Genomic DNA, 53,006 nt, shown 5'->3' on the forward strand with positions numbered 1-53,006 from the left:
GGCGGCTTCCTGCCAATGGGCAACCACCCTGGGCAGGTGGATGATGTCATCGGGTCAGCAACAACTCGTCCGTAATGCCGCTGACAGCGGGAAACCGTCATCAGGGGGTCGACATGCCCGTTCCCACGGATGTCCGGCTGAACGTCCGGATCCTGCTCGACACCGGTGGCTACCTGGTCGCGCACTATCGGTCCGACGTGTCCGCCTACCTCCTGCCCGGCGGCGACGTCGAGCCCGCCGAGGGGATCGCCTCGGCCGCGGCCCGCTACGTCCACACCCTGACCGGTTCCCCGGCCGTCCCGACCGAGTTCGTCGGCTGCGTCGAGCACCACGGGCCGGACGCGGAGCACACGGTCACCGCACTGTTCGCCGCCGACCTGCCCGACGGTGCCGCCGCCCCGGTCACCCACGCGGGCGCCGCGCTCGTCCCGCTGGCCCTGGAGGACTTCAACGAACGGTCGCTGACACCCGCCGCCGTCTCGGTCGCGGTGGTCCGCTGGCTGGAGGACCACTGGCCGGTGTGGCAGGGGCTGCCGGTGCACGAGCCCGACGCGTGGTGGAACCATCTCAGCCAGTCCGTGCACGTGCTGCGGGCCCAACTGCACGCCCGGCGGCACGAGCTCGACGACGCCGCGTTCCGGGACGCCGCGGTCGCCATCTGCGCGCTCGTCGCCGCCGCCGACGGCACGATCGACGCGCGGGAGCGGGACGCCATGGCGCACATCGTCACCACCGACCGGACGCTCAGCGCCTTCCCGCCCAACGAGCTCGTCCACCTGTTCGACGCCCATGTGGACGCGCTGCGCGCGGACGCCGCCGGCGGCCGGGCCGCGGCGCTGCGCGAGATCGCCAAGGTGCGGGGCAACCGGGCGCGGGCCCGGTCGGTCGTGCAGTTCGGCGCGGTGATCGGACGCTCGGACGGCACGTTCGACCCCGCCGAGCGGGCCGTCGTTCAGGAAGCGATGGACATCCTCGGGCTCGACCCGTCCTCGCTGGCGGTCCAGCGGGTCAGGAGCACCCACGGATAGACCGCCTGGCCGCCGCCGCGGGAACCGGCAGCCAGGCCGAACCGGGGCCTGACACCGGAAAAAGGCCGAGCCGGGCGCTGTCCGCGGTGCCGTCCGGTGCTGTCAGACGCCGCCAGTACGCCGAAGGCCCGCCAGGAACCGGCCGCGGACACCTCGAAGACGCGACACCCACCGACCCAACATCCCCCGAGCAGCAACATCACCGAGCAGCAACATCACCGGAGCAGCCCCGAAGTACCCGAAGCAGCCGAATCAGCCGAACGTGGTCGATCCAGCCCGCCTTCACCCGTGAGGAAAGCCATGCTCAAGAACAACGACGCAACATCCCACCAGGCAGCCCGACCGTTACCGCGTCCCGGCAGGGACGCTTCCTGGGCCGCCGACCCGACGATCGCCGTGGACCCGACAGTCGCCGACCTGGAACGCCCTGCCGCCGCGGGCGGCCCGTACGGCCTGGGCGGCCCGGCCCACGACGCCATCCCGGTACTGAGCGCCCGCATGCTCTTCATCTCCGGTGAGCGGGTACTCATCGCCAACCGGCGCGGGCGGTCCTGGTTCTACCTGCCGGGCGGGAACGTGGAGCCCGGCGAGAGTGTGGAGGCGGCGCTGCGCCGCACGATCCGGGAGAAGGCCGGACTCGCGACCCACGCGCTGGACTTCGTCGGATGCGTGGAGCACACGTTCGTCGAATCCGGTCAGAGCTGGCACGAGATCAACGTCGTGTTCGCCGCGGCGCTGCCCGCGTTCGCACAGATCGGCAGCCGGGAGGAGGCGATCGACATCAGTTCGGTCTCGGTGTCCACGCTCCACACGTTCGAGTTCCGGCCGACGTACCTGCGGACGGCCATCCTGCGCTGGCTGCGCACTCACCGGCCGTCCTGGTACGGCCCGGACGGGCTCCCCCGGACGACCGCCGGACCGCACTGAGAAAGAGCCGGGCCGAGTGAGTAACCGCAACGCCCCCACGACCAGCACCGGACCGGAACCAGGGGCGGGGCGGGCCTGGCCGGAAGCAGAAACAGGACAGAGCCACAACCGGGAGCGGAGGCCGAGGCCAGGGACAGGGGCCAGGGCCGAAAGGGGAATCAGGCGGGCAGAACCGCCTCGATCGCCTGGCGCAGCGCCGGGTCGTGCGGCTCCGTGCGCGGGCCGAAGCGGGCGGCGACCCTGCCGTCCGACGCGACCACGAACTTCTCGAAGTTCCAGGCGATGTCGCCGGTCCGCCCCTCCGCGTCGGCGGCCTGGGTCAGCTCGGCGTACACCGGGTCACGGCCTTCGCCGTTGACCTCGATCTTCGCGCTCAGCGGGAACGTCACCCCGTAGGTCGTCGAGCAGAAGGTCGCGATCTCCTCCGCGGTGCCCGGCTCCTGCCTACCGAACTGGTTGCTCGGAAAACCGATCACGGTGAATCCGCGGCCGGCGAGCTCCTCGTGCAGTTTCTCCAGACCGGCGTACTGCGGGGTGAGGCCGCACCGGCTTGCCACGTTGACGACGAGCGCGGCACGCCCGTCCGCCAACGCACCAAAGGTCGTCTTCTCACCGGCAAGGGTCGTTACCGGTAGGTCACGCAGATCTGTCACGGTCCTGCCTTTCCTCGGATGCTGAAGGTTTCGCTGGGTTCTGTGATCCCGGTCACCCGGCGGCGGATTACCGGTGCACGTCATTTTCGGGCGACATGACGTACCTCTGCGTGCAAGCCGGCCGCCGCCGGTTCTGTTCCGTACCGGCATGAAACGGCCTCCTGGCCAATCGGTGCCATCCCTCGCCCGACGGGGCAGGTAGAAGAAGATCCCATCACAGGATGTACGTTGTTCAGCATCCGTTATGAATTCCGATCTACTGTTGGCGCCATGACGCCCAGCCGGGCAGCTACCGCGACGGCAGCCCCCGCAAGGGCGACGGTCGACGGCAGCGCCGTCGCCACCGCACAGCCAGCAGCTATCTCACCACGGCAGGTCACACGCCCGCCGCTGTCAGGCCTGCCTGATGAGCAGATGGTGAGCCCACTCGCACTTTCCGGAACGCTGCGCCCCCGTCTGCGGATGGGCTGGCTGCGCCATCCCTGGACGCTGGTCGTGGTCGCCCTCGCCGTTCCGACGGCCGTCATGCTGGTCATGCGGTTCCGGACGGAGGTCGGGGCGAGACTGTCGAGCGTCCCCGTGCCGACCTGGCCATGGCTGGTGGCGTGCGGGCTTGCCTCGTCCTGCTTCTTCCTGGCCAACGGTCTGGCCCTGCGGGCGGCCAGTGGGCTGCCCCTGCGGCTGCGCACGGCGGTGGCGGTGCAACTGGCCGCGGCGGCGGCCAACCGGGTGCTGCCGGCGGGCCTGGGCGCGATCGCCGTGAACATCCGCTATCTGGAACGTCAGAAGCTGACCTGCTCGGCCTGCCTGAGCGCGGTGGCCGCAGTCAAGATTGTTTTCGCCCTGGCCCACGTGGGCGGGATCGCGCTCACCGCCGCGCTGGTCGGCGGTTCGGGCACGCAGGACGCGGTGATCGCGCCCATCAGGTCGGTCACGGCGAGCGTCGGCTCCGGACCCGCCCTCGGCGGTGTCGCGCTGTGCCTGGTCGGCTGTGTCGTGGCCGGCCTGCACCCCCGCATCCGCGGCCGGCTCNNNCCCCCGCATCCGCGGCCGGCTCGGGCCGGCGCTGCGCGGCGCGGGCCAGCATCTGGCGCTGCTCGCACGCTCCCCCCGGCGCACCGCCGTGCTGCTGCTGTCGGCCGCTGCCACCAAGGTGACACAGATCGTGGCGCTGGCCACCTGCGTCTGGGCCTTCGGCGGCTCCGTATCGCTACTGTCGGTAGCGACCATCTATCTGGTGGGCGCGGTGGTGGCCGGCGCGGTACCCACCGCGGGCAACATCGGAGCGCTCGAGCCCGCCCTCGCCATCGGCCTCGCCGCCGCCGGCGGCGACGCCGTGTCCATGTTCGCGGCCGTCCTGGTGTACCGGCTGATCAGCTACTGGCTCCCCGTCCTCCCCGGCATCGCCGCCCTGACCGTCCTGCGCCGCCGCGGCATCCTGTAGACCGATGCCCGCGCAGCACGGCTCTGCCCGGGAGGGCCGCAGGCCGGGCCGTCGGATGAGGCCCGGCCTGCGAGTAGGAAACGCGTAGGAAAAGGGCTGGTCAGCCGGTGCCGAGGCCCTTGGCGACGCGGGCGCCGAGGTCCGGGTCGACCTGGCGCCAGTACTCGACCACCCGGCGCTGGACCTCCGACGTGACGTCCTGGGACGCGTGGCCGACGATGTTCGAGACCAGATGTTCCCGATCGGTATCGGACATCACGTCGCGGTACAGCGACCCGGCCTGGCCGAAGTCGTCGTCGTCGCGGCGCGGCGTGTACGCCGCCCGGACGAAGTCGCCGTCGGCCCGCCAGACCGCGTCCTCGCCGTACCGGGCCGTGTCCGCCCTGGGGCCGCCGTAGCTGTTCGGCGCGTACACCGGGTCGTGGGACGGCTGGTAGCGCATGGCGCCGTCCTTGTTGTAGGAGTGCACCGGCACCTTCGGGCGGTTGATCGGTAGCTGCAGGTAGTTCGGGCCGATCCGGTAACGATGCGTGTCCGGGTAGGAGAACAGCCGGCCGAGCAGCATCTTGTCCGGGCTCGCGCCGATGCCGGGCACCAGGTTCGCCGGCTCGAACGCCGCCTGCTCGACCTCGGCGAAGTAGTCCTCGGGGTTGCGGTCGAGGACCATCCGCCCGATCGTGATCGGCGGGTAGTCCCCGTGCGGCCAGACCTTGGTCAGGTCGAACGGGTTGAACCGGTAGGTGGCGGCGTCCGCGAACGGCATGATCTGTACCTCCAGCCGCCAGGCCGGATGGTCGCCCCGCTGGATCGACGACGCCAGGTCCCGGAGGTGGAAGTCCGGGTCCACGGAGACGACCGCCTTCGCCTCGGCGTCGGTGAAGTTGTCGATGCCCTGCTCGGTCTTGAAGTGGTATTTCACCCAGAACCGCTCGTGCGCCTCGTTCACCCACATGAACGTGTGGCTGCCGTAACCGTTCATGTTCCGCCAGCTGCGCGGCGTCCCGCGGTCGCTCATCAGGATGAGCACCTGATGGGCGGACTCGGGGGACAACGTCCAGAAATCCCACTGCATGTTGTTGTCGCGCAGGTGGGTGTCGGACCGCCGCTTCTGGGAGTGGATGAAGTCGGAGAACTTGCTCGGGTCCCGAACGAAGAAGATCGGCGTGTTGTTGCCGACCAGGTCGTAGTTGCCGTCCTCGGTGTAGAACTTGATGGCGAAACCACGCGGATCACGAACCGTGTCGGCGCTGCCGAGCTCACCCGCGACGGTGGAGAACCGGATGAACACGTCGGTGCGCCTGCCCACCTCGGAAAGAAAGGCCGCCTTCGTGTACGGGGTGACGTCCGCGGTCACCTCGAAATAGCCGTGCGCACCGCCGCCCTTGGCGTGAACGACCCGTTCCGGCACCCGTTCCCGGTTGAACTGGGCCATCTTCTGGATCAGGTAGTGATCCTGGAGCAGCAACGGACCGTTCGGGCCGACAGACAGGGAGTGTTCGTCGCTCGGTGCCGGGATACCCGCGTCGGTCGTGGTTACAGGTGGTCGAGAGTCAGTCATCAAAAACTCACTCCTGTTGTCTTCTGTCGTCGCGTCCCGACCGTCGGTGGGACGGGTCCCTGCCGACGGCCGGGCGGCTCGCGCCGGATTCGGACTCCCGGGGTCCTACCCGCCCGTGCCCGCCGGAAAGTCGACGGATGTCAGCTGTCGGTTCTCCCGGCGTGGCCGGGACATCAGCCGCGTGGCCGGGAGGTCAGCTCTCCCGCACGCTCGGAACGGCCCGCCGCGGCCGCGCCCCGGCAGGCGCACTGCCGTCGGCACCGGCGTCACCAGCGGTGCCAGCATCGGCGTTGGCCCTGGCATCGGCATTGACGTCGGCCCTGGCTCCGGAGCCGGCGCCGCCCCCAACGTCGGCGATGGCCCTGGCCTGGCAGTCGGCGCAGATCCCCCAGAAGGTCACCTCGGCCTCGTCGATGACGAAACCATGGTCGTCCGACGGCGACAGGCACGGCCGCGCGCCGATCACGCAGTCGACGTCGTAGACGGCCGTGCACACCCGGCAGACGAGATGGTGATGGTTGTCACCGACCCGCAGTTCGAACCGGGCCGGGTGGCCCGCCGGTTCGAACCGGCGCACCAGCCCGGCGGCGGCGAGCACGTCCAGGTTGTCGTACACGGCCTGCAGCGACAGCGAGCCGAGCCGGGCACGGGCGCCCTGAGCGATCGTCTCCACGCTCAGGTGCGCGCCTTCGGCCAGGGACGCGAGCACCGCCAGCCGAGGCGCGGTCACCCGCAGCCCGGCCGAGCGCAGTTGCCCGGCGGCATCCTCACTGTTCACACCGGCCAGCCTTCGCCGCTGTCTGGAACAAGTCAAGTCTACGAATGCGTCAAAGCCGGGTCCCCGAACTGGACGGGCATTCCGTCGCCCACCGGTCGCCGGCTGGGTACAAGCGGCGAAAATCTCGGGCAACGTGGGCGGCCGACCATCCATATATGAGATCCCACAAGCATGGACGGTACCGGTGAACAAAGCGGCGGGCGACGGCTCGTCGAAAGCACGGACGGCCGGAAACCCCCGGCCAGCAGGCACCACGACGACAGCGGGAAGCGCGGGAACTCGGGCGGGCCGGCAACCCGGACGGCGCGGGAGGACGCGCTCGGGGCGGGCGGACACGAAGCACAGCGGTCCGCACAGAACGGCCGGCACGGAGAACCGGCCCAGAACAGTCGGCACAGCACGGCTTCAGGCCCGCACTGGCCGTCACCCGGCCGGTACGGTCGCTATCGGCGGAATATTGCCAGAAACAGGCGGAAGTCCGCTTTTCTGGCACTGGATGGCATTACGGAACTACAGCATTACGTCATACGACAAGAGCGGGCCTGCCCGGCCCTCGCGGAATGCCGTAGAACGTCACAGAACGCGGGCGCGGCGGCGCCTGCGGCGGCGAACGCTGACGAACAGCACCAGCACGCCGCTCCCGACGGCGGCCACCCTGTCCCATCGGACGACGCGCTGCACGACCGGACCCGTGTCAAGCCCGGCGACCAGCTCACGCCTGTCGGCCGGCGTGCCGTAACCGTTGCCGGCGACGCTGGAGTCCGCGGTGATGGCGGGCGGGCCACCGAAGCCGCTCGTGATCATCTTCTGGCGCAGCTCGGCGACCCTGCCTCTGATCTGCTCGCCAGTCCGCTCCGCGACCCTTCTGGGGCTCACGATCTCGGCGATGGCGTCCAAGGTGACCGCGAGCTCGGCGCGGGTATTCTCGATCTGCTGCTGAATCGCAGCCGGGTCCTGCGGCACCGATGTCGCCCTTTCCTCCACGCGCGATGACTGCCTGGGTATATCTGTTGGATCTTCACCGGCGCTTCCTGAACGTACCACGTCGGCTTCGCCGGACCGGCAACGCTGTCGTCAGCAGCACGGCGTTGTGGTCAATGGCGTTGTCGTCGACCCGAACAGAACGCCACCGTCGAGACCTCCTCCACATCCCAGGATGGCCGTTCAGGCGTACCAGAATATCCACCGGAACATGCCGGATATAACATGAATCACACTATATGACGACCATGAGCGACGACATCGACGTCGGATGACGCCGGGATCTACGACAGGATCTGATGACAATCGTGCCAGAAGGGCCGCCCGGACGCGCGGCAAAACAGCGGTCGAGCGGCCGAGCTCACCCGCGCCGGGCCACCGTCCCCACGTCATCGGAGATCGTTGCCGAAGAAGCCGGTCGCGTACCTTCGTAGACGACTGTCCCGCGTCACCGAAGATCGCGACAGGGCTCGGCCGGGCAGCGGTCACGCCGGCAGGCACGGGCGGATGCCAGCGGATACCGGTGACTCGCGGGTGACTCACCGCCAGGAGCGCCCGCTCCCGGCGGGACCGGCACATGCGATTGTTCCACTGATGGCCCACTGTTCCACTGATGGCCCACGGTGATGGCCCACGGCCCGGGCGTCCGACACGGCCGGAGGTGGAACCGAGCCGTAGGGCTTATCCGTCAGTCCACACAAGGAGCCGTCCGGCGGTAAGGGTACGGATCGAGGAGCGAGGCCCGGGTGCGTACATCGCAAGATGCAGGAGAAGCCGTCAGCGAAGCTGTCGGCGAAGCTGTCGGCGACGACGCCGACAGTACGGCGGGTGCCCGCCCTGGTACCGATCCGCCTGGCCGAGGATCCGGCGGGGGCCGTCCGCGTCCTCCTGCCCGCCGCCGCCTGTTCGCGGTACCGCTGGTGATGGCGTTCGCGCTCCTCCTGGCCGGGTGTGCGTCCGGTACCGAGTCCGCGGTCACGATCGTGGACGACTCCGGGGCAACCAACGAGCTGCGTGGCACGGCGCTCGCGCAACCGGTCGACAAACCCGCGCTGAACCTGGTCGACACCGCCGGCGCCCCGTTCGACCTGCGTTCCCGGACAGCAGGGAAGGTCACCCTGCTGTTCTTCGGCTACACCAACTGCCCGGACGTCTGCCCGACGACGATGGCCGACATCGCGGCGGCCCTCGACACGGTGCCGGCATCCGTCCGGTCGCGGATCGCCACGGTGTTCGTCACCACCGACCCCGAGCGGGACACCGGCGAGGTGCTCAGCCGCTGGCTGAACCAGTTCGACCCGTCCTTCATCGGTGTGCGGGGCACCCTGGCACAGATACGCGCGCAGGCGGACGCGCTCGGCATCCCGCTGGAGGATCCGGTACGTCAGCCCAACGGGATCTTCACCGTCACGCATGGCACACAGGTCATGGCCTTCACCACGGACGACCGGGCCAGGGTCGTCTACCTGGCGGGCACCCAGGTCGCCGACTACGCCCATGACCTCCCGATCCTGGTCAATACCGGAAAGACCACATGAAACAATGACGAATCAGCGGACAACGGCCGGAAGGACGATCGCCGGGGCCGCTGCGGCCAGCTCACGGGTACCGCTGGTGCTGGCCACCGTCTCCACGCTTCTACGCCTCGGGCTGGCGGGGCTCTGGCTCGCCGCCGGCCTGGTCAAGATCGGCGACCCGCAGGGGATGGTGCGGTCGGTCCGGGCCTTCCGCATCCTGCCCGAGGCGCTCGTGCACCCGTTCGCCTACGCCGTCCCGTTCGTGGAGATCGCGCTCGGCCTGCTGCTGCTCGTCGGGCTGGCGGTGCGGGTGAGCGCCGCCGTCTCCACGCTGCTGCTCGCCGTCTACATCGCGGCGATCGCCTCGGCCGCCGCGCGGGGCCTGCGCATCGACTGCGGCTGCTTCTCCACCGGCGGGGACCTCACCGCCNCGCCGGCGCGCCCACCCACTACACCGGGGAGATCATCCGGGACGGTCTGCTGCTCGCCGCGAGCGTCCTGGTGGTCTGCCTGCCAGCCGGTGCGCTCACCGTCGACCGCCTCCTCGAACGAGGCACGCGCCCACCGGCCGTCGAGGGGCCGCAGACAGTGCGTCCATGATCGAAATATGCCGCCGCAGGCCCATGTCATCGAGCCGTCGCAGGACTTCGGAGAGCTGATGAGTACCGCGTCCAGAAAGAGCAGGAAGAACCGGTCAGGCGGGAAGCGGAGCGGAAACCCGGCCGGGAGGCCGGCCGGCGCGCGGTCGGCCTCCCGGCCGGGTGGCTCCGCCGCGCAGCAGCCCGGGCCCACCCAGGACGACACAGGGCGGGACGAGGCCCAGGACGACACGAGGCAGGCCGGAAACGACGTCCGCCGGAACCGGAACGACACCCGGCGGGAGGACCCCCGGCTGGAGAAGTCCCCGCGGGACGATCGCCGGCGGGAGAAGGCGGCCCAGGCCCGGGCAGCCGAAGCCGCCCGCGCGCGGCGGCGGCAACGGGCCATCGTCGGATCGGTGGTCGTGGCCCTGCTCGCGGTGGCCGCGCTGATCGGCGTCGCCGTCCAGAGCAACCGGACGGAATCCGCGCCGGTGGTGCTGCCGGTGACCGCGACCGGCACCGACAACGGAATCGTCGTCGGCCGGGCGGACGCCCCCGTCACCGTGGACTTCTACGAGGACTTCCAGTGCCCGATCTGCCAGGAGCTGGAGAGCACGCTCGGCCCGAACATCCAGCAAATGATCAGCGACGGACGGATCAGGGCCGTCTATCACATGATGTCCTTCCTCGGGCCGGAGTCCGTCCGGGCGGCGAACGCCGCCGCGGCCGCCGCGCAGGAAGGAAAATTCAAGGAGTACCATGACATTCTCTACGCCAACCAGCCGCCCGAGCACAGCGGCGGATATCAGAACGACGCGCTGACGGCATTCGGCGCCAGGGTGGGCCTGACATCCCCCGCGTTCGTCGAGGCGGTGCGTAACGGCACCTACAACGGCTATGTCGCGAAAGTCGAGGACGACGCGTCCAAACGCGGTGTGACCGGCACCCCGACCGTGCTCGTCAACGGCCGGCAACTGTCCCCGCAGGCTCTGACCCCTCAGGGCTTCACCGCCGCGGTGACCAGCGCCGCCGCCGCTCCCGCACCGGCAGCCACCGGCTGACCGATCCTCGGGTGGCCACGATGCGGCAGATCGTGGCCACCCGAGGTGAGATAGCGACTATGAATGCCGCCCAGTGGGACCGCCGGCATGCCGGTACCGGCCTGCTGTGGACCGCCGAGCCGAACCAGGTCGTGATCGAACATCTCGCCGGGCTCACCCCGGGACGCGCCCTGGACCTCGCCTGCGGCGAGGGCCGCAACGCCGTCTGGCTCGCCACCCAGGGCTGGCGGGTCACCGGCGTGGACTTCTCCCAGGTCGCGATCCGCAAGGCACGTGAGCTCTCCCGCCGCTTCGACGTGACACCGGAGTGGATCCACGCCGACGTCATGGTCTGGACGCCGCGACCGGCGTCCTACGAGCTGGTCACCATCTGCTACCTACACCTGGAGCCCGAGCAGCGGCGGGACGTGCTGCGCTGCGCGGTCGACGCGATCGTCCCGGGCGGGACGCTGCTGGTCATCGGACACGACCGGGCGAACCTGCGGCACGAGAACGTCACCCCCGCCGACCCCGAGCTCCTGTTCGACGCCGACGAGCTGCTGACGGAGCTGGCCGCCGGCCCGCCCCTGCGGATCAGCCGGGCCGGCCGCGTCCGCAGCCCGCTGCGGACCGACGATCGCGGACACCCGGCGGTCGACACCCTGCTGGTGGGGCGTCGGCCCGGCCCGGTGTCCACCCATCCGGCGCTCGTCGAGCCGGCGGCGGGGGCGGCGGGCGCGAGCGCGAACGGTTCTGCCGCGCACGCCCTGTCACTGTCGGTGGGCGGCTTCATCGTCGTCCACCGGATGCCGACGGTGGCGGAGCTGCGCCGGCTGCGTACCGCCGGCGGTCTGCCCGACCCCGGCCCCGAGGCGGCGGAGGACGCCATCGACGGCAGCCTCGCCGGCCTGTGCGTGGAGGCCGCGGACGAGCCGGGCCGGGCGGTGGGCTGCGGCCGGATCGTCGGGGACGGCCGGACCTTCCTGGTCATCATGGACGTCGTGATCGACCCGATGGTGTACGCCGACGCAGACGCCGACGCGGACGTCGACCTGGCCATTCTGATCATAAACGAGCTGCGCAGATGGGCCGCCGGCCAGGTGGATCCGGCCGCGTTCGTGGGTGTGGCCACGCTCGCGGGCGTCGAGCCGCTGGGCAGCCCGCCCTGACAGCCTGCCCTGCGGCCCTCCCCGCCGCGACCAGCTGGCCGGGCAGCGACGCCAGGGGACAACGTGCGAAAAAGGCACACCGGGTTGGTTTCGGAGGGGTGGGGTTTGCGGTGCCGGACCCGTCCAGCTACCTTCCGGCCATGACCGAGACCGCCGCTGCTGCCCGTCTCACCTCCGGTGACAGCGCCCCCGACTTCACCCTCCCCGACGCTGACGGCAACGAGGTGTCGCTGTCGTCCTACCGGGGACGACGGGTCGTCGTGTACTTCTACCCGGCCGCCTCCACGCCCGGGTGCACCAAGCAGGCCTGTGACTTCCGGGACAGTCTCGCGCTGCTGAACGACGCCGGCATCGACGTGCTCGGGATCTCCCCCGACAAGCCGGCGAAACTCGTGAAGTTCCACGACAACGAGAAACTGACCTTCCCGCTGCTGTCGGATCCGGACCGGGCCGTGCTCGCCGCCTACGGCGCATACGGTGAGAAGACGCTCTACGGCAAGAAGACCGTGGGCGTGATCCGCTCGACCTTCGTCCTGGACGCCGACGGCAGGATCGAGAAGGCGCTCTACAACGTCAAGGCGACCGGCCACGTCGCCAAAATCATCCGCGACCTCGGCCTGTCGTCCATCTGACCAGCCACCCCGCCGGTGCGGTGACCACCCAACCCGCGTCAGCCTCGGCCAGCGGCATGATCGTTGTAATTTCAGCGCTGTTCCCACAGCATCAGAATCACAACGATCATGCTGCGCGCACCCGGCCGACGTCGATGATCGCTGTGGTGGCGGGGCAGCCGAAACCGGGACATGCCTGCTCATCACCGGTCTTCAGGTATCTTTGCCGGCCGCGAGCAGAACAACGGCCCCGTGACAGTCGCCAAAGTGACATGGCGCACGTGCCGTAGGCCCCTTCACACACGGCAGCCGGTCAGGCAGCCTGGGTATGGGAAACCTCGGGTGCGCCGGAGCAGGCTGTGGCAGGCGGCGTACGGCGCATCCGATCCGACGACGGTCCGGGCCGTGGGTGGCCCCGGCCGTCCCGGGATACCTGTCGACGTGACCGCGATCAACGGGCGGGACCGCGGTCACCGATGACAGCCCCGCCCCACCGGGTGCCACCCGACCGGGCGAGCCCACGTCCACCGGGAACCGGCAAACGTATTCTGATTGCCATGAGCCGCGCGGTGCACATCCCCTACACGGTGGAACAGGACGAGGACGGCGTCTGGTGCGCCCACGCCTACGTCGGCCGCGTTGGGTGCAACGGCAACGGAGACACCCGCGAAGAGGCCCTGGCAGATCTTCGGGACTCCGTCGTCATGGTCCTCGAAGACGACGGCGCCCCCGAAGAGATCACCATCATGCTCGACGTCGCCTGAGCGGACGCATGCCACCAACATTGTCTGGTGGGCCGGGGGGATCGACCAGCAGGCTCATCAGACGCTCCAGTTCGGCGGCCGGATCGTGGGTGAGGCCGCTGTGTACGGGTGAGGTCTGGACGGTTGTGCTGCGCGGCGATGTCAGCCAGCGGAACCGTTCACCGGCTGACAGCGACCCTGGCGCGCCCGCCTGCGCGCCGCCGGCACAGACCCGTCGCAGCGCGTCCAGGTGGGCCGCGATGACGGTACGGTCCACATAGGGGTCGAGCGCGGTGAGCCGGTCGACGTCCAGCGCGTACCTGGACGCCAGATAACCGGCCCGCTGGCACCACAGCACGACACCGACGTTGACGTATTCGCCGCGCTCGACCCGGGGCACGACCCGGATGACCGCGTACTCGAACAGATCAGCCACGGCTGTCCCCGGCCCTGTCGTCCCCGGCTCTGCCATCCGCTGTCCTACCGTCCCCGGCTGTGTTGTCCGTGGCCCTGTCGTCCGCGGAACGGCGCCCATCCTCACAGCCATTGCTCCCATGGTCGCCGTCCCTGTGGCGGCCGGGGGCTGGCGGGCTGGTGGTGGGAGCGTGAGCGGGCCGTGACGGTAGCCGGCGTCGGAGCCACTCCGGCGGTCCCGTCCCACGATCCGCCGACCGGGTTGGACGGTCCGTTGCCAGCATCGCGGTGACCCACGGGCGGCTGCCGCTGACCCGGGTGTGCAGCCAGTCGACATAGCGCGCGGCATCAGCGTCGGCATTGGCGTCGATGCCGAACCAGGCGTCGGGCACCAGCGCAAGCACGTCGCGCAACAGCTCCTCGGTCACCGCGGGGGCAAGAGCCGCGTCGGCGGCCGGCAGACTGACCGCCAGCTCCCCGGCGGCCGGAAGCAGGACATGCTGGTTCCACTGGGGCAGGGCACGGTCGAGCGTGCCCTTCGCCCGCGTCCAGTCGTGGTGCGGGTAGAGCGCGGCGCCATGGTCGATCAGCCACAGCCGGCCACCCCACAGCAGCAGGTTCGGGTTCCGCCAGGATCGGTCGACGTTGAGGACGAGCGCGTCCAGCCACAGGACGCGGGCTGCGAGGCCGGCGTCCACCGTGAACGCCAGCGGATCGTAGGTGATCGAGCCCGGCAGGTAGTCCATCCCGAGGTTCGCTCCGGGGCTCGCGCGCAGCAGCTCCTGGATCTCCTGGTCGGGCTCGACCCGGCCGAGCTCGGGATCGACGTCGATGACGACCAGTTCCGGCACGGCGAAGCCGAGGGCGCGGGCCAGCTCCCCGGCAACGACCTCGGCGAGCAGCGCCTTGACCCCCTGACCGGCGCCGTGGAACTTCACGACCCAGGTCCCGAGATCGTCGGCCTCCATGAGACCGGGCAGGCTCCCGCCCTCACGCAGCGGCGTCGCATACCGGGTGGCGGTCACATTCCGAAGCACACCCGCCAGTCTTCCACCCGGCCGTCCACCTGCCGTGACGCGAACCAGGGCCCGATCTGATGGATCACCACCGCCTTCCGCGCCCTCGCCCGCACCGTCCAGCCCATGGGCTGAGCTGGGCGGCTGGACGGTTCGTGGCCAGCGATCGCTACCCTGTAGCTGGCGGTACGTGATACCTGCGGCACCTACCTTGTGGTACGCCGTACCTGGCAGCACGTGCGCGGGAGTGGCGGAATGGCAGACGCAGCAGACTTAGGATCTGCCGCCTTCGGGCGTGGGGGTTCAAGTCCCCCCTCCCGCACACAGCATCTCCGGCAGGCGCTTGCACGCATCGACGATCGGTAGCGAGCCTCGCCGATTGATCCGTGTGGAATACGTCGTGGCGTATGGGCCGGTGACTCAGCAACGCCCCGTCCGTGAACACGGCGGCAGCCTGACCAGAAGAGTCACGTGGAGCGGCTCCCCAGCGAGTCGTTCCGGGTCGCGGTTTTCGCCGGCTATAACCCGGCGGCCGGCAAGCCGATCCAGCTCCAGGAGACGACCAGGCGGGCAGCCGACGTCGAGGCCATCCGCTATTGCCGGGTCGTCCTCACCGCCCGCCGAGCTACTGGCACCCGGGAAGTGGGCGGGCCTCTCGGGTGCCAGCCCGTTCGGCTGTCCGGTACGCGTCTGGGTTGCGACGGTTCGTGGCTACTGTGGCAGGCTATGCGGCTATGGGCACAGGGGTCCCGACGTCAGGCGGCGGCGCTGTGCAGGGCCTGGCGAGGTCGCCATTGTCGGGGGTGGATTTCTTCGTCTCCTACACCAGAGCCGATCAGGGGTGGGCGGAGTGGATCGCCTGGGTGTTGGAGGACGCCGGCTACCGGGTGCGGATCCAGGCCTGGGACTTCTCCGCAGGTAGTCATTTCGTCACCGAGATGCATCAGGCGGCACAGGTCGCGGCTCGCACGATCGCTGTGCTGTCGACGGCCTACCTGTCCTCGGCGTTCACGGAGGCGGAGTGGCAGGCCGCATGGGCCGCCGACCCGTCCGGGCGGGCGCGCAAGCTGCTGGTGTTCCGGGTGGAGGAGTGTGATCGGCCGGGGCTGCTGGGTCAGCTGGTCAGCGTGGACCTGTTCGGCCTCGACCGGGACATCGCGGCCGGGCGGCTGGTGACCGCAGCACGTGGGGAGCGGAGTAAGCCGGCGGTGGAGCCGATCTTTCCCGGCGGGCCCGCCCAACCGACGGTCACCGCGACGGGGATGGAGCCGATGTTCCCCGGGCGGCTGCCCGATGTGTGGAACGTGCCGAGTCGCAACCGGCATTTCACCGGCCGCCAGTCCCAACTCGACCGGATCCGTACCGAACTGGAGTCGGGGCCGGTGGCGGTGACCGCCCTGCACGGCATGGGCGGGGTGGGCAAGAGCCAGTTGGCCGTCGAGTACGCCCATCGGCATGCCGCCGAATACACACTGGTCTGGTGGATCGACGCGGAACAGACTCTCCTGGTCGGCGAGAAGTTCGCCGCGCTCGCGGGCCCGCTGGGTCTGTCGACCGATGGAGTGGTATCCGACATCGCGGCCGTCGTGCTCGCCGCCCTGGGCCGTCGGGTGGGATGGCTGGTGGTGTTCGACAACGCCGAGGATCCCGTCACCTTGCGGGACTGGCTGCCGAGCGGACCGGGCCATGTGCTGATCACATCCCGGAATCCAGGCTGGGAGGCACTCGCCGCCGGGGTCGACGTGGATGTGTTTGAACGGGCTGAGGCGGTGGCGTTCCTGACCCGCCGTCTTCCCGGCCTGGACGCGGCAGTAGCCGACGCGCTGGCCGCCGAGTTGGGTGATCTGCCCCTGGCGTTGGCGCAGGCCGCCGGCTACCTCACCACGACCCGGATGGATCCCGCCGGTTACCTTACGAAGTTCCGTACCCGGCGTACGACGCTGCTGGGCAAGGGGGGCGATCCCTTCTATGCCGGCACCATCGCCACCGCATGGTCCATGGCGCTGGAACGGCTGCAGGCCGACACCCCGGCCACCGTGCAGCTGCTGACACTGTGTGCGCTGCTGGCTCCCGAACCGATCCCGTTGGCCCTGTTCGATGACCATCCCGATCTTCTCGACGGCCCGTTGGCGCAGGCGTGCACCGGTACCCATCCCCGGCTCGACCTCGACGATGTGGTCGGTGACGCGCTGGCCTACTCCCTGGCCCGCCGTAGCGGGGACACGGTTCAGCTGCACCGCCTCGTCGGGGCGGTCATCGCCGGTCAGCTGCCCGAAGAACGTCGCGACGTCCTGCGCGGCGTGGTGGCGGCCTTGGTGGAGGCCGCGCTGCCGGATGAACCCCACCGGTCCAGGACGTGGCCTGCCTACGCCATGCTGGCTCCCCACGCACGTACCGTGTTCAGTCCGGACCGTCCCGGCGTCCTGAAACTCCTCGAGTATCTCGACGCCAGTGGCGACTACCGGACGGCGAAAATCGTGCAGGAGGACGTCCACAACGACACCGTGAGACGGCTGGGCGCCGAACATCCTGCCGCTCTGCGTACGCGTGCCGCCGTCGCCAACTGGACCGGGAAGGCCGGGGATCCGGGGGGCGCGCGCGACATGCTCGCGGCGCTGCTGCCCGTCTGCAGCAGGGCCCTAGGCGCTGACGACCTGCGGACTCTGCTGGTCGCGGCCCGTCTCGCGGACTGGACCGGGCAGGCCGGCGACTGGCCCGGCGCGCGCGACCTGTGCCTGTCCATCCTGCCCCGGTGGCGACGCGTCGCGGGTGAGGATGATCCGGACACCCTGTATGTCTGGGCGAATCTCGGGTTCTGGACCGGGCAGGCTGGCGATGTGGCGGGCGCGTGCACTCACTACGCCGCGTTTCTGCCGATCAGGGAACGGGTTCTGGGATCGGAACACCCAGATGTTCTCGAATCCCGTGATCAGTATGCCCGTTGGATCGGGGAGGCTGGGGACCCCGTGGCCGCGCGCGACATGTGCTCGGCACTGCTCACCGTCCACGAGCGGGTGTCCGGCGCGGAGCATCACGGCACGCTGTGGGTCCGCACCAACCTCGCCTGGTGGACCGGCAAGGCGGGTGACCCTGCCGCCGCCCGCGATCAGTACGCACAGTTACTACCGATCCGTGAGCGGGTCTCGGGTCCTGAGCATCCCGCAACCTTGGTCGCCCGGGGTAACTTCGCCTATTGGGTGGGTCAGGCGGGAGACCCCGCGATGGCCCGCGACCAGTACGCTGTCCTGCTCCTGATCCACCAGCGGGTCCTCGGCCCCAACCATCCGGACACGTTGCTCGACCAGCGCAACCTCGCCCACTGGACCGGTGAGGCGGGGGATCCCGCGGGTGCCCGGGACCAGTTCGCCGCGGTATTGGCGCTGTTCGAACAGGCGTTGGGACCCGAGCACCGCGAGACCGTGGCCGCCCGCACCGAGCTCGCCGTCTGGACGGCCCGCTGCCAGCCGTCGTGAGGGGCCACGACGGCCACAAGCCCGCCTTCCCCCGATGTCGCACGTGAAAGACTGCCACGTCCTGTTATCCCAGCGGTATACGAGGTTCAGCGGGGCGACCGGAATACGGCCGGAAGCCGCCACGGCGATTATCCGGCAGGCTGTCGGTCGTCGGTGATCAGGTGGTCGAGGACATGCCACGCCGTCCTGGTTCCGGTTCTGAGCGAAGAGCACCACCACCCAGACAGCACTCGACCGAGTACCCGTCGACCTCGGCTCTTACCTGCGGGTGGAGACGGAGCTGCTCGGCGATGCCCTCGATGCGCATGGCAGTCTGATCGTGCTGGCGACCAGGCCGGTCGGCTCCGGACCACAAGATGCGGCCCTGGCCGTCGCTGATGGTGGTGGTCTTGATGGTGTTCTGCTTCCTCCTGCCGGAGACGAACGCCCTGTGTCCCGGGCGGTGGGTCACCGGACGGCGCCCCTGCAGCTCGGTGCCGTCGATCCGCAGGGTCCCCCCTCGGCGTCGGCGAAGATATCCGCCAGCGTGCGCAGCCGCACCTCGGGCCGACGTCACAGTCCACCCACCCCGTGCGATCCTCCTCAAGTCACGCCCTGCGACGCGTCGCGGTCCTCCTACGCTGACACCCATGCGTGCACGTCTTGACCAGATCGTCGTGGACTGCTGCGATCCCAGGTCGCTGGTCTGTTTCTGGGCTGGGCTGCTCGGCGGCGAGCCGGTCGACCGCGCCCTGGGCTGGTCGCACGTCGAGCCTCCCGGCTTCGTCCGCTTGGCCTTTCAGCCGGTCCCCGAGGAGAAGGGGGTGAAGAACCGGCTCCACCTCGACATCGAGGTCGACGAGATCGCCCCCGCCGTCACCGAAGCAGAACGTCTGGGTGCGGTCAGGGTTGGCAAGACCGTCACGACCCAGCTGGGCTCCTACCAGGTCACGATCGATTCGGAAGGCAACGAGTTCTGCCTCTTCTGCGACTGACTGCCCGACACCCCTCTATCGCGCACCAGGTCGTAAGGGCTGTCGCACGGTCCTGGTGAAGCACCGAGCGCGGACCTGCCGCGGTGAAGAGGCGTCACATCATGGCAACGACGTGCAGTGGCCCGGCGTAGTGGGTCACGGACATCTCTCGGGCCGAAGCCGCCGTCCGGCCCACTCCTCGACCGGGAGTCTGCTCCACTTCTCAGCCAGGATCCGAATGGCTGCGCGGTCCGACCCTCCGGCGGGATCCGGATGGCTGGTGGTCAGTCCTCGACCGGTTGGAGCAGTTCCGCGTCGGCCCAGCGGCTGCCGCGACCGGACAGCGGCTCGATCAGCACCTGGGTACGGCCGTAGGCCACCCGCGTGTCGCGCACGGTCACCCCGACCAGCATCTTGCCGGTGCCGGGTACGAGCCACAGCAGATCGCTGCCGACCAGGCCGCGCGCATCCTCGAGATTCATCCCGTGACCTCCAGGTCCGATACGGACGGCCAGCTCGGCGTGGGCCTACCAACGGATGCCGACTATCGGAAAGATCGGCGCGTACTTGTCGTTGTGTACGCTATTTCGGCCGAAAAGCGTACACAACGACAAACTTGCGCCGATCATGCTCCACACGAGCGGACGCGGGCTGTGGCCGTCACGGGGCTGGGCTGTAGGACCAGCCGGACCAGTGGTGGACGTCGATCAGGATGACCGGGCCGGTTGGTCGATGCCGCTGGTACTGGTGGTACTTCGCCGCCAGCCGGTCGATCGCGCCATGCCAGACGGCACTCTCCCCCACCGAGGCGTTCCCGACGGTTCCAGCACAGGCGGGTTCTCCGGTGACTGTTCCGACGATGCGGGCGGGTCCGGCGGCAGTCCTGGCGGTGCGGGCGGGCTCGGGTGCGGTGGCGGGGGGTTCGGCGGGGATGACGCGGGCGAGGCCGTCGGCGCGGGCCCACCACAGGGTCCGCCAGTCCTCGTCGTAGTGGTCGGCGATCAGGGCGACCCGCGGGTTGGCCGCGATGTTGGCCAGGCGCCTGAGGGCCGTCGACCGTTTGGGCTTGTGATCCACCGCGGTGACGATCGCGTTGTCCTGGAGCGCGAAGGTCACCGGCACCAGGTGTGGCTGCCCGGCCGCGTCCACGGTGGCGAGCCGGGCGACCCTGGCGGCGGCGAACCGGCGGCGTGCCTCACCGGCGTCCAGGTTCACCGGTATCTGACCGAGCCCGGGTTCATCGTGGCTCCGGGTTCATCGTGGCTCCGGTGCGTCTTGAATCCTGGGTTTGTCCTGGATCCGGCTTCGTCCGGGCAGGGTGCACCGCGAGCCCCGACTCCTTCACGTTCAGAAAGCAGTACACCCCGTCCGCGTTACCGTCGGGCGGAGCGAGACAATGGAAACATGGCTGATACGGACGTGCCGGCCTCGCTGGACGGGCTGCGGATCCGAGTGGACAAGACGGGGTCCGCGGTGCACGCCGCGCTGGACGCCGACCAGCGGGCCGTGTTCGAAGCGGAGTTCCGGGCGGCGCTGGCCCATGTCGACGACCAGTTCGGTCTGGACGCCGTCCAGGACGTGGTCGAACGATGGTGGCCGGCCGCGGTGCTGTGCGCGAATCCGGAGATCCGACAACGGGCGGCTCCGGGGATCCGACAGGAGATCGACATAGACAACCACCACTGACCGGCGGGCGCTGAGCAGCCGGGGCCCGTCGGCAGCGCTGGCGCCACCGGGCGGCCTGCGACCAACTGACGCCCGACAACCCAGGGTGATCGAGGACGCGACTGGGGTGTCACGAGTCGGGGACGGATGGAACGACCCGGACACCTCAGCCGCGTCCTTAACCTACCCTGCCGATAGCAAATAGTCACTGATCGATTACAGGTGGTTCCAGCTTACACGGCGATTGGCATCCATGTACCCGGTTTGATGCGCTCTACCGCCTCATCTTTTGCCGGATTTCGCCGCTGCCCGCTCAGTGTTGACAACCCGGTAACAGAAAGTGCCCGGATACCGGGTATCGAATGATCCCGTGAAACTCTCCGGACATAACCGACGGCTGCCCGACGCAAGACGGATCAGAGACAACACGAACACACGACGCAACCACATGACACAGCGCAGGCAAACAGAGGACGCAGGCAGGCACGGCGACCCAGGCGGGACGGCACGTGCGGAACGACCCGGGCGAACAGGGACGGGACAGCTCGAACGGACGAAGCGACGCGAACGGACGGCCCTCGGCCGACAGCAGCCGTCAGAGGGCCAGCAGCTCCCGCAGGACGGCCGCGAGCTGGCCGAAGGCATGTCCTCGATGGCTGATGGCGTCCTTTTCCGCCGGGCGCAGCTGCGCGCTGGTCCGGTTCTGCCCGTCGGGGAGGAACAGCGGGTCATAGCCGAAACCGCCGTCCCCGCGGGGCTCCCGCAGCAGTCGCCCGCGCATCTCCCCGTGCACGACCCGTTCGGCGCCCGCCGGCGTCACCACCGCGGCCGCGCACACGAAGGCCGAGCCACGGCGCTCCTCGGGGACGTCGGTGAGCTGGGCGAGTACGAGCGCGTTGTTGGCGGCGTCCCGCTCGGCCCGGCTGGCGCCGGGCAACGGCCCGGACCAGCGGGCGGACAGGACGCCGGGCATGCCGCCGAGCGCGTCGACGGTCAGGCCCGAGTCGTCCGCGACCGCGGGCAGGCCGGTCACCCGCACCGCGTCCCGCGCCTTGATCAGGGCGTTCTCGGCGAAGGTGGCGCCGGTCTCGGGGACGTCGGGGCCGTCCGGCAACGCCACGAGTTCGACGTCGAGACCGGCCAGCGCGAGGATGCGGCGCAGTTCGACGAGCTTGGCGTCGTTACGACTGGCCAGCACCACCCGCCGGGGCCGCTGCCGGCTCTCGACGGGCCCGCTCCCGCCCAGCACCTCCGCGCCAGGGCCAGGGCCGCCGGGGCCGCTGCCCACGGGACGCCCGTGGCCGGGGCCGCTCACCGCGCTTCCTTCATCGGGGAGGGTGGTCACCGGGTACCCGGTCGCGCTCCGCCGGCGGGTACCGGGCGCGGGCCCNCGGGTACCGGGCGCGGGCCCGCCAGCGCCGCCCGCTGGACCTCGGTCAGCCGCGCGCAACCACCGACGGCCAGATCGAGCAGCTGGTCGAGCATCGCGCGGTCGAACGGCAGGCCCTCGGCCGTCCCCTGCACCTCGACGAAGCCGCCGTCACCGGTGCAGATCACGTTCATGTCGGTGTCGGCGCCGGAGTCCTCGTCGTAGGCGAGATCCAGCAGCGGCCGGCCGGCGACGACCCCGACGCTGACCGCCGCCACGCTGCGGATCAGGGCGTCCGGACGGCCGAGCCAGCCGCACGCGTCCGACAGCGCGACATACGCGCCGGTGATCGACGCGGTGCGGGTGCCGCCGTCGGCCACCAGGACGTCACAGTCGATCGCGATCGTGTTCTCGCCCAGGATCTTCAGATCGATGCAGGTACGCAGGCTGCGGCCGATGAGCCGGGAGATCTCGTGCGTGCGGCCACCGATGCGCCCGCGCACGGACTCGCGATCGTTGCGGGTGTTCGTCGCCCGCGGCAGCATCGAGTACTCCGCGGTCACCCAGCCCAGCCCGCTGCCCTTGCGCCAGCGCGGGACGCCTTCGGTGACCGACGCCGCGCACAGCACCCGCGTCCGCCCGAACTCGATCAGCGCCGAGCCCTCGGCGTGGTCCTGCCAGCCACGGGTGATGTTCACCGGGCGGAGTTCCCCGGATGTCCTGCCGTCGGAACGTCTCACGACGACTGACCCTACCGGGCGGACGCAACTCGACACCGGTCGAATCCAACCGGACATCATTGGCGACAGTACGAAAAACCCGCCAACGGGCGTCCCACCGACGGGCCCGGGCCAGCGGACATGTCCGGGCCGGCAGGTGCCCGGATTGACAGGCGTGCCCGGCGCCTGCACCGGGCACGCCGGCCCCTGCCCAGACCGGCCGGTCGCGACATCGCGACCAGTGGTGCCAGGAACCAGATCCTCCAGATCCGCGCCCGCGGCTGCACAGGCAACCGGCGTCCAGCGTCCGCGGAGTCAGGCATACCAGGCTGAATCCGGCCTGCTACGCCTGCCAGCCCGGGTCGCGTCCGAGCCTGGCGCCGGCTCCCGACGGGCCGCCCGCGACGGCTCTTCGGCCGCGCGGACGACGCGCTCAGGCAACCAGCGGCCAGCCGGTCCGGCAGCCGGTCCGGACGGGGATGGCCCGGATGCCGTGGCTAGATCTCGTAGATGGCGCCGGTCTCGGCCAGGGTCAGCGGGCCGTCGAAGGCGCCGGCCGCCTCCTCGCGGCTGCGCTCGGCGTCTCCCCACGGCACCAGATGGGTGAGCACGAGACGGCCCACGCCCGCCTTGGTGGCGTGCTCGCCGGCCTCCCGCCCCGACAGGTGCACGCCGGGGGGGTTGTCCGGGACGTCCAGGAAGGCCGACTCGCAGAGGAACAGGTCGGTGTCCCGAGCCAGCTGGACCAGCTCGTCGCAGGCGCTGGTGTCACCGGAGTACGTCAGGGAGCGCCCCTCGGCAGTCACCCGCATCCCGAACGCCTCGACCGGGTGCGCCACCCGCTCCAGATCGATCCGGAACGGGCCCACGTCCAGCCGACCAGGGCTGATCGTCCGGAAGTCGTAGATGTCGGCGAGGGAGTCCTCCGGCCAGCGCTCGAACGCCGAGCACAGCCTTTCCTGGGTGTTGATGGGCCCGTAGACGGGCAGCTTGGGCGGCATTCCCTCCGGGTGGTAGCGGCGGGCGTAGGAGCTCACCACCAGGTCAAGACAGTGGTCACCGTGCAGGTGGGAGACGAGCAGCGCGTCGACGTCCCGCAGGTCGCAGTGCCGCTGCAGCTCGCCCATGGAGCCGTTTCCGGCGTCGAGTACCAGCCGGAAGCCGTCGGACTCCACCAGGTAGGACGAACACGCCGACCGGGGTCCCGGGTAGGTTCCCGAACATCCCAGAATCGTGAGCTTCATCGGGCCACCGCCAATGCCGTCAGTACCGATACCGTCCGGGCTGGTGTCGCCGGTACTGATGTTGTCAGTGCCGGTACCGCCCGCGCGGGGCGCGGGCTGGCCGCCGCGCGCCGGTGGAGGACCGGTCCGGGCCGGCCCGGATCATCGAGTGCTCCGCGCCGACCAGGTTGTTGGTGATCGTTCATCGCGGTTTCTGCGCTACTCGCCAATGTGACGCCCTCTCCCCTGACAAAGCCGATGACGCCGGTCAACAAAAGGTGGCAGATGGTATAGCCCGGGATCAATGAGTACGCATCGACTTCTCGACACAGCGCCGAACAGGCCCTGATCCGGTCGAGGGCGTCCGGCTCCTCGAACCACGATCTCGCTCCTGACCTCCAGGGGTGGGCCGGCAGCCGGCCGCGTCCTGGAGAGCCGGCGGATGGGGAGACGTCGTAAGGCGCGCCGCCCACGGGGGCACCGCGGGCGGCATGGGCGGTCACGACCGCGACCGCGTCGGTTCCGCCAGCGCCGTCGGGGCGGCCGGCGGACGCGAAGATCGCCTCAGCGCCCCGGACGGGGTGACGCGCCCCGGACACGCGCGGCCGGGACGGGCCCGCGGGATGGCTCGCGGCGCGGGCGGATGTGGCGATCACAGATACTGACCGTGATCGTCCTGACACGCCTCGTCGGCGGGCGGGGACGTGGCGGGGCCCGATCGGGATCCGATCGGGGTTCATCGGGAGCTGATCGGAGATCACGGTCGCGACGGCATGACTGCCATCCGCGCTACCGAATACCCCGATGGGCGCGCCGCTCATGAGCGATCAGACTAAGCCCGAAATCCCGTTCCGACTCTGTGGCAGTGGTCACGAAACCCATGTCGAATTTTGGACAGCCCGGACGAGTCGGTATCAGAGTGCATCCGGGCACATCAGGGACCATCCTGAGACGTGGGAGGAAAATCGTGATCATTGCCGTGCCGCGGCCGGGTACACCGACTCCGACCGCGCCCGCCGGCTTGCCCGTCACGCCCAGAGCTGACCCTCAAGTGCGGCTTCGGCCTCCTCCAGCGTCCCCGCGTATGCGCCGGTGGACAGGTATTTCCAGCCCCCGTCGCAGACGATGATGGCGATGTCCGCGCGCTGCCCGGCGCGCACGCATCTGTCCGCTTCGATCAGTGCCGCGTGCAGGATGCAGCCGCTCGAGATCCCGGCAAAGATCCCCTCCTCCTCGACCATCTGCCGGGTCCGCCGTAGCGACTCCTTCGGCCCCACCGAGATACGGGTGGTGAGCACACTGCCGTCATAGAGCTCGGGGATGAAGCCCTCGTCGATGTTGCGAAGGCCATACACGATCTCGCCGTACCGGGGCTCCGCCGCGATGATCCGAATACCCGGAACCCGTTCGCGCAGGAAACGCCCGGTGCCCATCAGTGTCCCGGTGGTACCGAGCCCCGCGACGAAATGGGTGATGGACGGAAGATCCTCGAGGATCTCCGGACCGGTCGTCTCGTAGTGCGCCTGCGCGTTCGCCGGGTTGCCGTACTGGTAGAGCATCACCCAGTCGGGATGATCGGCCGCCAGCCGCTTGGCCACGGCAACGGCCTCGTTGGAGCCGCCGCTCGCGGACGAGTACACGATCTCGGCGCCCCACATCGCGAGCAGTTGCCGCCGCTCCGCCGAGGTGTTCTCCGGCATCACGCAGATCAGCCGGTAACCCCGCTGGCGACAGACCATCGCCAGCGAGATACCGGTGTTCCCCGACGTCGGTTCGAGAACGGTGGCGCCAGGGGTGAGCAGGCCGCGCTTCTCCCCGTCCGCGATCATCCACAGCGCGGCCCGGTCCTTGATCGAACCGGTGGGGTTGTCCTGTTCCAGCTTGGCCCACAACCGGACGTCCGGGGATGGCGAGAGCCTGGGCAGACCGACCAGGGGGGTACGGCCAACCGAGTCCACCAGGGAGTCGAAACGCATGAGCTCTTCCGGCCTACCCGTCTCAGATATCTGCTGTCGCCGGCGTCGTGGCACCGCCAGCGACGGCGGGGAGAATAGTCACAGTGTCACCATCGGAAATTTTCGCGTCGAGACCGCCGAGAAAACGAACATCTTCATCATTGATGTAGATGTTCACAAAGCGGTGCAGCTCACCGGCGTCCTCGGAGACGAGCCGGCCTCGCAGCCCCGGGAAGTGGCTGTCGATGTCGATGAACAACGCCGCGAGCGTGTCTCCCACACCCTCGACGACCTTGGACCCGCCCGTGTAGCTGCGCAGGATCGTCGGCACGCGGACCTGGACTGCCATGCTGCTCCTCTTCGTCGTGCTCTGTCCGTGTTGCTGTTCGGTCTTCGATCTTCGATCTTCGGGTCCTGCTCCGGCAGCCGTCCGGTCACGCTCCGGCCTTCGGTCCCGCCCTGGCCGTCAGCCGTACTCCGGCCTTCGGACGCCGCCCGAGGGCCGGAGCGCGGTCGAACTGTCCGCCATCGTCCCTGGTGGTGCATCGTCCCTGGTACGACAGCATGTGAACAGGCCACCAGCCCACCGCCCGGCCGCTGGTGCCGTGCCCTGAGGGATCCCCGCCCTGCCCCGGATCCCTCATCCCGAGGATGCGCGCCCGGCTCCGCGCGACACCCGACACAACGTCGTGAACGGTCAGACGATTTCCACCGGCTCCTCCGTCACGGCTGCGTCGATGATGCGGTACGAACGGAACTCGATCTTCTCCGGGTCGCGGGTCGAGACCAGGACATAGTGGGCGCCGGGTTCCTGGGCCAGCGGGATGTCCGTGCGGGACGGGTAGGCCTCGGTGGCGGTATGTGAATGATAGATCACTACTGGCTCTTCGTCCCGGTCGTCCATCTCGTTCCAGACCCGCAGCTGCTCCATGGAGTCGAACCGGTAGAACGTCGGTGACCGCTCCGCGTTCTCCATGGCCACGAAGCGCTCCGGCCGGTCCGACCCGATCGGGCCCGCGACGATCCCGCAGGCCTCGTCGGGATGGTCCCGCCGGGCATGGGCGATGATGGCCTCGTAGACGGCCCGATCGATGCGCAGCACGGGCCAACCGTACGACGAGTGGCATCCACCACGAGCCACGATCATGCGTACATGGCGAAGAATGCCTGCCCATGATCCGATTGTGCCCGCGGGGCCGCTCCCGGCGGGCCACCGCCGGCGTCCGGGACGCGAGGGGCCGTGTCACAGGGTCATGTCACAGGGTCATTGTCACAGTAGCCGTGTCACAGCGGGCCATCCGCGTCAGGAAACGTTCACACCGTGTCAGGCCATGTCACAGCAGAGCCTGGACGAGCTGCTCCTGCAGGTCGCCGAGGAACAGGTACACCTCGACCACGGGACGGCGCGGGTCCTGGCTGCCGATGTCGTACAGGGCTTCGGCCGACGCGTCGTCGGTGAGGTTCAGCCGGGCGCCCAGCACCAGCCGCAGGTCGGTGAGGGTGACCAGCCAGTCCTGGACGGCGGCGTCGTCGAGCAGCACCCGGCCGCCCGTGGCCGGCACGGTGGCCAGTGCCCGGCGCGCGGCGTCACGCTTGCCCGCGCGGATGTCGTCGGAGGTGCGGCGGCGGTAGTCGGCGGCGGCCTCCGAGTCGTTCGGGTAGGCGTCCGGAAGCAGCCGGGCCACCGCCGGGTCCTCCGGTGCCGCCGGGGGCACGGCTCGCAGGCCGACGATCGCCTCCAGCGGGTCGGCCACCGGCGGCGGCTCCAGCAGCGCCTCGATCTGGCTGATCAGCTCGGCCAGCAGGGTCGCCTGAAGCGGACCGAGGACCATCTCGACGCCGTCCCCGGTACGGCTGAATCCGTTGGACACGCTCTCCCAACCAAGGTCAACAGTGATCGGCCCGGGCCACGTCCGGTAGATCTTCGATCGCGCGGACCGGCCTCCGGACAACCGCCCGTCGCGTTGTTAACGTCACCGGCAGCTCCGCTGGTTCCTTCTCCAGTGTTTCCTCCTCCAGCCCATGGGAAGCCACCCGGCCCACCGTCCGCACCGACCGCACCGACCGCCACCGAACGGACACGGATCCACCGAGCACGGATCCGTTGGGCGCCTCGCGCTCGTGCCCAAGCGGCTCGGTCACGCCAACCCGCACGGATCCATCAGGCACGGTCTAGTCCTGCGCGATCGTGGCCCACAGGCCGTAGGCGTGCAGACGGGTGGCGTCCCGCTCCATCTCCTCCCGGGTGCCGGAGGAGACGGTGGCCCGTCCTTTGTGGTGGACGTCGAGCATGAGGGCCTTGGCTTTTTCCCGACTGAAACCGAACAGTTTCTGAAAGACGTAGGTCACATACGACATCAGGTTGACGGGGTCGTTCCACACGATCGTGACCCAGGGCCGGTCGCGCTCGGCGACCTCGTCGGAGTCCAGGACCTCTTCGGGGGCGGCGGTGGCTAGTGGCACGGACTCCATTGTGGCGCGTGTGCGGGCCGAGTTCCCCCCCGGACCACCGGGCACGGACGGGAAGCCGAATCGATCTTCGACCGACAGGCCGGACAACACTCCCGCCGCGCCGCGTCCGCGGTGCCCGCGGTGCGCGCGGTGCCCCGCCAGCTCCCAGGTGCCGCGCCGGCCGTCCCGTCCGAGCGCTCACCGACCGGATGGCGAACCGCGTCGAAGCCAGCACACGGAGGCACACCCCAGCATCCGGTGAACAGCAATGAACACCATCGGCTATCAGCAGATGTACGCGGGTCGGCCGTCGAACGACACGGGGACCACAGCGTGGGCGCGACAGATACACCCATACCCTAACAGCAGGTAACCGAAATGGTGTATTTAGTTGTATTCGGTCCTGGTTTGGCTATCTTTTTGGTCACGGTTCGTTGCCCGACACGAAAGACCTCATCAACAGCAGCCCGGACCCGTCGCGCGGCACCTCGGACTCTTGCCTACGGATAGCGACCAGGACGCCGACAGCCCGCTGCGACCGAGCATGCACCACCAGCGCACCATTGTCCGTACATAGCCCTTTTAGTCATATTTTTGTCCATATCTGTATGAATTGGATGAATCGCTATGGGATGGATCAGCAGTGGAGAGGAGTGGGCCGCCATGAACAACGGCGTCAGCTGGGGCTGAAAACAGGACCGGTACCAGGACGGAACGCATCACACACGCACCGACGCCAGCCGGCGACTCCCGACGGACAACCAGCGCCACCGCATGGGAAGGAAAGGACGTGTTGAAAATGAAGAAGAACAACGACGAGGGCATGAACGGCGTCAGTTGGGGCTGAGAAAGCACCGCGGTACGGTTAACGGTGTCGGCGGTACCCGCCGCGGGCGGCGGGGCACCCGCTCGCCGGGCCGGCCATGACGGTCGGGGACGGTCGGGCCGCGGCCGTGACGGTCGGGCTGGTCGAACCAGCCCGGTCCGCGGCAGCCGGCCAGACAGCGGGCGGTACGCGCGGGCCGGCCGGCGGTTGGCCCACGGGAGCCGACCTGTCGGCCGCCGGCCCCTGACCCGGCGAACGAGCCGTCGACATGCAAGTCGGACGGGGCCGCCACGGCGGCCCCCAGCAGTACGGCCCCAGCAATATCGGTATCAGCTCGCCCCGCCCCCACCGCGTAGTACATGATCGGGGCGTAGTGAACGATGACCGTAGCGTCAAGCCTACGTAAGGCACCGGGGGCGCCGCCGCCCAGACGGCGCGATCCCGGTGGCCCGATCACGCAACCTCCGCAGGCAGGACGGGAGACCATATGGCCGTCGGCACGCGTGCGCGGTTCGTACCGTCCAGGTACCACCTGGTGCTCGTCATGGTCACCTCCACCGCGGCGGCCGTGACCGCGATCTGCCTGACCCGCCTGCCTCAGACAGCCGAACCGGTCTCGTGGTACCGGCTGACCCTCGGGATCGTCTGCCTCGCGATCGGCCCGATACCCCTGCTGCGGGTGCGCTCGGGGCACCACACCGGCGACTACGACCTCAGCGAGGCCAGCGTGGTCATCGGGCTGGCCCTGCTGCCCGCCCCCCAGCTCGTCACGATCAGCGCCGTAGTGGTCCCGATCATGCATGCCATCCTGCGCAGAGCGCCGGTGAAGGTGCTCTTCAACGGGGCCAGCGCCACGCTGGGCACCGCGATCGCGGCCGGCGTCCTGTGGCTGTCGGGCGGGCGGGCAGGACATCTGGAAGGCGCCGAGATCCTGCTCGCCGCACCAGCCGGCCTCACGGTCTGCCTGTGGACCAGCCTGTCCGTGTCCATGGTGATCTCCGCGGCGCGCGGGACGCCGCTGCGCCGGACCCTGCGCGAGACCATGGGCATCAGCACGCTGATCGCGGCCGGCGGCATCGCGGTCGGCTGCGCGGCCGTCGCGCTCGCCTACACCAGCCCGGTGACGCTGATCGTCCTCCCGCCGGTTCTGGTGGGCCTGGTGATGGTCTATCGGATGCAGGTCGACTCGGCCCAGCAGCGTGACCGCTGGCGCCAGCTCAACGCGGCCGCGAAGGACCTCGCCATTCTGAACCGGGCGGCCATCGAGGCCCGCGCGACGGAGATCGCCTATGAGATCTTCCGGCCGGACGGCGTGGAGCTCGTCGTCGACCCGGTCCCGCCGCCGGTGTCCCAGTCGCCGGTGCCACCCGCGCCGGTGCCACCCGCGCCGGCAGCCCGGCCAGCCGGATCAGCAACTGGATCACCGACCGGCTTCCAGCGCGGAACCGACCATGTCGCCACCCCGCTGACCGGGCCTGCCGGCCAGGTCGGGGTGCTGCGGCTGAACTTCGCCCGGCCGGCCCCCTGGAAGGACCACGACCAGGCCGTCCTCGCCGCGTTCGCGAACCTGCTGGCGCTTGCGATCACGAACGCCAACACCTACGCCGAAGCCCACGACCAGGCATTCCACGACGCCCTGACCAACCTGGGCAACCGCCGGATGCTCCAACGGCGCACCGCCGAGGCGATCGCCGCCACCGCCACCGGGTCGCGCTCCGCCCTGCTGCTCGTCGACCTCGACCGGTTCCGGGACGTCAACGACACCCTCGGGCACGACGCCGGCGACCAACTGCTGCGCGGGATCGCCGAACGGCTGCGACGCGGCGTCCGCGCGGGCGACCTGGTGACCCGCATCGGCGGGGACGAGTTCGCCGTGCTGCTGACCGGGATCCGTGACGCCGATGCCGCTGAGACCATCGCGGCCACGCTGACCAGGGTGCTGGCCCGCCCGGTCGGCGTCGAGGGCATGATGCTCTCGGTCGAGGCGTCCATCGGTATCGCCTGCCTGCCCGAGGACGGCGACACCGTCGACGAACTGCTGCGCCGCGCGGACGTCGCCATGTACCAGGCCAAGAGAACGCACGGCGGCTACCGGCGTTACCGGGCCGACGAGGATTCCTCCACGCTGGCCCACATGGCGTTGATGGCGGACCTGCACGACGCGCTCGACCATGGCGACATAAACCTGTGCTACCAGCCGCAGATCGACCTGGAAACGGGCCGGATCGTTGCTTTCGAGGCCCTCGTGCGGTGGAACCACCCGGTTCTCGGCCGGCTTTCCCCCGACGCTTTCATCGGTGCCGTGGAACAGTCCGGACGCATTGGCGACTTCACCCGCACCGTGTTACGGGAGGCGTTGTCCGCGGCCGGCCGGTGGCATGCGGACGGCGCCCGGGTGGGTATTTCCGTGAACCTGTTCGCGCGCAATCTCCTGGAACCGGGCCTGGCCACCGAGATCGCGCAGTTGCTGCTGGCGAACAGGCTGTCCGCGGCCGCGCTCACCCTGGAAATCACCGAACGGGCGGTGGTCACCGAGTCCGCCGCGACCGTGCGCTCGCTGGCCGCGCTGCGCGACCTCGGGGTGCGGCTGGCCGTGGACGACTTCGGCACCGGCTACGGCGCGCTCAACGTACTCGGGCAGTTCGACCTGCACGAGGTGAAGATCGACCAGTCGTTCGTCCACAACGTCGCCGGTGACCGGGCCAACTCCGCGATCGTGCGGGCCACCGTCGCGCTGGCCCACGACCTCGGGCTGCGGGTCGTCGCCGAGGGGGTCGATGACGCCGAGACGCTCAACGCCCTGTCCGCTCTCGGCTGCGACCTCGCCCAGGGGACGTTCATCAGCCCACCGTGCCCGGCCGAGGAAGCCACCGCCCTGCTGCGGGACGCCGGCCGGCTGGCTACCCCGCGATCGGCCGACGTACTGCCCTTCCGGCGTCCCACCGGGGAGCGGGCCGGGGGCGCCCCGTCCGTCCGCAGGGCGTATCCGGCGACCGACGGCAGATGACCTGATACGGAGATGACCCGATACGTCAGGATCGTGCGCGTGATCTGCTGAGGTCCTAGTGTGGTCGCGATGACCACGCCCACACCGCTGCCCACACCGCCGTCCATGCGGCTGCCCGCACCGGCGTCCACAGCCCTGCTGACCGACCAGTACGAGCTGACGATGTTGCGGGCCGCGCTGCGTTCGGGGGCGGCGTCGCAGCGGGCGGTCTTCGAGGTGTTCACCCGGGCGCTGCCGGCCGGGCGCCGGTTCGGTGTGCTCGCCGGCACCGGCCGCCTGCTGGAGGCGATCGCGGCGTTCCGGTTCGGCCCGGACGAGCTCGCCTACCTGCGCGGCAACGGGATCGTGGACGACGCCACCGCGGACTACCTGGCCGGCTACCGTTTCGGCGGGGACATCCACGGTCTCGCCGAGGGCGAGCCGTTCATGCCGAACACCCCGGTGCTGGTCGTCGAAGGCACCTTCGCCGAATGCGTCCTGCTGGAGACCCTGGTGCTGTCCGTGCTCAACCACGACAGCGCGATAGCCGCCGCGGGCGCCCGGATGGTCGCCGCGGCCGCGGGCCGGCCGTGCGTCGACATGGGCTCCCGCCGCACCCACGAGCAGGCCGCGGTCGCCGCGGCCCGGGCCGCCTACCTGGTCGGTTTCACCGCCACCTCGAACCTGGCAGCGGGCCGGCGCTGGGGCATCCCCACGACCGGCACGGCGGCGCACGCGTTCACGCTCGTCCACCCCTCCGAGCGGGAGGCTTTCGCCGCCCAGACCGGCGCACTCGGAACGGGCACCACGCTGCTCGTCGACACCTACGACGTGCCGGCGGCGGTCGCCACCGCGGTCGAGGTGGCCGGGACGGCACTCGGCGCGGTCCGGCTCGACAGCGGCGACCTCGCGGCCGTGGCCCGGGCCACCCGCGCCCAGCTGGACGGCCTCGGCGCGCAGGCCACCCGCATCATCGTCACCGGGGATCTCGACGAGCACGTCATCGCCTCGCTCGCGGCCTCGCCGGTGGACGGCTACGGCGTGGGCACCCGGCTCGTCACCGGCTCGGGTGCGCCGACGACGGGGTTCGTCTACAAGCTCGTCGAGGTGGCGGGGACGGCGGTCGCGAAGGCCTCGGTCGGCAAGAGCACCAGGGGCGGCCGTAAGGACCTGACCCGCCGGCACGACCGCAACGGGGTGGCGGTCGCCGATGTGATCACTACGGCGACCCGGGAAGCCGGGCTGACGGCGACGCGAGACGAGAATCACACCGACGCCGCCCAGCCGGCTGCTGCCGGCATCGGCACCGGCACCGGCACCGGCATCGGCCGCCTGTCAGCCCCGTCCGGCCCGGAGGCGGACCCGTCCTGGCCGGAACGGCCGCTGCTGGTGCCACTGGTGCGCGGCGGCCGGATTCTCGACGCCGACGGCACGACCCCCGAGGGGCTGCGTGCCGCCCGGGCCCATCACCAGGCGGCCCTGGCGTCCCTGCCGGCGCACGCGCTGCACGTCACCTACGGCGGGCCGTGCCTGCCGGNCCTGCCGGTCATCACCACCGGCCAGCGGGCACAGCGGCAGCCCGGGCAACGGTAGGCCCTCCCACGGACGGGCCGTGGCCCGTCCCACCAGCCCCTTGCGTCGGCTCGTCGTGTCGGCTCGTCGTGTCGGCTCGTCCCGGGCCGGACGGCGGGTCCGCGTCCCCGTCCGCGTGGCCAGGCCGCACACTGGGGCATCGTGAGACCTGTCATGTCGAACGACGCCCCGCTCGGCGGAGGCCCCGCGGACAGCGTCCCCACCGACAGGGCCCCTACGGACAGGGCCCGGGCGGGCCGGGCCCACGCGCGGCGGGCCCCGGACACGTTCGTGAACGGACCATCGCCGATCGCGGTGACTGTCGATGTCGTCCTTCTTACGCTGCGTTCCGGGCAGCTCTGTGTGCTGGTCACCCAGCGGGACGCGCCACCGTTCCAGGACGACTGGGCGCTGCCCGGCGGCTTCGTCCGGGTGGACGAGGACCTGGACGCCTCGGCCCGCCGGCAGCTCGCCGAGGGGACCGGTGTCGCCGCGTCCGGCCATCTTGAGCAGCTGCGCACCTACGGACGGCTCGACGAGTCGGATCGTCGTGCACGACGGTCTGGNCAGCGTGGCCTACCTCGCCCTGCTCCCGAACCTGCCGCCCCCGCCGGGAACCGACCGCGACGGGCCGACGGCCCGCTGGTGGCCGGTGGAGGACCTGGGCTCCGCGGACGGCCCGGTCCTCGCCTTCGACCATCCGACGATCGTCGCCGACGGCGTGGAACGGGCCCGCAGCAAGCTGGAGTACACCCCGCTCGCCGCCGCCTTCTGCGAGGAGCCGTTCACCCTGGCCGAGCTCCGCCGCGTCTACGAGGCGGCCTGGGGAGCCCCGCTCGACCCGCCCAACTTCCGCCGCAAGGTGCTGTCGACCCCTGGCTTCGTGGTGCCGGTCGGCGCCCGCGCAGCGCCCCGCGGCGGGGGGCGCCCGGCCGAGCTGTACCGGCGGGGCTCCGCGACGGCCCTGCACCCGCCGCTGTTGCGCCGCTCCGTGTGAACCCTGTGTGAACGACGCCACCGTCCCTCCCGGGATCATCTGCGATCATCGTCGGTGTGCATCCCGACGCCAGTAACGCAGGCATATTTCTCGTCGTCGTCGGTGGCGCCCTGTTCGCGCTGCTGGTGTGGGGCCGCCGCGCCGGCGGCGGTGTCGTGCGGGAGATCTGGGGTCGGCTGGGCCTTCTCCGCTGGATCATTGCGCTGATCGTCATCGTGATCTTTTTCGATCTCGCCGACGGCGTCGTGAACCGGTGATCCACACAATCGGGAACCTCGAACAGCTCTCGAACAGCTGAAGAATCGACAGCCGTCCGGCCCGCGACACACGCTCGTCCCACTCGGGTGCGCTCATTAGATTGTCAGCGGAACGTGTGATTCACTTCACCGCAAGCAACATTTTCGCTGTACCGGAAGCGACCATTTTGTGGCTATGCGCGGTCGATCGACCGACTAGTTATGCTCACTTCCAGTAACCCCGAAGCCGGATGAAAGGACCGCGGGTGACTGGTCAACCATGGCTGTGGACGCCGCCGCACCAGACGACGCGATCGACCGGCGTGGGACTCCTTCTCCGCTCCTACCGGCAGACGTTCGGGCTCACCCAGCAGCAACTCGCCGAACGGCTTGGCTTCGACCAGTCCTATGTCTCCAAGGTCGAAAGCGGCCGGCGGGCCATTCATGACATCTCCACACTGCGTCACATCGCCCGCCGGCTGTCCTTGTCCCCGGAGGATGTGGGCCTGGCCGCGGGCTCCCTGATCGAAAGCCGCCGGGACGTCGCCCCCGCCGATCCGCTGGACGAACGGATCGCGGCCAGTCAGCGCACCTGGCGGCTGACGCGCGACTACCTCAACCACCACCGGATCAGCCTGGCCCGGGCCGCGGCCGGCCTGTACCCGCAGCCCTACCGGCTCGGCAACGGCCTGCTGGTCCGGCCCGACTGGATGTGGAACGAGCCGGTCGACCTCGCCGACATCGAACTGGCGTGGTCCGACGCACTCCCCGCGCCGACGGTGTCGGGAGCGGGCACCGACACCGAGCACCTGCGCCCGCTGACCGACGGCGGGGCCGCCTTCGGGACATACACCCGGGCCATGCGTGACCTCGACCGGCCCACGCTCTTCGAGAACCGCCTGAGCTTCCGCATGCTCGAGGCCATCCGCGCCGGGCAGCGCGGGCCACGGCTGTCCTTCGGCCACACCACCTACTTCGACGCCCTCGACGTGTGCGAGTCGGTCGCCCACGAAACGGCCGCGGCCATGCTCGGCGGCGGGCTGTCCTGGCCGGCGCTGCCGTTCCGGCGCCGGATCGGCGACCCGTTCGACCTGTGCCAGCGGGTCGTCCTGCCGTCCATCAACACCCTGACCATCCGGCACGACCAGAGCCGGGCGAGCTTCATGCTGCACCGCCGCAGCGCCGGCTCGGTGGCGACCGCCGGCGGCGTCTACCACGTGCTGCCGGCGGGGGTGTTCCAGCCGTCCGGGATCTCCCCGGGCCACCACGAGACGGACTTCGACCTCTGGCGCAACATCATGCGCGAGCTGAGTGAGGAGCTGCTCGGCAACGCCGAACACGACGGCACCAGCTCCTCCCTGATCGACTACGACGGCGACGAGCCGTTCCGCTCCCTGCAGCGGGCCCGGCACTCCGGCTGTGTCCGCGCCTGGTGCTTCGGCATGGGCGTCGACGCGCTCACGCTCTTCGGCGAGATCCTCACGGTCGTGGTCGTGGACGCCGACGTCTTCGACTCGCTGTTCAGCGGGATGGTCCCGGTCAACGCCGAGGGATCCGTGGTCACCACCGGTCCGCACCGGCGGGCGTCGGAGGGTATCCCGTTCACCCACGCGACTGTCCGCCGGCTGATCGAGCACGAACCGCTCGCGCCCTCGGCCGCGGCCTGTCTGGAGCTCGCATGGCGCCATCGCGGGACGCTGCTGCCCGGGTTGCGCATGCGGGCCGCGTCCTGAGGCCTCGTCGACATCGTGCGTGTTCTTGTCACCGGTGCGGCCGGTTTCGTCGGTGGGGCTGTCACCGACACCCTCGCCGCGGCCGGACACCAGGTGACCGCGCTCGTCCGCTCCGGACGGTCCTGCCCGCCGTTCGCGCCGGGAGTGGAGGTCGTCGCCGCCGACCTGGTGGACTTCCACGAGCTCGAGCTCGCCCGGCTCGACCGCGGGTTCGACGCGGTCTGCCATCTCGCCGCCCTGACCCGGGTACGCGAGTCCCGGTACGACCCGCTGCGGTACTTCGCGGTGAACGTGACGGGCACCGCGAACCTGCTGCGGCTGCTCGAACGCGGTACCAAGGCCGCCGGGACCGCGCCGGTCGTCGTCCTGGGGTCGACCTGCGCCGTCTACGGAACGCCGGAGATCCAGCCCATCCCGGAGAGCACGCCCCCGGCGCCGACCCACCCCTACGGGGCCTCCAAGCTCGCCGCCGAGCAGCTCGTCGTCCACCAGGCCGCGACCGGCGGGATCGGCGCGGTGGTGCTGCGCTCCTTCAACGTCGCGGGCGCCGCGGGCCGGCACGCCGACAACGACCAGAGCCGGATCATCCCGGCGGCGCTGGCGGTGGCCACCGGGCGCTGCGAGTCCTTCGGCGTCAACGGGGACGGGGCGGTGATCCGCGAGTACGTGCACGTGGCCGACATGGCCGAGGCGTACCTCGCGGCCCTGGACGCCGTCCGGCCCGGCCACAGCAGGATCTTCAACGTCGGTACCGGCCTCGGGGTCAGCGTCATCGACGTCCTCGACGCGGTGGAACGGGTCACCGGCCGCGCCGTACGACGGGTGCACCGCCCGCCGGCGGCGGAGCCGCCCGTGCTCGTGGCGGACAGCCGGCGCATCCGGGCGGAGCTGGGCTGGCAGGGCAGCCGCTCGACGATCGACCGGATCGTCGCCGACGCCTGGGACGCGGCGACCTCACGGGCGTCCACCACCGCCACGTCCAGGTAACCGCGCGTCCGGCGGCGTCCGGCGTCGCCTGGCATCTCCCGGCCCACCGGTGTCCCCGGCCCCCAGGCATCCGCTGCCCCCCGACTCCGGTCCCTCGGCATCCCTGCCTCAGCCAGACTCAGCCGGACGGACTCATGGTGACAAATACATCATTACATCGCTACTTATAGCAACTCGCGGGGTGGGTTGCCGCGTTCCGGGGTCCCACGGCACCATGGACGGGCATCATGGACCTGCGGTAGGGCCATGGCGGCCCCTCCAGCGCCCGGTTCGGAGCTTCAACGTCGCGGCTTCGTGTCGAAGCTCGAGCGACACAGTCCGCTGGCCACCAACGTCCGGCGCCGGCCACGGACCTGTCGTCCTTGCGGCTATGACCCGTCGTCCTTGGACGAGACCGATGGTTCTCTCGAATCTGGACATAACGTAACCTCGCGGGCCTGGATGCGCACACGAAAAACACGGGGACACGAAAGACACGGGAACACGGCCTTCGGCGCGCCCGGAGGCATCCAGATCAGTGAAGGAGACGCCCGTGGATCGTCCATATCATGTCTACGACTACGACGGGGAGCATCTGGGATCGTTCGCGACCTGGGACGCCGCGCACGACTGGGCCCACCTGCAGGCGGCGCTGGGCGGGGTGCTCGGGCCGCTGGATGTCGAGGACCGCCGCAACCGGGTCGGCCGGCGGCTGTGGGCGGAACGCTGCGAGTTCACCCATTGGCAACAGATCGGGCAGGACTATGACATTGACGACATCGGTAGCATTCACGGATGTGCCATGAGAAGTCCTGCCATGCTCACACTTGCCCCGCCTCAGCAACGACGACCTGTCTGACTCCGTTCATCCGTACCCGGACATCACCGCGGTGACACCCGGTCATCCGGATGGGCGGCCCCGTGACGTCATCCACCGACCATCCATCTGACCGGCGACCATCCATCTGACCGGTGAAAGGCCCCACGCCCGGGTGCGGATGCCCGCACGAGGGCCCGCACAAGGCGGCCACGCATCACGAGCCACACGAACCACGAACCAGCAGCCAGCCATCGCAGGCACCCCCGGCACAGTCGACGCAGCAGGCATTCATGCTGGGCACTAAGCTGACCTACGCTGATCGGGGCAGGTCGTCCGCGCCGGAACCGACATCTGTCGGGCGGTCGCCACAGCCGACACCTGTCGGGCAGTCGCCGCAGCTGACGTCTGTCGGGCAGTCGCCACAGCCGCAGCGCCTTTGGGGGAGAGACACAGGGTGGACACACAGCCTGCGGGTGGTCAGCACCCCCGGCCGACACCTCGAGTAGTCGTCGGCATACTACGTGCTGTACGCGGCTGGCTCATAGCGGTCACCGGCGGTGTTCTGCTGTTCGGCTGTTATCTCGGTGTGTCCGCGGAGACCGACCCCGGCCGTCAGCTCCCCTACTTCGTCTCCGGTGGGCTCGGCGGGCTCGCGCTCGTCTTCCTCGGCAGCGCGTTGCTGGTAGCCGACCAGATCGACGCCGCCGCCAAGGGACGGGGACGGCTCGACCGCCAGGTCGAGGAGTTGCACACGCTGATCGTCGCCGCGGCCTCCGTGCCGGCGCCCGCCGTCACGACGGTGACGGATCAGGCGGCCGCCGGCCAGGACGACGGCGGCCTGTTCGCCGTGCCCGCCGGCCGGACCTACCACCGCCGCACCTGCGAAATGATCGCCAGCAAGCCCGCGCAGCCGGTGGACTCCACCCAGATCGCCGCCCGCGGCCTGACACCCTGCACGATCTGCGAACCAAAGATCGCCGCGTGAGACGAGCCTGCCGCGTCGGGCGCGGACCTGCCGTGCTCCCCGGGCCGGCGGCGGGCCGGAAACAGCATGACCGTGTCGCTGCCGCGCCCTGGGGGTGGGCCGGATGAGAAGCATCGATCTGGCATTCGCCGGGGTCTCCATCGGAGCGATCGCCGCGCTCTCCGGTATCGGCCTGCTGGTGACCTACCGGACCAACGGTGTCCTCAACATCGCCCAGGGTGGCATCGCGGCCCTGGTGGCCTACGTCTTCCGCGCGATGGTCGTCGACTGGCAGCTGCCGCTCCCGGTCGCGGCGCTGCTCTCCCTCGCGGTCGTCTCACCGCTGATCGGCATCGTACTCGAACGGTTCGTCTTCCGCCCGCTGGCCCGCCGGCGCGCGTCCGCGGCCGAGTCGCTGGTGGCGAGCCTTGGCGTGCTCGTGCTCACCGTCGGGATGACCGCCGGGATCTGGGGTCTGGGGTCCCGTAACGACGCGCCGAGCCTGTTCCCGGAACGGACGGTCGGGCTGCCCGGGGGCAGCCGCATCGGTGTCGACGCGCTCGCCGAGCTGGCTCTGGTCGTCGCCGTGTGCGTGACCCTCGGCCTGATCACGACCCGTACCCGTTTCGGCCGGCAGGTCCGGGCCGTCGTCGACGACCGCCGGCTCGCCGAGCTGTCCGCCATCCCGGCCGACAGGGTGGCCGCGGCCGGCTGGGCCGTCGGCACCATTCTCGCCGGCTTCACCGGCATCCTGCTCGCGCCCCGCCTGCAGCTCACCCCGTACGGACTCACCCTGCTGGTGCTGGAGACGTTCGCGGTGGTCGTGGCCGCCCGGCTGGCCAGCCTGCCGGGCGCGGTGCTCACCGCCCTGGCCATCGGCATCCTGCAGAGCGAGCTGAGCCAGTTCCAGGTGACGGGCGAGTTCAGCGCCCTGTATCTGGCCGTGCAGTCCAACCTGTTCGTGGCCGCGCTGCTGGTGCTGCTGCTGGTCCTCCCCCGGCTGCGCGAGCTCGGTGGGGACGCGGGCTCCACCGGCCGGTTCTCCAGCCGCGGCGCGCCGCAGACGTACCGGGCGAGCCTCACCGAGCAGCGCCGGGACGTCCTCGGCAAGCTCGCCGGCGCCGTGCTGCTGGCGGCCCCGCTCACCTTCGCGCCCATCAACCTGCGCGACGCGTTCATCGTGCCGGCGCTCGCCCTGATCTTCCTGTCCCTGGTGATCGTCACCGGTTACAGCGGGCAGATCTCCCTTGGCGTCGCCGGCTACGCCGGACTCGGCGCGCTGCTGTCCGCCAAGCTCGCCGACGGCGACCTGTTCGGGCTGCCCGCGCTGCCGGCCCTTGCCGCCCCGCTGGTCGGCGCGCTGCTGGTCGCCCCGGTGGGCCTGCTCACCGGGTACCCCGCCATCCGGCGGCGCGGACTGGCGCTCGCCCTCACCACGTTCGCGGTCGGGGCGGTGATGTCCCGCTTCGTCTTCCAGCAGCAGACGTTCGTCTCGGGGCTGCACGTCGCGCCGCTGTCCGTCGCCGGGCACACGCTGTCCGACCGCTGGTTCTATGTGGTGGAGCTGCTCTGTCTGGGGCTCGGCCTGCTCGTCGTGCGCAACCTGCACGAAGGACGTCTCGGCCGGGCGCTGCTGGCCGTGCGTGACCACCCGGAGGGCGCGGCGGCGGTGGGCGTGGACGTGCGCAACCTCAAGCTGCTGTCCTTCACCGTCTCCGCCGCCGTGGCCGGGCTGGGTGGCGCCCTGCTGATGCTCAGCTACGCCTCGTTCGACGCGGACGCCTTCTCCCCGCTGAACAGCCTCCTCTGGTTCACCGCGGTCGTCGTGTTCGGCGCCGACAGCGCCGCGGGCGCGGTGGTCGCGGCCGGCTTCATCGTCACCATCGACACCCTCGCGCCGGCCGGCTCGGCCACCCTGGCCGTGGGCATCCTGGCGCTGAGCCTGGGCTGGCTGCCCGGCGGTCTCGCCTCCGCCGTCCGCCATCTGGTGACCCGCCTCGGTCACCGGATCGTCGAGGACCTGACCGAACCGGGCCGGGCCGGGCTCGCGGGAACGGGCGCGGGCGCCGCACGGGCGGCTGCCGCGACGTCCGTCTCGCCCGCGGCATACCGGCAGCCGGCCGGTGACGGCGGATCCCCCGTCCTGACGCCCTTCGGGGAGGCGCTGCTCGCCCGGGTACGGCAGGTCCTACACACCTCCGGGAGGACACAGTGAGCGGGGGGACGCAGTGAGCCGCGCGGAACTCACCGGCCGCGGACTGGCGCGCCGCTACGGGGGGCTCACCGCGGTCGACAACGTCGACATCACCGTCGCGCCCGGCAAGGTCACCGGGCTGATCGGGCCGAACGGGGCCGGCAAGTCGACGCTGTTCAGCCTGCTCACCGGGGTGGAGAAGCCCGACAGCGGCAAGGTCTTCCTCGGCGGCCGCAACATCACCCGGATGCACCCGGACGTCCGCGCCCGCCACGGGCTCGTCCAGACCTTCCAGGTGCCGTCGCTGTTCACCAGCATGACGGTCATGGACAACCTGCTGGTGGGCGCCGAGAACAGGCGCCGCGACTACATCGGCGGGCTGCTGGGGCGCACGCCACACGGCAGTACCCGCACCCGGCGGGTGATGACCCGCACCCTGGAGTCCCTCAACCTCACCGGCATCGCCGACACGACCACGGGAACGCTGCCGACCGGGGCGCTGCGCCTGGTCGAGCTCGCGCGCGCCCTGTGCACCCGGCCCGACGTCCTGCTGCTCGACGAGCCGGCCAGCGGGCTGGACGGGCAGGAGACCGAACGGCTCTCCGGGCTGCTGCGGCGGGTCGCCGGTGAGGGGGTCGGCATCCTGCTGGTGGATCACGACGTCGAACTGGTCTTCTCCGTCACCGACCAGGTGTACGCGATGGTGGGCGGGCGTATCGTCGCCGAGGGGACACCGGCTGCCGTCCGCGAGGATCCGACCGTACGGGCTGTCTATCTCGCGCAGGGGCCGCTGGCATGAGCGTTGAACTGGCACTGACCGGCGCACGCGCCGGTTACGGGACCATCGAGGTCCTGCACGGGCTCGACCTGACGGTCCCCGCGGGGAAGGTCACCGCGCTGCTCGGGGTCAACGGCGCGGGCAAGAGCACCACGTTGCGGGTGCTCGCCGGCGTGTTACCGCTGCGGTCGGGCTCCCTGACCTGGCAGGGCAGGACGATCACCAGAATGTCGGCCCTGGAGCGGGCCCGCTCGGGCCTGATGTTCGTCCCGGACGAACGCGCGGTGTTCGCCACCCTCACCGTGCGGGAGAACCTGCAGGTGGTGGTGGAGGCGATCGGGCAACGGGACATCTCCCCGGCGCTGGAGGCCTTCCCCCGGCTGCACGAGCGGCTCGGTCAACGGGCCGGGACGCTCTCCGGCGGCGAGCGGCGCATGCTCGCCCTGGCCCGTGCCCTGCTGGCCCGGCCCAGGGTGCTGCTGGTCGACGAGCTCTCCCTCGGCCTGTCACCCAAGGTCGCCGGTGAGCTGTTCACCTGGCTGGCGACGGTCGCGCTCGGCGGGACGACGGTGGTTCTCGCCGACCAGTACACCAACGACGCTCTTGGCCTCGCCGACATCGTCTACGTCCTGCACCGGGGCGAGTGCTCGTTCGTCGGGGATCCCGCGGAGCTGCACCCGGCCGTCTCCGCCGAGCCGGTCTGAGCCCCTCCCCCGGCCCCGGCGGTCACGCTCACCGGGGCCGGGCACAGGGCTCACACAGGTCTTTCCCGGGTTCTCACTCGGCCGGGTAGGGCAGGTTCGGGACGGTGAAGCAGTTGGTGTTCATGTCCCTGACCTGGGTCACCCAACCCCCCTTGCCGCCGTTCGCCGAGCTCTCCCAGCGGGCGACGTTGATGCAGTTCCGGTCGGTCTCCGGGGGGGTCGCGATCTTGGTGAAGTTGCGCGGGGTGAGTAGACCGTCACCGTCATAGTCCTGCGGGCGGTTCAGGAACTGTTCGACGCACACCCGGGTGACGTTCGCGCCGCACGATCTGATCGCGTCGGTGAGCCACTGGGCGGACGCGTAGCCCTCGAGGGTCCAGATGCTCAGTTTGCCCTCGCGCGCGGGCTGGTATTTCGCCATGTCCGCCCGGAACCTGGCCACCGCCGGGTAGTTCGTGTCGTTGTAGTTGCGGGTCGAGCTGGTCGCGTAGGTGACGTCACGGCAGTTGGGGGTGTCCGCGAAGGCCTGGCCGAAGGTGTCGGTCCACCCCTGCGACGTGGTCATCTTCGCCTTGACCGTCAGCCCCTGGGCCTGCATCGACTTGCACAGGGCCAGGTTGCCGTTGTCCTCCATCGCATCGAAGATCACATCGACCCCGCGGGCCTTCAGGTCCAGCACGGCCGCGTCGAAGTTCGGGGCAAAGTAGTTGATCTCTTTTTCGACGACCGTGTAGCCCTCCCTGCGCAGGCCGTCGGCAACCGACTGCGCGTAACGCTGGGACGGCGCGACGTTGTAATAGACCACGCCCGCGACCCTGGTGCTCAGGTTCTCCTTGAGCCACCGGTAGTTCTCGGTGCCGGCGTAGAGGTTCCCGTCGTAGCCGGGCTGCCTGCCGTCACGCGGATAGTAACTACCGTAGATCGAATACAGGTGCGGGTACTGGTCGTAGGCGCTGCTGGTCGGCTGGCCGCCGACATCCGGCACACCCTTGGAGTTCAGGTACTGTGCCCCGGCGTAGTCGAACGCCGACACCCCGGCCAGCGCGAAGACCTTCTCGTCGTCGACGAGCTTGCGCGCACAGGCTGTGTTGTCGGGCCCGCTGCCGTGGTCGTCACACTGAACGAGCGTGACCTTGCGGCCGTTCACACCGCCGGCGGCGTTGAGCGCGTCGAAGTAGGCCTTCGCGCCGTACAGGGAGGTGGAGAAGGTCTCCGACCCCAGCGGGCTGGTCAGACCGACGATCACACCAACTTTGACGTCGTTCGCGGTCACCCCGGTATCCGACGCCGTGTTGGCCCCGGTGTTGGCCCCGGTGTTGCCCTGAGTGGGACCGCTCGGCGGTGCGCTCGATTCCTCCACCCTGCTTCCGCAGGCCGAAAGCACGAGCGCGGACAGCGCGGCAATGATGACGAGCAACCTCGCTCGCATAGGCATGCTCTCCCCGGGATCGTTGGTTACCCAAGACGCTATTGCGCCAGCTGGGCCCCCGCGCGTCGTGCTGCCGACAGGAGGTCACAGCGTTTCCCGGCCGTCGACGCAACGTTGGGAAACGTCCATCCGGGAGACGTGCCCGGACAGCGGATCCGCGCCGTCACCACCGGGGCCGTCCACCCGGCCGGCTCCCCGGATCAACGGCCCTGGCGTGTCACAGAAATCGGCGCCACCATCGCCGGCGCGAGGCCGAAGGGACCGGCTGCGGCACCTGGGTGTCCCGCTCTCCCGCGGTCTCGTCCGGACCACCCTCGGCAGGCTCCGGGGCGTCCCTGGCGGCCGCGGCAACCGGCACCGCATCGGCATCCGGCACCGCGTCGCCCGGGGTCACGTCGCCCGGGGCTTCGCCGCCGGATGCCGCGCCGCCGGATGCCGTGCCGCCGGATGCCGTGCCGCCAGGGGCCGCAGCGGCAGGGGCCGCGGCGGCAGGCGCCCGGCTCCCGGATGCGTCGGCGTCGGCGTCTTTCCCACCGGTTGTCTCCGGAACGGACGCCGGCACGGCCTCGGACGGCTCCTGGTCGTCGGCGGCCACGGGCGGGGTGGCCGCGACGGGTTCGGGAGCCTCGGCGGACACGCCGGCATCCTCCACGACCTGGTCCGCCTCCACGACCTCAGCCACCTGCGCGACCGGAGTGACCGTGGCCGTCCCGTCCGCCGTGGCCTCCTCGACGGCGGGCCGCGTGTCGGCGGACGCAGGCTCCTCGGCAACCGGTGCCGTGACCGCCGTGGCTGGCTCGGCCGCCTCGACCGGGCTGGCTTCCTCGGCAGGCGTGGCTCCGTCGCTGACGGAGACCGGCGTCCGGGCGGCTACCCCTTCCTCGTCCTCCGGTTCCGCGTCCTCTGGTTCCTCGTCCCACGGCGGTGCCGGTTCCGTGAGCGCGACCGGACCGGCATCCGGACGCTCGTCGGGCCCGGAGCCGGACGCGGCCGGTTCACTCTCCTGGGAGCCCGGCCGGGCCTGGTCGTCCGGCTGTGCCGGGGCGGATGCGTCGTCCGGCTGCGCCGGGACAGATTTGGGGTAGGCGTCGTGCTGCGGCAGCAGGCGGTTGACGATGCGGCCGTTCGGGCCCGGTGCACGGTGCAGACGGCCCTTGTCCGACAGGCGCCGACAGACCTGGTTCACGGTCTGGCGGCGCACCTGGAGCGCTTCCGCCAACTGTCCATCATCCAGGCCGGTCGGAGCCTTTGCCAGCCGCTCAAGAATGCGGTCCGCAACAGTAGACACGAACATGAACGCTATACGCCATCGACGGTGGGGTTGCAAACAGGGTGGCTCCACCTCACCGTCCGTCGTCCGACCGTAGTGTGTCCGGCGCTTCCAGCAGGCGACCGACGCGAAACCGGTGACGACGCGGCCGACCGGGACTCCGCCGGCCAGCGGTGGGCGCTGGCCGCGGGACGGCAGCGGATATCGGCCGCGAAACGACAGTGGGTGCTGGCCTCGGTGCGGCGATGGACATTGGCCGCGGGGCGGCCGGTGGACATTGGCCGCGGGGCGGCTGGTGGACATGGCCGCGGGCGGCTGGCGGACGTTAGCCCCAGGCCGTCAGGGGAATGGCCTTGACGGACAAGACCGGCCGCCATGGCCCGTCCTTTGCGATCGGGGATCGGCCGGCGAGACCCCGAGAGCTCTGATCCGGTCAGGAGGATGCAGCGATGACGCAGCCGATCCCGGAGGGTGACAACAGCGCAGACAACAGCGCAGACAACGGCTACCTGGACAGTGGCTACCTGGACAACGGCTATCCCGACAAAGGCTATCCCGACAGCGGCTACGTCCACACGCACGGAAGCCCGCTTGAACAGTCCGAAAGCCTCGACAGCGACGGCCTGGGCTCGACCGACCGCGGTTTCGACCCGCTTGATGACGGCTGGGATCCGCCGGACCGCTTCGGCCCGGGTGAACGCTTCGGCACGACCGCCCAGGAGCAACGTGCCGGCGAGTCGCTGGACTCGCTGCTCGCCCAGGAACAGCCCGAGCCGGATCCGTACGACGAGGCGGCCCGACTGGAGTCCGGTGAGGTCCTGGAGTTCGACGTCTACTCCTCGGCCGGCGGCTACTCCTCGGCCGAGGACGCCGTCGAGCGGCCGACCGCCCTTGACGGCGACGGAGAGCCGGACGACGCGCCGACCCTGCTCACCGACGACGAGGGCGTACGGACGGTGACAACGGCCGAACTTGTCGTACGCGGGCCTGTCGGGGGCCGCGCCCGCGGCCGCGACGGGGCCAGGCCGGCAGGCGCGCCGGAGGAGGATGCCGTCCACATCCGCACCACGGAGTGACCCCAAAGGTGAGCTCAAAGGTGACCTCAAAGCAACTTCGGAGTGACGCCGAAGTGCTCCCGGAACGGTCCGCGGCGCGCGACGACCGCGGCAACCCGGAGCCCCACCGTGGCACGACACGCCGAACCGGAGAGATCGACATAGGCTTTTGCCCCGACTATGTCCTTTGACACCTCTTGGGGGAGAATATCCGAAGACATCGTCGCGACAGAATAGGCGTACAATTAGTAAGACTATAAATACCTTGAGTTACATCACTGACAGGAACCCCCTGGGCGAGGAGGAGCGATGACGGGTCCGATCGACCCGCTCGCCCGGCACGGCGCAGGCACCGGCGGCGCCCGGGTACGGGAACATGACGACCACCCCCACACCGGGCCGGTTCCCCCGATGTCGGCATCCCATGCGCCAGCGCCCCAGGCACCAGCCTCGGCGGAACCGGCGTCCCAGGCGCCGGTTCCCGCGGACGACACGCCCGGATACGAGGGCCTGGCGACGTTCTGCCACCGCCCGTGGATGCCGACGCTCGACGATCTCGCGGCCCGCCGCCCGGACGTCGCGGTGATCGGCGCGCCGTTCGACATCGGGACCACGCACCGGCCGGGCGCCCGCTTCGGCCCGCGGGCCCTGCGCGCGCTCGCCTACGAGCCCGGCACCTACCATCTCGACCTCGGCGTCGAGATCTTCGACTGGCTGGACGTGGTGGACGCCGGGGACGCCCGTTGCCCGATCGGGCAGACCGAGGCGTCACATCGCAACATCCGCGCGAAGGTCGGCGGTGTGGCCGGCCTCGGGATCATCCCTGTGATCATCGGCGGTGACCACTCCATCACCTGGCCGGCGGCGTCCGGGGTCGCCGAAGCGGTCGGCTGGGGGGAGCTCGGCCTGCTGCACTTCGACGCGCACGCCGACACCGCGGACATCATCGACGGCAACCTCGCCTCGCACGGGACGCCGATGCGCCGGCTGATCGAGTCCGGGGCGGTACGCGGGCGCAACTTCGTCCAGGTGGGGCTGCGCGGCTACTGGCCGCCACCGGACGTCTTCGACTGGATGCGCAAGCAGGACATGCGCTGGCACCTGATGGACGAGGTCTGGGAACGCGGCTCACACGCGGTCGTCACCGACGCGATCGCCCAGGCTCTGGACGGCTGCCGGGCGCTGTACCTGTCCGTGGACATCGACGTGCTCGACCCCGGCTTCGCACCCGGCACCGGGACGCCGGAACCCGGCGGGATGACCCCCGTGGACCTGCTGCGCGCCGTCCGGCGGATCGCCCTGGACACCCCGCTGGTCGCCGCGGACATCGTGGAGGTCGCACCCCCCTACGACCATGCCGACAGCACCGTCAACAACGCCCACCGGGTCGCCCTTGAGGTGTTCGCCGCCCTCGCCCACCATCGGCGTGCCGCCGCCGGCGAAACCCCCGGCCTGCCCGGCCACGACCCGCACGCGAAACGCCCGTGACCACGGGGCTGGCTGCGGGGCACCCCGTGCCCGCCCCCTCGCCCGTCCCGCGCCCGCGCGTCCCGGTCCCTGCGCCCCCGACAACCGCGAGGCTCCCCAGGAGCGCCCGGCCGGTCGCCAGGGACGCGGTCACGCGGTTACCGAACTGCCCGCGCGCCCGGTGACCGCGCGGCCCAGCACGTAGCAGGCGATCGCCGCGGTGGCGGCGACGTTGAGGGAGTCCACGCCGTGCGCCATCGGGATCCGCACCCGGACGGTGGCCGCGCCCAGGGCGTCCCGGGTCAGCCCCGGGCCCTCTGAGCCGAGCAGCAGGGCCAGCCGGTCGTGCGAGCTCACCGCGAGCTCGTCCAGCGGCATGGCGGTGGCCGACGGCGTGAGCGCGACCAGCGTGAAGCCACCGTCCACCAGCAGGGACAACGCCGCCGGCCACGGGTCGAGACGGGCGTACGGGACGGCGAACACCTCCCCCATCGACACCCGCACCGACCGCCGGTACAGCGGGTCGGCGCACGACGGGCTCAGCAGGACGGCGTCCATCCCGAGCCCGGCCGCCGAGCGGAAGATCGCGCCCAGGTTGGTGTGGCTGACGATGTCCTCGCAGACCAGCACCCGCCGCGCCGTGGCCAGCACGTCCGCCGCCGGGGTCGGCGGGCGGCGGCACATCGACGCGAGCGCCCCGCGGTGCACCTGAAACCCGGTGATCGTGGCGAGTACGTCCGGGCCGGCGAGGTAGACCGGGACGCCCGGCTCCAGATCGGCCGGGACGGTCGCGACCTTCGCCGGCCCCACCAGCAGCGATCGCGGATGGTAACCGGCCCGCCGGGCCCGTTCGATGACCATCTCGCCCTCGGCGATGAACAGGCCCTCGGCCGGTTCCCGCCGCCGGCGCAGGGCCACGTCGGTCAGCCCCACGTAGTCACGGACCCGCTCGTCCGCCGGATCGTCGATCTCTATGACGTCCAACCCGCTCCCATCATCCCGGCCTCAGCTCCCCGCCGGCCCGTGCGTCCGACCGACCCGTGCGTTCCGCGGGACGCACGGGTCCATCCCACTCCCGGGGCATCCGTGACATCCGCGGCACCCGGGACGACGCACGCGGCGGCCATACCCGACACGACGGTCATATCCGTCACCGCGGACGGCCCGCATCCGTCGCGGCGAGCTGCCACGGCGGGCTGCCACGGCGGGCTGTCATGGCGGGCCGCCCGCGTCCGTCGCGGCGGTGCCACGGCGGACGACACCGTGCCGACGCCGCGGTGAAACCGTCGGGCGGCGTCGGCGCGGCAGAATCGGCCCATGACCGTGCCTGTCCCGGCCCCCGGCCCGCGGCCGGTCGACCTGCTCGTCCGCGGCGCCGAACTGGTGGCGACCATGGACGACCGCCGCCGGGAGCTGCCCGGCGGCTGGGTGGCGGTGACCGACGGCCTGGTCAGCGCGGTCGGGGCGGCCGGCGACCCGCCCCCGNGGCCGGCGACCCGCCCCCGCCGGCCCGGCGCACGCTGGCGGCGACCGGCTGCCTGGTCACCCCGGGCCTGGTGAACACCCACCATCACATCTTCCAGAACCTCACCCGGTCGTATGCGCCGGCGGTGTCCGGTTCGCTGTTCGCCTGGCTGCGGACGCTCTACCCGCTGTGGGCGCGCCTGGACGAGGAGGCGGTGTACGTCTCCGCCCACGTCGGCCTGACAGAGCTCGCGCTGGGCGGCTGCACGACCACCACCGACCACCTGTACGTCCATCCGCGCGGCGCCGGGGACCTGATCGCGGCCGAGATAGCCGCCGCCCGCGAGCTCGGGATGCGCTTCCACCCCACCCGCGGATCGATGTCACTGTCGGTGAAGGACGGTGGGCTGCCGCCGGATTCAGTCGTGCAGGATCCCGACGACATCCTCGCGGACTCGGCGGCCCTCGTCGCCGCCCACCACGACCCCGCCCACGGCGCGATGGTGCGGATCGCGCTGGCGCCCTGCTCGCCGTTCTCCGTCAGCCCCGAGCTGATGCGGGCCACCGCCGAGCTCGCCGAGAAGCTGGACGTGCGGCTGCACACCCATCTCGCCGAGGACCCTCAGGAGGACGACTACTGCCTGGCGACCTACGGCCGGCGCCCGGTCGAGCACTTCCGCGACCTCGGCTGGGGCGGTGACCGCGCCTGGGTCGCCCACTGCATCCACCCGAATGCCGCCGAGGTGGCCCAGCTCGGGGCCTGGGGCACCGGGGTCGCCCACTGCCCGAGCAGCAACATGATCCTCGGAGGCGGGCTGGCGCCGGTCGCGCGGCTGCGGGCCGCCGGTGTGCCGGTCGGGCTCGGCTGCGACGGCTCGTCGTCCGCGGACAGCGCCTCACTGTGGCTGGAGGCGCGTACGGCGATGCTGCTGGGACGGCTGCGCGGCGGGGCGTCCGCGATGTCCGCCCGGGACACGTTGGAGATCGCCACCCGCGGCGGCGCGGCCTGCCTCGGCCGCACCGGCGAGCTCGGCGAGCTGTCCGTCGGCGCGGCCGGTGACCTGGTCGTCTGGCCGCTGGACGGGATCGCCTTCGCCGGCGCCCTGTCCGACCCGGTGGAAGCGTGGTTGCGCTGCGGCCCGGTAGCCGCCCGGCACACCGTCGTCGCAGGCAGGACCGTCGTGGAGAACGGCGCCCCCGTCCACCCCGGCCTCGACGACATCCTCCGCCGCCACCGGACGATTGCCATCGCCATCCAGCGAAACCCCTGATGGCCGGCGTCCCGCCCTGGCCCCAGAATCCCAGTATCCGGAGCTGACACTGGCCCGGATCCGCCGACGACCATCGAACCAGCACGTTCCGTTCACGATGTTCGCGGCGGCACTCAGGCACTGGCCGTGGTGTGGCGGGCGGCGGTGGTATCCGGCGAAACGATCGGCCGAAGCGGCCAGGAAGGCAGCGAAAGATCCAGTGACCGTGTGTCCCGATGATCGACCACTGGTGGTCGTGGTAGGGGTGGGGGCCGACGGGTGGGGTGGGCTCACCGAGGCGGCTCGGGAGGCGCTGCGGGCCGGGCAGGTGCTGATGGGCAGCCGGCGGCAGTTGGCGCTGGTACCCGCCGACGTGGGCGGCCGGCGGGTCGAGTGGCCCACGCCGTTGGTGCCGGCGCTGCCGGGGCTGCTCGCCGAGCACGCCGGCGCCCGTGTGTGCTGCCTGGCCAGCGGCGACCCGATGTTCTTCGGCCTGGGCACGACGCTGGTGCGGCTGCTCGGCGCGCGGTGGGTGCGGGTGCTGCCCCATCCGTCCTCGGTCTCGCTCGCCTGCGCCCGGCTCGGCTGGGCGATGGACGCCGTCGACGTGGTGAGCCTGGTCGGGCGTCCGCTCAGCGCCGTGCACCCGGCCGTGCAGCCCGGACGCCGGCTGATCGTGCTGTGCGCGGACGGCCACAGCCCGACGGCGCTCGCCGGCCTGCTGGTGGGCCGCGGCTACGGCGGCAGCTCGTTCACCGTCCTGGAGAACCTCGGCGCGGATGACGAACGGTGCCGCACCGGCACGGCCGCGTCCTGGTGCGACGGCGGTTGGCACGGCGGCGAGCGGCACGACGGCGAGCCGACCGCCGCGCTGGCCGATCCGAACGCGCTGGCCGACCTGGGCGCAGTGGCCGGCCCGAACGCGGCGACCGGCCTGGGCACGCTGGCCGACCCGGACGCGACGACCGGTCTGGGCACGACGACCGGTCCGAACGTGGTGGCCGATCTGAACCTGGTCGCTGTCGAGTGCGAGCCCGGGCCCGACGCCGGGCATCTGCCGCGGACGGCGGGCCTGCCCGACAACGTGTTCGAGCACGACGGCCAGCTCACCAAGCGGGAGGTGCGGGCGGTCACGCTCGCCCGGCTCGGTCCGGCCCCCGGCGAACTGCTGTGGGACGTGGGCGCGGGCTCCGGCAGCATCGCGATCGAGTGGATGCGCACGCACCCGGCCTGCCGGGCGATCGCCGTGGAGCCCCGGGCGGACCGGGCCGCGCGGATCCTGCGCAACGCGGACGCGCTGGGCACCCCCGGCCTGCGGGTCGCCGGCTCCCCCGCCCCCGCGGCGCTCGCCGGGCTGCCCACGCCGTCCGCCGTGTTCGTCGGCGGTGGGATCACGACTCCCGGTGTGCTCGAGCGGTGCTGGGCCGCGCTCCCGCCGGGCGGCCGGCTGGTGGCCAACGCGGTCACCGTCGAGTCGGAGGCGGTGCTGGCCGGCTGGCACGCCAGCCACGGCGGCGACCTCGTCCGGCTGGCGGTGGCCCGCGCCGAGCCGGTCGGCGGTTTCACCGGTTGGCGGCCGATGCTGCCGGTCACCCAGTGGGCTGTGACCAAGACCGCCGGCCCCGCCGGCCCCACGCTGGGGAGGCAGCCGGCCCCGGAACGCAACGGCAGTCCAGATACGACACAATCGCGGCCGTGACGCTCATCGCCGGACGCGCAGCCGTTGTCCCGGACCTGCTGGCTGTGGCGGACACCCGCTGCCGGTCTGCCCCGCCGGGCCGCTACGGTCGCCTAGAGCGCCGATTGGGTGACCCTAAGTATCCCCACGAGCGGTGGCGCACTTCGATGGACGCCGACCACCGAAGAAGATCGGCGCGAGTTTGTCGTTGTGTACGCTGATGCGGCCAAAAAACGTACACAACAACAAAATCGCGGCGATCATGGCCTGTACGGGCGGTCGTGGAGGGGATCCGCGCTACGTGACCGTCGCTCTGGGCCGGTCCGGCCGGCTGGGCCGGTCCGGCCCG

At 70.7% G+C, this 53,006-nt stretch carries 45 protein-coding genes, 1 tRNA gene and 2 pseudogenes; 28 read left to right on the forward strand and 20 right to left on the reverse strand.

Annotated features, from left to right (window positions below; genetic code table 11):
- The first annotated feature begins 113 nt into the window (after nt 1-113).
- Together FrCorBMG51_RS13230 and FrCorBMG51_RS13235 are read left to right on the forward strand one after the other, a co-directional pair.
- Nucleotides 114-1,028 (forward strand): TerB family tellurite resistance protein, encoded by a 915-nt coding sequence (locus FrCorBMG51_RS13230; protein WP_047223428.1) that lies wholly within the window; start codon nt 114-116, stop codon nt 1,026-1,028.
- Nucleotides 1,029-1,328: 300 nt separating this feature from the next.
- Complete coding sequence (locus FrCorBMG51_RS13235) at nt 1,329-1,955, forward strand: NUDIX domain-containing protein (RefSeq protein WP_235433551.1); 627 nt, start codon at nt 1,329-1,331, stop codon at nt 1,953-1,955.
- A gap of 158 nt (nt 1,956-2,113) precedes the next feature.
- Here the strand turns inward: FrCorBMG51_RS13235 and FrCorBMG51_RS13240 are convergent, their stop codons facing one another.
- Nucleotides 2,114-2,608 carry a glutathione peroxidase gene (locus FrCorBMG51_RS13240; RefSeq protein ID WP_047223390.1) on the reverse strand — a complete coding sequence of 165 codons (495 nt, stop codon included), beginning with the start codon at nt 2,606-2,608 and terminating at the stop codon, nt 2,114-2,116.
- A gap of 534 nt (nt 2,609-3,142) precedes the next feature.
- Here FrCorBMG51_RS13240 and FrCorBMG51_RS33845 point away from each other — a divergent pair.
- Together FrCorBMG51_RS33845 and FrCorBMG51_RS31260 are read left to right on the forward strand one after the other, a co-directional pair.
- Nucleotides 3,143-3,559 (forward strand): annotated as a pseudogene (locus FrCorBMG51_RS33845) (lysylphosphatidylglycerol synthase domain-containing protein); the annotation flags it as partial.
- A gap of 40 nt (nt 3,560-3,599) precedes the next feature.
- A complete protein-coding gene (locus FrCorBMG51_RS31260) occupies nt 3,600-4,052 on the forward strand; it encodes a lysylphosphatidylglycerol synthase domain-containing protein (RefSeq protein ID WP_052914645.1) in 453 nt (150 codons plus the stop codon).
- A gap of 100 nt (nt 4,053-4,152) precedes the next feature.
- Here the strand turns inward: FrCorBMG51_RS31260 and FrCorBMG51_RS13250 are convergent, their stop codons facing one another.
- The 3 genes from FrCorBMG51_RS13250 to FrCorBMG51_RS13260 all read right to left on the reverse strand — a co-directional run bounded on the left by FrCorBMG51_RS13250 (nt 4,153) and on the right by FrCorBMG51_RS13260 (nt 7,351).
- Nucleotides 4,153-5,610 (reverse strand): catalase, encoded by a 1,458-nt coding sequence (locus FrCorBMG51_RS13250; protein ID WP_047223391.1) that lies wholly within the window; start codon nt 5,608-5,610, stop codon nt 4,153-4,155.
- A 193-nt stretch (nt 5,611-5,803) separates the two neighbouring features.
- Nucleotides 5,804-6,388: a Fur family transcriptional regulator gene (locus FrCorBMG51_RS13255; RefSeq protein ID WP_076843604.1), complete on the reverse strand. Its 585-nt coding sequence runs from the start codon at nt 6,386-6,388 to the stop codon at nt 5,804-5,806.
- Between the two features lie 573 nt (nt 6,389-6,961).
- Nucleotides 6,962-7,351 carry a DUF3618 domain-containing protein gene (locus tag FrCorBMG51_RS13260; protein WP_047223430.1) on the reverse strand — a complete coding sequence of 130 codons (390 nt, stop codon included), beginning with the start codon at nt 7,349-7,351 and terminating at the stop codon, nt 6,962-6,964.
- 764 nt (nt 7,352-8,115) lie between these two features.
- On the opposite strand from FrCorBMG51_RS13260, the gene FrCorBMG51_RS13265 reads away from it, so the two are divergent.
- The 5 genes from FrCorBMG51_RS13265 to FrCorBMG51_RS13285 all read left to right on the forward strand — a co-directional run bounded on the left by FrCorBMG51_RS13265 (nt 8,116) and on the right by FrCorBMG51_RS13285 (nt 13,051).
- Complete coding sequence (locus tag FrCorBMG51_RS13265) at nt 8,116-8,907, forward strand: SCO family protein (protein ID WP_235433553.1); 792 nt, start codon at nt 8,116-8,118, stop codon at nt 8,905-8,907.
- Nucleotides 8,908-8,911: 4 nt separating this feature from the next.
- Nucleotides 8,912-10,528, forward strand: a complete 1,617-nt coding sequence (locus FrCorBMG51_RS33160; protein ID WP_476742158.1) for a thioredoxin domain-containing protein — start codon at nt 8,912-8,914, stop codon at nt 10,526-10,528.
- Between the two features lie 20 nt (nt 10,529-10,548).
- Nucleotides 10,549-11,676: a class I SAM-dependent methyltransferase gene (locus FrCorBMG51_RS25245; protein ID WP_200902443.1), complete on the forward strand. Its 1,128-nt coding sequence runs from the start codon at nt 10,549-10,551 to the stop codon at nt 11,674-11,676.
- Between the two features lie 140 nt (nt 11,677-11,816).
- Nucleotides 11,817-12,308 carry a thioredoxin-dependent thiol peroxidase gene (gene bcp, locus FrCorBMG51_RS13280; protein WP_047223434.1) on the forward strand — a complete coding sequence of 164 codons (492 nt, stop codon included), beginning with the start codon at nt 11,817-11,819 and terminating at the stop codon, nt 12,306-12,308.
- 536 nt (nt 12,309-12,844) lie between these two features.
- Nucleotides 12,845-13,051, forward strand: coding sequence for a type II toxin-antitoxin system HicB family antitoxin (locus FrCorBMG51_RS13285; RefSeq protein WP_047223435.1), 207 nt, complete (start codon nt 12,845-12,847; stop codon nt 13,049-13,051).
- On the opposite strand, the gene FrCorBMG51_RS13290 is transcribed toward FrCorBMG51_RS13285, so the two are convergent.
- Together FrCorBMG51_RS13290 and FrCorBMG51_RS13295 are read right to left on the reverse strand one after the other, a co-directional pair.
- Nucleotides 13,032-13,466, reverse strand: a complete 435-nt coding sequence (locus FrCorBMG51_RS13290; RefSeq protein WP_200902444.1) for a DUF3037 domain-containing protein — start codon at nt 13,464-13,466, stop codon at nt 13,032-13,034. The genes FrCorBMG51_RS13285 and FrCorBMG51_RS13290 overlap by 20 nt on opposite strands.
- A complete protein-coding gene (locus FrCorBMG51_RS13295; RefSeq protein WP_338052748.1) occupies nt 13,459-14,481 on the reverse strand; it encodes a HipA family kinase in 1,023 nt (340 codons plus the stop codon). Before FrCorBMG51_RS13295 ends, FrCorBMG51_RS13290 begins: the two co-directional genes overlap by 8 nt.
- A 220-nt stretch (nt 14,482-14,701) precedes the next feature.
- Between FrCorBMG51_RS13295 and FrCorBMG51_RS13300 the strand changes: the two genes are divergently transcribed.
- Together FrCorBMG51_RS13300 and fxsT are read left to right on the forward strand one after the other, a co-directional pair.
- Nucleotides 14,702-14,782, forward strand: a tRNA-Leu gene (locus FrCorBMG51_RS13300).
- Between the two features lie 412 nt (nt 14,783-15,194).
- Nucleotides 15,195-17,933 carry an FxSxx-COOH system tetratricopeptide repeat protein gene (gene fxsT, locus FrCorBMG51_RS25250; protein WP_157180492.1) on the forward strand — a complete coding sequence of 913 codons (2,739 nt, stop codon included), beginning with the start codon at nt 15,195-15,197 and terminating at the stop codon, nt 17,931-17,933.
- Nucleotides 17,934-18,090: 157 nt separating this feature from the next.
- On the opposite strand, the gene FrCorBMG51_RS33850 is transcribed toward fxsT, so the two are convergent.
- Nucleotides 18,091-18,564, reverse strand: a complete 474-nt coding sequence (locus FrCorBMG51_RS33850) for a transposase family protein (RefSeq protein ID WP_371390677.1) — start codon at nt 18,562-18,564, stop codon at nt 18,091-18,093.
- Here FrCorBMG51_RS33850 and FrCorBMG51_RS13315 point away from each other — a divergent pair.
- Nucleotides 18,563-18,907 carry a VOC family protein gene (locus FrCorBMG51_RS13315; RefSeq protein ID WP_047223393.1) on the forward strand — a complete coding sequence of 115 codons (345 nt, stop codon included), beginning with the start codon at nt 18,563-18,565 and terminating at the stop codon, nt 18,905-18,907. The genes FrCorBMG51_RS33850 and FrCorBMG51_RS13315 overlap by 2 nt on opposite strands.
- Before the next feature lie 263 nt (nt 18,908-19,170).
- On the opposite strand, the gene FrCorBMG51_RS13320 is transcribed toward FrCorBMG51_RS13315, so the two are convergent.
- Nucleotides 19,171-19,368, reverse strand: a complete 198-nt coding sequence (locus FrCorBMG51_RS13320) for a hypothetical protein (RefSeq protein ID WP_047223394.1) — start codon at nt 19,366-19,368, stop codon at nt 19,171-19,173.
- A gap of 178 nt (nt 19,369-19,546) precedes the next feature.
- Complete coding sequence (locus FrCorBMG51_RS13325; RefSeq protein WP_047223395.1) at nt 19,547-20,101, reverse strand: TIGR03668 family PPOX class F420-dependent oxidoreductase; 555 nt, start codon at nt 20,099-20,101, stop codon at nt 19,547-19,549.
- Between the two features lie 189 nt (nt 20,102-20,290).
- On the opposite strand from FrCorBMG51_RS13325, the gene FrCorBMG51_RS13330 reads away from it, so the two are divergent.
- Complete coding sequence (locus tag FrCorBMG51_RS13330) at nt 20,291-20,572, forward strand: DUF6247 family protein (protein ID WP_047223396.1); 282 nt, start codon at nt 20,291-20,293, stop codon at nt 20,570-20,572.
- A 574-nt stretch (nt 20,573-21,146) separates the two neighbouring features.
- On the opposite strand, the gene rdgB is transcribed toward FrCorBMG51_RS13330, so the two are convergent.
- The 8 genes from rdgB to clpS all read right to left on the reverse strand — a co-directional run bounded on the left by rdgB (nt 21,147) and on the right by clpS (nt 28,289).
- Nucleotides 21,147-21,797: an RdgB/HAM1 family non-canonical purine NTP pyrophosphatase gene (gene rdgB, locus FrCorBMG51_RS13335; protein WP_047223438.1), complete on the reverse strand. Its 651-nt coding sequence runs from the start codon at nt 21,795-21,797 to the stop codon at nt 21,147-21,149.
- Nucleotides 21,798-21,892: 95 nt separating this feature from the next.
- Complete coding sequence (gene rph / locus FrCorBMG51_RS13340) at nt 21,893-22,660, reverse strand: ribonuclease PH (RefSeq protein WP_047223397.1); 768 nt, start codon at nt 22,658-22,660, stop codon at nt 21,893-21,895.
- Nucleotides 22,661-23,136: 476 nt separating this feature from the next.
- Nucleotides 23,137-23,883, reverse strand: coding sequence for an MBL fold metallo-hydrolase (locus FrCorBMG51_RS13345; protein WP_047223398.1), 747 nt, complete (start codon nt 23,881-23,883; stop codon nt 23,137-23,139).
- A 1,007-nt stretch (nt 23,884-24,890) separates the two neighbouring features.
- Complete coding sequence (locus tag FrCorBMG51_RS13350; RefSeq protein ID WP_047223399.1) at nt 24,891-25,838, reverse strand: PLP-dependent cysteine synthase family protein; 948 nt, start codon at nt 25,836-25,838, stop codon at nt 24,891-24,893.
- Between the two features lie 22 nt (nt 25,839-25,860).
- Complete coding sequence (locus FrCorBMG51_RS13355) at nt 25,861-26,166, reverse strand: MoaD/ThiS family protein (protein WP_047223400.1); 306 nt, start codon at nt 26,164-26,166, stop codon at nt 25,861-25,863.
- Nucleotides 26,167-26,514: 348 nt separating this feature from the next.
- A complete protein-coding gene (locus FrCorBMG51_RS13360) occupies nt 26,515-26,919 on the reverse strand; it encodes a M67 family metallopeptidase (protein WP_047223401.1) in 405 nt (134 codons plus the stop codon).
- A gap of 232 nt (nt 26,920-27,151) precedes the next feature.
- Nucleotides 27,152-27,688 carry a DUF2017 domain-containing protein gene (locus tag FrCorBMG51_RS13365; protein ID WP_076843588.1) on the reverse strand — a complete coding sequence of 179 codons (537 nt, stop codon included), beginning with the start codon at nt 27,686-27,688 and terminating at the stop codon, nt 27,152-27,154.
- A gap of 301 nt (nt 27,689-27,989) precedes the next feature.
- Nucleotides 27,990-28,289, reverse strand: a complete 300-nt coding sequence (clpS, locus tag FrCorBMG51_RS13375) for an ATP-dependent Clp protease adapter ClpS (protein WP_047223403.1) — start codon at nt 28,287-28,289, stop codon at nt 27,990-27,992.
- A gap of 1,292 nt (nt 28,290-29,581) precedes the next feature.
- Here clpS and FrCorBMG51_RS13380 point away from each other — a divergent pair.
- The 11 genes and pseudogenes from FrCorBMG51_RS13380 (at nt 29,582) to FrCorBMG51_RS13430 (ending at nt 43,044) form a co-directional block, all read left to right on the forward strand.
- The gene (locus tag FrCorBMG51_RS13380) at nt 29,582-32,101 is read left to right on the forward strand and encodes a putative bifunctional diguanylate cyclase/phosphodiesterase (protein ID WP_047223404.1); all 2,520 of its coding nucleotides are present in this window, start codon (nt 29,582-29,584) and stop codon (nt 32,099-32,101) included.
- A gap of 69 nt (nt 32,102-32,170) precedes the next feature.
- Nucleotides 32,171-33,673: a nicotinate phosphoribosyltransferase gene (locus FrCorBMG51_RS13385; protein WP_047223440.1), complete on the forward strand. Its 1,503-nt coding sequence runs from the start codon at nt 32,171-32,173 to the stop codon at nt 33,671-33,673.
- Nucleotides 33,674-33,826: 153 nt separating this feature from the next.
- A pseudogene (locus FrCorBMG51_RS13390) lies at nt 33,827-34,649 on the forward strand (NUDIX hydrolase).
- 56 nt (nt 34,650-34,705) lie between these two features.
- Nucleotides 34,706-34,906, forward strand: a complete 201-nt coding sequence (locus FrCorBMG51_RS13395; RefSeq protein ID WP_047223405.1) for a hypothetical protein — start codon at nt 34,706-34,708, stop codon at nt 34,904-34,906.
- A gap of 245 nt (nt 34,907-35,151) precedes the next feature.
- The gene (locus tag FrCorBMG51_RS13400; RefSeq protein WP_047223406.1) at nt 35,152-36,618 is read left to right on the forward strand and encodes a helix-turn-helix domain-containing protein; all 1,467 of its coding nucleotides are present in this window, start codon (nt 35,152-35,154) and stop codon (nt 36,616-36,618) included.
- 15 nt (nt 36,619-36,633) lie between these two features.
- The gene (locus FrCorBMG51_RS13405) at nt 36,634-37,605 is read left to right on the forward strand and encodes an NAD-dependent epimerase/dehydratase family protein (protein WP_047223407.1); all 972 of its coding nucleotides are present in this window, start codon (nt 36,634-36,636) and stop codon (nt 37,603-37,605) included.
- A 532-nt stretch (nt 37,606-38,137) separates the two neighbouring features.
- On the forward strand, nt 38,138-38,443 hold the full coding sequence (locus tag FrCorBMG51_RS31265) for a hypothetical protein (RefSeq protein WP_235433555.1): 306 nt from the start codon (nt 38,138-38,140) through the stop codon (nt 38,441-38,443).
- 415 nt (nt 38,444-38,858) lie between these two features.
- Nucleotides 38,859-39,389, forward strand: a complete 531-nt coding sequence (locus FrCorBMG51_RS13415) for a hypothetical protein (protein WP_052914650.1) — start codon at nt 38,859-38,861, stop codon at nt 39,387-39,389.
- Between the two features lie 103 nt (nt 39,390-39,492).
- Nucleotides 39,493-41,583, forward strand: coding sequence for an ABC transporter permease (locus FrCorBMG51_RS13420; RefSeq protein ID WP_047223408.1), 2,091 nt, complete (start codon nt 39,493-39,495; stop codon nt 41,581-41,583).
- Nucleotides 41,584-41,596: 13 nt separating this feature from the next.
- Complete coding sequence (locus FrCorBMG51_RS13425; RefSeq protein WP_047223409.1) at nt 41,597-42,361, forward strand: ABC transporter ATP-binding protein; 765 nt, start codon at nt 41,597-41,599, stop codon at nt 42,359-42,361.
- Nucleotides 42,358-43,044 carry an ABC transporter ATP-binding protein gene (locus tag FrCorBMG51_RS13430; protein WP_047223410.1) on the forward strand — a complete coding sequence of 229 codons (687 nt, stop codon included), beginning with the start codon at nt 42,358-42,360 and terminating at the stop codon, nt 43,042-43,044. The genes FrCorBMG51_RS13425 and FrCorBMG51_RS13430 overlap by 4 nt, the downstream gene beginning before the upstream one ends.
- Nucleotides 43,045-43,117: 73 nt before the next feature.
- On the opposite strand, the gene FrCorBMG51_RS13435 is transcribed toward FrCorBMG51_RS13430, so the two are convergent.
- Both FrCorBMG51_RS13435 and FrCorBMG51_RS13440 read right to left on the reverse strand, forming a co-directional pair.
- Nucleotides 43,118-44,473, reverse strand: coding sequence for an ABC transporter substrate-binding protein (locus tag FrCorBMG51_RS13435; protein ID WP_047223411.1), 1,356 nt, complete (start codon nt 44,471-44,473; stop codon nt 43,118-43,120).
- 217 nt (nt 44,474-44,690) lie between these two features.
- On the reverse strand, nt 44,691-45,761 hold the full coding sequence (locus FrCorBMG51_RS13440) for a hypothetical protein (RefSeq protein WP_139342319.1): 1,071 nt from the start codon (nt 45,759-45,761) through the stop codon (nt 44,691-44,693).
- 431 nt (nt 45,762-46,192) lie between these two features.
- On the opposite strand from FrCorBMG51_RS13440, the gene FrCorBMG51_RS29655 reads away from it, so the two are divergent.
- On the forward strand, nt 46,193-46,819 hold the full coding sequence (locus tag FrCorBMG51_RS29655; protein ID WP_052914651.1) for a hypothetical protein: 627 nt from the start codon (nt 46,193-46,195) through the stop codon (nt 46,817-46,819).
- A gap of 288 nt (nt 46,820-47,107) precedes the next feature.
- Complete coding sequence (gene speB / locus FrCorBMG51_RS13450; protein ID WP_086055442.1) at nt 47,108-48,286, forward strand: agmatinase; 1,179 nt, start codon at nt 47,108-47,110, stop codon at nt 48,284-48,286.
- 129 nt (nt 48,287-48,415) lie between these two features.
- On the opposite strand, the gene FrCorBMG51_RS13455 is transcribed toward speB, so the two are convergent.
- Nucleotides 48,416-49,249 (reverse strand): TrmH family RNA methyltransferase, encoded by an 834-nt coding sequence (locus tag FrCorBMG51_RS13455; RefSeq protein WP_047223413.1) that lies wholly within the window; start codon nt 49,247-49,249, stop codon nt 48,416-48,418.
- Between the two features lie 230 nt (nt 49,250-49,479).
- Between FrCorBMG51_RS13455 and FrCorBMG51_RS13460 the strand changes: the two genes are divergently transcribed.
- Nucleotides 49,480-51,000 (forward strand): 8-oxoguanine deaminase, encoded by a 1,521-nt coding sequence (locus tag FrCorBMG51_RS13460; protein WP_476742159.1) that lies wholly within the window; start codon nt 49,480-49,482, stop codon nt 50,998-51,000.
- A 244-nt stretch (nt 51,001-51,244) separates the two neighbouring features.
- Nucleotides 51,245-52,678 carry a precorrin-6y C5,15-methyltransferase (decarboxylating) subunit CbiE gene (gene cbiE, locus FrCorBMG51_RS13465; protein ID WP_235433556.1) on the forward strand — a complete coding sequence of 478 codons (1,434 nt, stop codon included), beginning with the start codon at nt 51,245-51,247 and terminating at the stop codon, nt 52,676-52,678.
- The last annotated feature ends 328 nt before the right edge of the window (nt 52,679-53,006 follow it).

Origin of the sequence: Protofrankia coriariae (assembly GCF_001017755.1) — a bacterium.
In the GTDB taxonomy this organism is placed as follows: domain Bacteria; phylum Actinomycetota; class Actinomycetes; order Frankiales; family Frankiaceae; genus Protofrankia; species Protofrankia coriariae.

Coding starts and splice junctions, on each gene's coding strand:
- FrCorBMG51_RS13230 (WP_047223428.1), top strand. CDS start 114: ATGCCCGTTCCCACGGATGTCCGGCTGAACGTCCGGATCCTGCTCGAC.
- FrCorBMG51_RS13235 (WP_235433551.1), top strand. CDS start 1,329: ATGCTCAAGAACAACGACGCAACATCCCACCAGGCAGCCCGACCGTTA.
- FrCorBMG51_RS13250 (WP_047223391.1), bottom strand. CDS start 5,610: ATGACTGACTCTCGACCACCTGTAACCACGACCGACGCGGGTATCCCG.
- FrCorBMG51_RS25245 (WP_200902443.1), top strand. CDS start 10,549: ATGCGGCAGATCGTGGCCACCCGAGGTGAGATAGCGACTATGAATGCC.
- bcp (WP_047223434.1), top strand. CDS start 11,817: ATGACCGAGACCGCCGCTGCTGCCCGTCTCACCTCCGGTGACAGCGCC.
- FrCorBMG51_RS13285 (WP_047223435.1), top strand. CDS start 12,845: ATGAGCCGCGCGGTGCACATCCCCTACACGGTGGAACAGGACGAGGAC.
- fxsT (WP_157180492.1), top strand. CDS start 15,195: ATGGGCACAGGGGTCCCGACGTCAGGCGGCGGCGCTGTGCAGGGCCTG.
- FrCorBMG51_RS13315 (WP_047223393.1), top strand. CDS start 18,563: ATGCGTGCACGTCTTGACCAGATCGTCGTGGACTGCTGCGATCCCAGG.
- FrCorBMG51_RS33850 (WP_371390677.1), bottom strand. CDS start 18,564: ATGGGTGTCAGCGTAGGAGGACCGCGACGCGTCGCAGGGCGTGACTTG.
- FrCorBMG51_RS13320 (WP_047223394.1), bottom strand. CDS start 19,368: ATGAATCTCGAGGATGCGCGCGGCCTGGTCGGCAGCGATCTGCTGTGG.
- FrCorBMG51_RS13330 (WP_047223396.1), top strand. CDS start 20,291: ATGGCTGATACGGACGTGCCGGCCTCGCTGGACGGGCTGCGGATCCGA.
- FrCorBMG51_RS13345 (WP_047223398.1), bottom strand. CDS start 23,883: ATGAAGCTCACGATTCTGGGATGTTCGGGAACCTACCCGGGACCCCGG.
- FrCorBMG51_RS13350 (WP_047223399.1), bottom strand. CDS start 25,838: ATGCGTTTCGACTCCCTGGTGGACTCGGTTGGCCGTACCCCCCTGGTC.
- FrCorBMG51_RS13355 (WP_047223400.1), bottom strand. CDS start 26,166: ATGGCAGTCCAGGTCCGCGTGCCGACGATCCTGCGCAGCTACACGGGC.
- clpS (WP_047223403.1), bottom strand. CDS start 28,289: ATGGAGTCCGTGCCACTAGCCACCGCCGCCCCCGAAGAGGTCCTGGAC.
- FrCorBMG51_RS13380 (WP_047223404.1), top strand. CDS start 29,582: ATGGCCGTCGGCACGCGTGCGCGGTTCGTACCGTCCAGGTACCACCTG.
- FrCorBMG51_RS13420 (WP_047223408.1), top strand. CDS start 39,493: ATGAGAAGCATCGATCTGGCATTCGCCGGGGTCTCCATCGGAGCGATC.
- FrCorBMG51_RS13430 (WP_047223410.1), top strand. CDS start 42,358: ATGAGCGTTGAACTGGCACTGACCGGCGCACGCGCCGGTTACGGGACC.
- FrCorBMG51_RS13435 (WP_047223411.1), bottom strand. CDS start 44,473: ATGCGAGCGAGGTTGCTCGTCATCATTGCCGCGCTGTCCGCGCTCGTG.
- FrCorBMG51_RS29655 (WP_052914651.1), top strand. CDS start 46,193: ATGACGCAGCCGATCCCGGAGGGTGACAACAGCGCAGACAACAGCGCA.
- speB (WP_086055442.1), top strand. CDS start 47,108: ATGACGGGTCCGATCGACCCGCTCGCCCGGCACGGCGCAGGCACCGGC.